Origin of the sequence: Moorena sp. SIO3E8 (genome assembly GCF_010692445.1) — a bacterium.
GTDB classification, from domain to species: domain Bacteria; phylum Cyanobacteriota; class Cyanobacteriia; order Cyanobacteriales; family Coleofasciculaceae; genus Moorena; species Moorena bouillonii.
In genome coordinates this window covers 1-57,671 of record NZ_JAAHHM010000023.1, presented here as the reverse complement: position 1 = coordinate 57,671, position 57,671 = coordinate 1, and the positions used below count along the sequence as shown (strand labels likewise).

General features: G+C 42.1%; 53 protein-coding genes and 2 pseudogenes (1 of these 55 running past the window's edge). 30 read left to right on the top strand and 25 right to left on the bottom strand.

Annotation, left to right across the window (positions count from 1 at the left end; genetic code table 11):
• The 4 genes from F6K46_RS12775 to F6K46_RS12760 form a co-directional block, all read right to left on the bottom strand.
• Positions 1-41: the 5' portion of a hypothetical protein gene (locus F6K46_RS12775; protein WP_293019258.1), read on the bottom strand. Its footprint begins 91 nt before the window's first position; only the first 41 of its 132 coding nucleotides appear in the window; it begins with the start codon at positions 39-41; the stop codon falls past the left edge of the window.
• Positions 34-279, bottom strand: a complete 246-nt coding sequence (locus F6K46_RS12770) for a hypothetical protein (RefSeq protein WP_293047344.1) — start codon at positions 277-279, stop codon at positions 34-36. The genes F6K46_RS12775 and F6K46_RS12770 overlap by 8 nt, the downstream gene beginning before the upstream one ends.
• A gap of 188 nt (positions 280-467) precedes the next feature.
• On the bottom strand, positions 468-617 hold the full coding sequence (locus F6K46_RS12765) for a hypothetical protein (protein WP_293052866.1): 150 nt from the start codon (positions 615-617) through the stop codon (positions 468-470).
• Positions 618-654: 37 nt separating this feature from the next.
• Positions 655-1,071 carry a helix-turn-helix domain-containing protein gene (locus F6K46_RS12760; protein WP_293019253.1) on the bottom strand — a complete coding sequence of 139 codons (417 nt, stop codon included), beginning with the start codon at positions 1,069-1,071 and terminating at the stop codon, positions 655-657.
• A 468-nt stretch (positions 1,072-1,539) separates the two neighbouring features.
• Between F6K46_RS12760 and F6K46_RS12755 the strand changes: the two genes are divergently transcribed.
• Complete coding sequence (locus tag F6K46_RS12755; protein ID WP_293052863.1) at positions 1,540-1,959, top strand: DUF29 domain-containing protein; 420 nt, start codon at positions 1,540-1,542, stop codon at positions 1,957-1,959.
• 147 nt (positions 1,960-2,106) lie between these two features.
• Positions 2,107-2,259 carry a hypothetical protein gene (locus F6K46_RS12750; RefSeq protein WP_293044429.1) on the top strand — a complete coding sequence of 51 codons (153 nt, stop codon included), beginning with the start codon at positions 2,107-2,109 and terminating at the stop codon, positions 2,257-2,259.
• Here F6K46_RS12750 and F6K46_RS12745 read toward each other — a convergent pair.
• On the bottom strand, positions 2,243-2,866 hold the full coding sequence (locus F6K46_RS12745) for a glutathione S-transferase family protein (RefSeq protein ID WP_293052860.1): 624 nt from the start codon (positions 2,864-2,866) through the stop codon (positions 2,243-2,245). The genes F6K46_RS12750 and F6K46_RS12745 overlap by 17 nt on opposite strands.
• A 699-nt stretch (positions 2,867-3,565) precedes the next feature.
• Between F6K46_RS12745 and F6K46_RS12740 the strand changes: the two genes are divergently transcribed.
• From F6K46_RS12740 to F6K46_RS12710, 7 genes and pseudogenes are all read left to right on the top strand, one after another.
• A complete protein-coding gene (locus tag F6K46_RS12740) occupies positions 3,566-3,724 on the top strand; it encodes a hypothetical protein (RefSeq protein ID WP_293052857.1) in 159 nt (52 codons plus the stop codon).
• Positions 3,725-3,862: 138 nt separating this feature from the next.
• Positions 3,863-4,069 carry a hypothetical protein gene (locus tag F6K46_RS12735; protein ID WP_293052854.1) on the top strand — a complete coding sequence of 69 codons (207 nt, stop codon included), beginning with the start codon at positions 3,863-3,865 and terminating at the stop codon, positions 4,067-4,069.
• Positions 4,056-4,220 carry a hypothetical protein gene (locus tag F6K46_RS12730; RefSeq protein WP_198954234.1) on the top strand — a complete coding sequence of 55 codons (165 nt, stop codon included), beginning with the start codon at positions 4,056-4,058 and terminating at the stop codon, positions 4,218-4,220. The genes F6K46_RS12735 and F6K46_RS12730 overlap by 14 nt, the downstream gene beginning before the upstream one ends.
• A 189-nt stretch (positions 4,221-4,409) precedes the next feature.
• A complete protein-coding gene (locus F6K46_RS12725) occupies positions 4,410-6,077 on the top strand; it encodes a CTP synthase (RefSeq protein WP_293052851.1) in 1,668 nt (555 codons plus the stop codon).
• Positions 6,078-6,625: 548 nt separating this feature from the next.
• Entirely contained in the window at positions 6,626-7,045 is a 420-nt protein-coding gene (locus F6K46_RS12720; protein ID WP_293052848.1) for a hypothetical protein, read from the top strand.
• Positions 7,046-7,776: 731 nt separating this feature from the next.
• Positions 7,777-7,881, top strand: a pseudogene (locus F6K46_RS12715) (IS1 family transposase); the annotation flags it as partial.
• Positions 7,882-8,244: 363 nt separating this feature from the next.
• Positions 8,245-8,427 (top strand): annotated as a pseudogene (locus F6K46_RS12710) (IS1 family transposase); the annotation flags it as partial.
• A gap of 1,179 nt (positions 8,428-9,606) precedes the next feature.
• On the opposite strand, the gene F6K46_RS12705 reads toward F6K46_RS12710, so the two are convergent.
• The 4 genes from F6K46_RS12705 to F6K46_RS12690 form a co-directional block, all read right to left on the bottom strand.
• A complete protein-coding gene (locus F6K46_RS12705; protein WP_293052845.1) occupies positions 9,607-10,431 on the bottom strand; it encodes a metallophosphoesterase in 825 nt (274 codons plus the stop codon).
• 58 nt (positions 10,432-10,489) lie between these two features.
• Positions 10,490-10,648 (bottom strand): hypothetical protein, encoded by a 159-nt coding sequence (locus F6K46_RS12700; protein ID WP_293052842.1) that lies wholly within the window; start codon positions 10,646-10,648, stop codon positions 10,490-10,492.
• Between the two features lie 114 nt (positions 10,649-10,762).
• Positions 10,763-12,715 carry a hypothetical protein gene (locus F6K46_RS12695; RefSeq protein WP_293052839.1) on the bottom strand — a complete coding sequence of 651 codons (1,953 nt, stop codon included), beginning with the start codon at positions 12,713-12,715 and terminating at the stop codon, positions 10,763-10,765.
• Positions 12,716-13,018: 303 nt separating this feature from the next.
• Positions 13,019-13,708, bottom strand: coding sequence for a glycosyltransferase family 2 protein (locus tag F6K46_RS12690; protein ID WP_075904704.1), 690 nt, complete (start codon positions 13,706-13,708; stop codon positions 13,019-13,021).
• Positions 13,709-14,297: 589 nt separating this feature from the next.
• Here F6K46_RS12690 and F6K46_RS12685 point away from each other — a divergent pair.
• From F6K46_RS12685 to F6K46_RS12670, 4 genes are all read left to right on the top strand, one after another.
• A complete protein-coding gene (locus F6K46_RS12685; RefSeq protein ID WP_293052836.1) occupies positions 14,298-15,497 on the top strand; it encodes a glycosyltransferase in 1,200 nt (399 codons plus the stop codon).
• 170 nt (positions 15,498-15,667) lie between these two features.
• Entirely contained in the window at positions 15,668-17,356 is a 1,689-nt protein-coding gene (locus F6K46_RS12680; protein ID WP_293052833.1) for a glycosyltransferase family 39 protein, read from the top strand.
• A gap of 326 nt (positions 17,357-17,682) precedes the next feature.
• Positions 17,683-18,429 (top strand): sulfotransferase family 2 domain-containing protein, encoded by a 747-nt coding sequence (locus tag F6K46_RS12675; protein ID WP_293052830.1) that lies wholly within the window; start codon positions 17,683-17,685, stop codon positions 18,427-18,429.
• An 82-nt stretch (positions 18,430-18,511) separates the two neighbouring features.
• The gene (locus F6K46_RS12670; RefSeq protein ID WP_293052827.1) at positions 18,512-19,420 is read left to right on the top strand and encodes a CoB--CoM heterodisulfide reductase iron-sulfur subunit B family protein; all 909 of its coding nucleotides are present in this window, start codon (positions 18,512-18,514) and stop codon (positions 19,418-19,420) included.
• A gap of 275 nt (positions 19,421-19,695) precedes the next feature.
• Here the strand turns inward: F6K46_RS12670 and rpmA are convergent, their stop codons facing one another.
• On the bottom strand, positions 19,696-19,968 hold the full coding sequence (gene rpmA, locus F6K46_RS12665) for a 50S ribosomal protein L27 (RefSeq protein ID WP_070395797.1): 273 nt from the start codon (positions 19,966-19,968) through the stop codon (positions 19,696-19,698).
• Positions 19,969-20,044: 76 nt separating this feature from the next.
• Positions 20,045-20,482, bottom strand: coding sequence for a 50S ribosomal protein L21 (gene rplU / locus F6K46_RS12660; RefSeq protein ID WP_008188488.1), 438 nt, complete (start codon positions 20,480-20,482; stop codon positions 20,045-20,047).
• Between the two features lie 343 nt (positions 20,483-20,825).
• On the opposite strand from rplU, the gene F6K46_RS12655 reads away from it, so the two are divergent.
• The 7 genes from F6K46_RS12655 (at position 20,826) to F6K46_RS12625 (ending at position 30,659) form a co-directional block, all read left to right on the top strand.
• On the top strand, positions 20,826-22,256 hold the full coding sequence (locus F6K46_RS12655; RefSeq protein ID WP_366510660.1) for an alanine/glycine:cation symporter family protein: 1,431 nt from the start codon (positions 20,826-20,828) through the stop codon (positions 22,254-22,256).
• Between the two features lie 48 nt (positions 22,257-22,304).
• Entirely contained in the window at positions 22,305-22,631 is a 327-nt protein-coding gene (locus F6K46_RS12650) for a hypothetical protein (RefSeq protein ID WP_293052823.1), read from the top strand.
• A gap of 1,639 nt (positions 22,632-24,270) precedes the next feature.
• Positions 24,271-25,815: an asparagine synthase-related protein gene (locus tag F6K46_RS12645; protein WP_293052820.1), complete on the top strand. Its 1,545-nt coding sequence runs from the start codon at positions 24,271-24,273 to the stop codon at positions 25,813-25,815.
• An 89-nt stretch (positions 25,816-25,904) separates the two neighbouring features.
• The gene (locus tag F6K46_RS12640; protein ID WP_293052817.1) at positions 25,905-27,518 is read left to right on the top strand and encodes a hypothetical protein; all 1,614 of its coding nucleotides are present in this window, start codon (positions 25,905-25,907) and stop codon (positions 27,516-27,518) included.
• A 237-nt stretch (positions 27,519-27,755) separates the two neighbouring features.
• Positions 27,756-28,673 carry a DMT family transporter gene (locus F6K46_RS12635; RefSeq protein ID WP_293052814.1) on the top strand — a complete coding sequence of 306 codons (918 nt, stop codon included), beginning with the start codon at positions 27,756-27,758 and terminating at the stop codon, positions 28,671-28,673.
• Between the two features lie 618 nt (positions 28,674-29,291).
• Positions 29,292-29,726, top strand: a complete 435-nt coding sequence (locus tag F6K46_RS12630) for a universal stress protein (RefSeq protein ID WP_293052811.1) — start codon at positions 29,292-29,294, stop codon at positions 29,724-29,726.
• Between the two features lie 120 nt (positions 29,727-29,846).
• Entirely contained in the window at positions 29,847-30,659 is an 813-nt protein-coding gene (locus F6K46_RS12625; protein WP_293052808.1) for a carbon-nitrogen hydrolase family protein, read from the top strand.
• Positions 30,660-30,738: 79 nt separating this feature from the next.
• On the opposite strand, the gene aroF is transcribed toward F6K46_RS12625, so the two are convergent.
• From aroF to F6K46_RS12595, 6 genes are all read right to left on the bottom strand, one after another.
• Positions 30,739-31,803, bottom strand: coding sequence for a 3-deoxy-7-phosphoheptulonate synthase (gene aroF, locus F6K46_RS12620; protein WP_293052805.1), 1,065 nt, complete (start codon positions 31,801-31,803; stop codon positions 30,739-30,741).
• A 518-nt stretch (positions 31,804-32,321) separates the two neighbouring features.
• Positions 32,322-32,831 carry a PAM68 family protein gene (locus F6K46_RS12615; protein WP_293052802.1) on the bottom strand — a complete coding sequence of 170 codons (510 nt, stop codon included), beginning with the start codon at positions 32,829-32,831 and terminating at the stop codon, positions 32,322-32,324.
• Positions 32,832-32,866: 35 nt separating this feature from the next.
• On the bottom strand, positions 32,867-33,136 hold the full coding sequence (rpsO, locus tag F6K46_RS12610; protein WP_070395791.1) for a 30S ribosomal protein S15: 270 nt from the start codon (positions 33,134-33,136) through the stop codon (positions 32,867-32,869).
• A 60-nt stretch (positions 33,137-33,196) separates the two neighbouring features.
• Positions 33,197-33,625 (bottom strand): Holliday junction resolvase RuvX, encoded by a 429-nt coding sequence (ruvX, locus tag F6K46_RS12605; RefSeq protein WP_075904618.1) that lies wholly within the window; start codon positions 33,623-33,625, stop codon positions 33,197-33,199.
• 112 nt (positions 33,626-33,737) lie between these two features.
• The gene (locus F6K46_RS12600) at positions 33,738-34,976 is read right to left on the bottom strand and encodes a GNAT family N-acetyltransferase (protein ID WP_293052796.1); all 1,239 of its coding nucleotides are present in this window, start codon (positions 34,974-34,976) and stop codon (positions 33,738-33,740) included.
• 428 nt (positions 34,977-35,404) lie between these two features.
• Entirely contained in the window at positions 35,405-35,707 is a 303-nt protein-coding gene (locus tag F6K46_RS12595) for a hypothetical protein (protein WP_008188499.1), read from the bottom strand.
• Positions 35,708-35,951: 244 nt separating this feature from the next.
• Between F6K46_RS12595 and F6K46_RS12590 the strand changes: the two genes are divergently transcribed.
• A complete protein-coding gene (locus tag F6K46_RS12590) occupies positions 35,952-38,291 on the top strand; it encodes a DNA polymerase III subunit gamma/tau (RefSeq protein WP_293052793.1) in 2,340 nt (779 codons plus the stop codon).
• Here F6K46_RS12590 and F6K46_RS12585 read toward each other — a convergent pair.
• Together F6K46_RS12585 and F6K46_RS12580 are read right to left on the bottom strand one after the other, a co-directional pair.
• Positions 38,256-38,390, bottom strand: coding sequence for a hypothetical protein (locus F6K46_RS12585; protein ID WP_293117070.1), 135 nt, complete (start codon positions 38,388-38,390; stop codon positions 38,256-38,258). The genes F6K46_RS12590 and F6K46_RS12585 overlap by 36 nt on opposite strands.
• Positions 38,391-38,451: 61 nt before the next feature.
• Complete coding sequence (locus tag F6K46_RS12580; RefSeq protein ID WP_293052790.1) at positions 38,452-40,503, bottom strand: tetratricopeptide repeat protein; 2,052 nt, start codon at positions 40,501-40,503, stop codon at positions 38,452-38,454.
• A 492-nt stretch (positions 40,504-40,995) separates the two neighbouring features.
• Between F6K46_RS12580 and F6K46_RS12575 the strand changes: the two genes are divergently transcribed.
• Positions 40,996-41,127, top strand: coding sequence for a hypothetical protein (locus F6K46_RS12575; protein ID WP_293052787.1), 132 nt, complete (start codon positions 40,996-40,998; stop codon positions 41,125-41,127).
• Positions 41,128-41,215: 88 nt separating this feature from the next.
• Entirely contained in the window at positions 41,216-42,040 is an 825-nt protein-coding gene (locus F6K46_RS12570) for a P pilus assembly protein, chaperone PapD (protein WP_293052785.1), read from the top strand.
• Between the two features lie 417 nt (positions 42,041-42,457).
• Here the strand turns inward: F6K46_RS12570 and F6K46_RS12565 are convergent, their stop codons facing one another.
• Positions 42,458-42,580, bottom strand: a complete 123-nt coding sequence (locus tag F6K46_RS12565; protein WP_081431384.1) for an HNH endonuclease — start codon at positions 42,578-42,580, stop codon at positions 42,458-42,460.
• A 293-nt stretch (positions 42,581-42,873) separates the two neighbouring features.
• On the opposite strand from F6K46_RS12565, the gene F6K46_RS12560 reads away from it, so the two are divergent.
• From F6K46_RS12560 to F6K46_RS12550, 3 genes are all read left to right on the top strand, one after another.
• Positions 42,874-43,200 carry a hypothetical protein gene (locus F6K46_RS12560; protein ID WP_293052780.1) on the top strand — a complete coding sequence of 109 codons (327 nt, stop codon included), beginning with the start codon at positions 42,874-42,876 and terminating at the stop codon, positions 43,198-43,200.
• A 98-nt stretch (positions 43,201-43,298) separates the two neighbouring features.
• Positions 43,299-45,227: a hypothetical protein gene (locus F6K46_RS12555; protein WP_293052777.1), complete on the top strand. Its 1,929-nt coding sequence runs from the start codon at positions 43,299-43,301 to the stop codon at positions 45,225-45,227.
• 88 nt (positions 45,228-45,315) lie between these two features.
• Positions 45,316-47,643, top strand: a complete 2,328-nt coding sequence (locus F6K46_RS12550; RefSeq protein ID WP_293052774.1) for a GTPase — start codon at positions 45,316-45,318, stop codon at positions 47,641-47,643.
• On the opposite strand, the gene F6K46_RS12545 is transcribed toward F6K46_RS12550, so the two are convergent.
• Positions 47,640-48,182 carry a hypothetical protein gene (locus tag F6K46_RS12545; RefSeq protein ID WP_293052771.1) on the bottom strand — a complete coding sequence of 181 codons (543 nt, stop codon included), beginning with the start codon at positions 48,180-48,182 and terminating at the stop codon, positions 47,640-47,642. The genes F6K46_RS12550 and F6K46_RS12545 overlap by 4 nt on opposite strands.
• 202 nt (positions 48,183-48,384) lie before the next feature.
• On the opposite strand from F6K46_RS12545, the gene F6K46_RS12540 reads away from it, so the two are divergent.
• Positions 48,385-48,510: a hypothetical protein gene (locus F6K46_RS12540; RefSeq protein WP_293052768.1), complete on the top strand. Its 126-nt coding sequence runs from the start codon at positions 48,385-48,387 to the stop codon at positions 48,508-48,510.
• Between the two features lie 125 nt (positions 48,511-48,635).
• Here F6K46_RS12540 and F6K46_RS12535 read toward each other — a convergent pair whose 3' ends face one another.
• Entirely contained in the window at positions 48,636-49,172 is a 537-nt protein-coding gene (locus tag F6K46_RS12535; RefSeq protein ID WP_075904600.1) for a hypothetical protein, read from the bottom strand.
• A gap of 345 nt (positions 49,173-49,517) precedes the next feature.
• On the opposite strand from F6K46_RS12535, the gene F6K46_RS12530 reads away from it, so the two are divergent.
• Positions 49,518-52,187, top strand: a complete 2,670-nt coding sequence (locus F6K46_RS12530; protein WP_293052765.1) for a carboxypeptidase-like regulatory domain-containing protein — start codon at positions 49,518-49,520, stop codon at positions 52,185-52,187.
• A 415-nt stretch (positions 52,188-52,602) separates the two neighbouring features.
• On the opposite strand, the gene rpsF is transcribed toward F6K46_RS12530, so the two are convergent.
• Positions 52,603-52,911, bottom strand: a complete 309-nt coding sequence (gene rpsF, locus F6K46_RS12525) for a 30S ribosomal protein S6 (RefSeq protein ID WP_070395774.1) — start codon at positions 52,909-52,911, stop codon at positions 52,603-52,605.
• A 560-nt stretch (positions 52,912-53,471) separates the two neighbouring features.
• Between rpsF and F6K46_RS12520 the strand changes: the two genes are divergently transcribed.
• On the top strand, positions 53,472-54,272 hold the full coding sequence (locus F6K46_RS12520) for a fumarylacetoacetate hydrolase family protein (RefSeq protein ID WP_293052762.1): 801 nt from the start codon (positions 53,472-53,474) through the stop codon (positions 54,270-54,272).
• Here F6K46_RS12520 and F6K46_RS12515 read toward each other — a convergent pair.
• Positions 54,269-54,745: a Tic20 family protein gene (locus F6K46_RS12515; RefSeq protein ID WP_293052759.1), complete on the bottom strand. Its 477-nt coding sequence runs from the start codon at positions 54,743-54,745 to the stop codon at positions 54,269-54,271. The two genes, F6K46_RS12520 and F6K46_RS12515, sit on opposite strands and share 4 nt — an antisense overlap.
• A 139-nt stretch (positions 54,746-54,884) precedes the next feature.
• Positions 54,885-55,082 (bottom strand): hypothetical protein, encoded by a 198-nt coding sequence (locus tag F6K46_RS12510; protein ID WP_075904588.1) that lies wholly within the window; start codon positions 55,080-55,082, stop codon positions 54,885-54,887.
• Between the two features lie 1,091 nt (positions 55,083-56,173).
• Here F6K46_RS12510 and glyA point away from each other — a divergent pair.
• Positions 56,174-57,457: a serine hydroxymethyltransferase gene (gene glyA / locus F6K46_RS12505; RefSeq protein ID WP_293052754.1), complete on the top strand. Its 1,284-nt coding sequence runs from the start codon at positions 56,174-56,176 to the stop codon at positions 57,455-57,457.
• Positions 57,458-57,671: the final 214 nt, after the last annotated feature.

The window sequence follows — 57,671 nt, the reverse complement described above, 5'->3', positions numbered from 1 at the left end:
ATTTGTTCCTCGGTAAAGTTGAATCGTCGAGCATTACCCATTGGAGTTAGGTTGCTCCGATTCCAACAGTTGAGCGAGTTGATTAGCGGCTTGATGAGAGTTAAGGGGCGACCAAACTGGATAGGTAGCTCCTGGTTCTAAGGTAGGTTCCTCTTTCCTAGCTAGCTCTGCTACCAAAAACTGAATGACTTTCAGTTTGTCTGCACGGTTTAAACCTTTCAGAGTAGGAAATAACTCCACTACTGTCATAGGAAATAGAGAAATGCTTAACTTGTTCAATTCTCTCACACTCCTTTAAATTGGAGCATACTTTTCTACAATTGATAAGGAGTAACTTGTTATTGTAGGGTTTAACAACTCACTTACAACAAACCTAATTTTTGAAGTCGAGAGCGAATTGCACTAAGTTGTCTTTGGAACTTGGTTGGGATTGACCTTGGCAAAAAGGCCACGCTTCGCGATGCGACCTAGGAGCCGCTAAAAGCGATTGGCCGTAGGCCACGCTTCGCGATCGCATTAGTTGGTTGCTGCTGAGCAAAACGATTCGGCTTTGCCTTGTGATAGTCAAACTGGTACTCAGGTAGCATCTCATCATCAAAGTCTGGTGTTTTGTTCATAAATCCGATGCTGAAAGTCGTCCTTCAAGTAGCCAAATCAGCTGACCTTAAAATCAGAAATCGTCTCAATCCACACCCTAGCCCCACAATGTAAAGGATCATCTGGACGATACATCACCCGACAGGGGCCATTAACTTCTACCGTATGACCATAAATATTTTTAGAACCCCGTTTGACCGTTATCACAGGGTTGCGCTCCCCGCTCTTGAGATTTTGGCGAATTACCTTCTGATTAACGTGAATCACAGCCTTCGTGTACTCCGTGCGCTTTGACCAATTCCGCTTCGGTCCGCGAGTACCAGGGGTGACCACCGGCATACCGTCAAACAGAGGAATCACCCAAGTTCTACCCACCTTATAAGCCCCTTTAACTCTGCCCTTGCTCAGCAGGAAACGGACGCGAGTAGCAGAAACACCTAGTAATTCAGCGGCTTGGGCGGTAGAAATCATCATGGCGGTAAAACCATTGCTTTAACAATACTGTTATAATAACACAAATTCTTATAAGATGCAAGGGGTTAGAAAAACTATTGCATTCACACTATCTCTCAAAGTGTGGTAAGTGTGTAAAACACTTAAAGCGTGGAAAGCGTGGTAGACTATGGGGCGGTGGCGCGGCAGATGGGAAGATTGTTATTAAGGGTTATCATCCAGACATCAGATCAGTTCAGTGGTTAAAAAAAACTATTGCACTGACGCACTAATGGGTTATAGCAATTCCAAATTATCTGTACCTCATAGCTATGAGAAACGCTATAATAGTAAGTATTCAGCTGTCAGCTGTCAGCTTTGTGGCACAGGCCACAAGCGCTGTGACTTTACTCATAGCTATGAGAATTGCTATATAGTAATTTAGTTTAATGTACGGATACTTAAAAACCTCCGTGATTCTTACAAAAACTATAAAATAATGAACAAATAATGAGTAATAGTGACTTGTATAATCAGGATTTTGTTCTGTGGACTGATCTAACTTGTCAGCAACTTAAAACAAGAAACTTTGATGAGTTGGACATAGAGAATTTAATTGAGGAAATAGCCACCTTGGGGCGAACAGATAAACGAGAGATTCAGAGCGGACTTAAGGTTTTAATGGAACACTTGCTTAAAAGGCAGTACGTGAATTCAGAGCCTGATTATCGAGGTTGGGAAAAAACGATCAATGAGCAGAGAGAACAGATTAATCTTTTGTTGTCTGAATCTCCCAGTCTCAAGCCTTATCTTGAATCGGTCTTTTCCGATTGCTACAGATATCCATTAAAGGTGGTTACCAAGGATTATCCATCTACTTGCTTCCCCCAGGATTGTCCTTTTACCTCTGATATTCTAGATCAAGATTGATCTTATGGCATAACTACCAACAATTACTACTTTTGTCTATCGATATAGCGTTCCTCGCACTTATGAGGTACAGTATTCTTTCACCCCTTTGGGTAATTAAAAATTAAAAATTAAAACTTCAAAATAAAGAAAAGAAGAAACTTTGAATTGGAGCGTTCGCGTTTGGCCTACGGCCACGCTACGCGATCGCACCAAATACAACTACTCCCTACTCCCTATTCCCTGTTCCCTGTTCCCTATCTCCCGACTCCCGACTCCCGACTCCCGATTCCCTATCTCCCAATTACCGATTACCAATAGTTTGTTGAAAAGCTGGACGTTCAGACAAACGCATCAGATAATCAGCAACAGCTGGATACTCTTTAAAATCAAAATTTACCAGTATTTTGGCATAAAATAAATAAGACCCTACTGCAATATCCACCACACTGAAATTATCCCCTAACAAAAACGGTTTATTGGTTAATAGTTCATTTAGTGGCTTCAACAAACTGGGCGCTTCTTTCTCCCGTCTATCTTCCAAAAACAATCCTAGTCCTAAGGTAGCATTAGCAAACAACACCCACTGCACAATCTCCGACTGTTCTTCCAAAGAACTAGGAGTTTCTCCATACTTATTAGCTAGGTAAACCAAAATCGCTCCCGACTCCCAAAGTTTAAAGTCCCCATCCACAATTGCTGGCACTTTCCCCATCGGATTAATCGACAGGTATTCCGGCTGTTTATGCTCTCCAGCTTTCATATCCAGCAAGATATACTCATAGGGCACTCCCAACTCCTCAAGATACCACTGCACAATGGTAGCTCGGCTCCGAAGACCACTATAAAGTTTTAGTTGTGGAGACGATTGACTGACTTGAAAATTTTCTTGACTACTGAATTCTGACTCTTGACTAGGATAAGACATTGTTCTAGATCTAGATTCGTTTACCTTAGGAATATTACAGCTGTTTTCAGATGAATCGACTTCACTACCTTTAGCTACAAGCCCCCTAAATCCCCCATAATTGGGGGATTTAACTCAATTTCCCCCCAAAGTTGGGGGGCTAGGGCGTGTTTTCAAACTCGGATATCCCCCTAAATCCCCCTTAAAAAAGGGGGACTTTGAGTATGGCTCCCCCCTTTTTTAAGGGGGGCTGGGGGGGATCATAATCTTGCGGAAAACTTTGAAAACACGCCCTAGGGGGGCGAAAATTGCTGTAAATTCACTTTGTCCACTGACAGGATTAGCGTATCCAAGGATTATGGAAGTGGAGAAAGTAGCTAATAAACAGAATAATAGACCCATAGCAATAAGTAAAGTAGTTTTTCAATGTTTTAGGGGGCAGGGAATAGGGAGCAGGGAATCGGGAATCGGGAATCGGGAATCGGGAATCGGGAATCGTAGGAAAGAGCGATGCAGCGAGGTCTTGGGTGTCCCCTCATTAGCGACTGTATCAATAAGCTCCGAAGGGTTTTTGATGTTATGAGAAATTAGCCAGATTAGACCTCTTGCAAAAGTATTTTTCTGATAGTGTTTACGTCAATTATTGTCCACTGTTCCCTGTTCCCTATTCCCTGTTCCCAACAACTGCCGCGAAGTCTATTGTTTATGACCTATTTATAAATGCTATACAGCGTTTTTCATAACTATAAGCTATCAAGGTACACAGGATTTTTTCCCTATTCCCTATTCCCTGTTCCCTGTTCCCTGTTCCCTACTCCCTACTCCCTACTCCCTACTCCCTACTCCCTATTCCCTACCAGTTTTTTACAAAACTTTTAAAAATATGTTATAATAAAAAATTTTTATGCTACACTATAAAAGTGGGCGCTGAGACGCCCGGAGTCAAGAGCTAGCCCAACGAGAGTGCAATATCCACGGGCTAGCTCTGGCTCCCTTACACAAGGAGATAGTTTGATTATGAGTTATTCTGAACGCCTTCATCCGTGGGTGGTCATTCGGCTGTTACCCAAAATGCAGCGGATAGTCGTTGCTCGCTTCCGAAACCGGTCGGATGCAGAGGGACATTTATGGGCCCTGAAACGATTAATGCCTGATGCCGAATTTATAATTGTTTTTGACGTCGGTAATCTAGACCTCGGTAATCCAATGGATGAGGAATCCTAGGGGTATTGCAGCGGTCAGTGGTCAGCCTTCAGCCGTCAGCAGTCAGCAGTCAGCGGTCAGTGGTCAGCCTTCAGCCTTCAGCGGTCAGTGGTCAGCGTGGCACAGGCTTCTAGCCTGTGAGTTAACCCATAAGCTGATTACTGATTACTGATTACTGATTACTGATTGCTGATTACTAATTACTGTTCGCGTAGCGCTTAAGCTGATTGCTAAAAGCTGATTGCTGATTGCTGATTACTGATTACTGATAGCTGATAGCTTAGCAGCAGCAAACAACTCTGGTGTAGTATGTCACAATGAACCAGATAAATCTCTATCGAACTATTATATTAATACTATTATGACTAAGTTTGTCTTCATCACTGGAGGGGTTGTATCCAGTATTGGCAAGGGGATTGTTGCTGCTAGCTTGGGACGTTTACTCAAATCCCGGAACTATTCCGTTTCCATTCTTAAACTAGACCCCTATATTAACGTAGATCCGGGAACCATGAGTCCCTACCAACATGGAGAAGTGTTTGTAACATCAGACGGTGCTGAGACAGATTTAGATTTAGGTCACTATGAACGCTTCACCGATACCTCCGTCTCTCGCCTCAACAGTGTCACCACTGGCTCGATTTATCAAGCGGTAATCAATAAAGAACGTCGCGGTGACTACCAGGGGGGGACAGTCCAGGTGATTCCCCACATTACCAATGAAATAAAACAGCGCATTCATCGAGTTGCCAAAAATTCCAATCCTGATGTATTGATTACAGAAATTGGTGGCACATTAGGGGATATTGAATCCCTACCGTTTTTGGAAGCAATTCGTCAATTCCGTAAGGATGTCGGGCGCAATCACGTACTTTATATGCACGTCACCCTATTACCTTGGATTCCTGCGGCTGGAGAAATAAAAACTAAGCCAACCCAGCACTCCGTAAAGGAATTGCGTGCTATTGGGATTCAACCAGATATTTTAATTTGCCGATGCGATCGCGCTTTGCCACCCGGATTAAAAGATAAAATATCAGCATTCTGTGATGTAGCAGTAGAGTCAGTTATTTCTGCACAGGACGCCAGCAGTATCTACGAAGTGCCCCTAATGCTAGAAAAAGAAGGACTGGCCCAGCAAACCCTAGAGTTATTCCAGATGGAGCAACGGGAACCGGATTTAACCCACTGGCAGCAGTTAGTTGAGCGTTTGCATCATCCCACTCACCACCTTGAAATTGCCATTGTTGGTAAGTATATCAAACTAACCGATGCCTATCTATCCGTTGTGGAAGCGTTGGAGCATGCTGCGATCGCAAAAGATACCAAAATCAAAATACACTGGGTTAGTGCTGAGGATGTGGAAGCTTACGGCCCTGAATCCTTCCTAAACGGTTTTAACGGTATCCTTATTCCTGGAGGCTTTGGGATTCGGGGAGTAGATGGCAAAATTCAAGCAATTCGGTATGCTAGGGAAAATCAGATTCCCTTGCTGGGCTTATGTTTAGGGATGCAGTGTTCTGTAGTTGAATGGGCAAAGCACGTAGCCCTCTTAGAAGAAGCCCATAGTTCCGAGTTTTTCACTGATACCAAGAATCCCGTCATTCATCTATTGCCAGAGCAACAAGATGTAGTGGATTTAGGCGGCACAATGCGTTTAGGGCTCTACCCATGCCGTATAGCACCTAATACTCTAGCATCTTCCCTCTACCAAGAAGAAGTCATTTATGAGCGCCACCGCCACCGCTATGAATTTAATAACGCTTATCGCAACCTATTTCTAGAAACCGGTTATGTGATTAGTGGGACTTCTCCCGATGGTCGCCTCGTGGAAATAATTGAATTGAAACAACACCCCTTCTTTATTGCCACTCAGTTCCACCCAGAATTTAGCTCCCGTCCCAGTCGTCCCCATCCATTGTTTGTGGGATTTGTGCAAGCTACCCTTGACAAAGCACAGCTTAAACAGTCTAGTACCAACGGCAGTACTAGCCAAAACCAGCAATCCGTTGCGGAAGTAAGCTGCTAAGTATGTGATGTCACAGATGTCGCAGATTAGGGTATTAATGACATCATGTCGGATAATTACCCTCGATCAAAAGATGATTCAACAGAAATTATCCGGCTCTGACGAATAAACCCCTGAAATATAACATAGCTTGATCAGCAGCTAGGTAACAGTGAAGTACCCCAACCCACACGAAGTAGGTTGGGGCTTCCAAGTTTCGCTCAATTCAGGGACAGTCTTAAGAGAATGAAGAATGAAGAATGAAGAATGAAGAATGAAGAATGAAGAATCCAATTCTCAATTCTCAATTCTCAATTCTCAATTCTCAATTCTCAATTCTCAATTATTCCTATCCTTCTTGGTTGAAAGTCAAGTAACAAGTAACAAGTAACCAGTGTTAATTAACAACAAGTAACCAGTAATCTCAATAACTAAATGAATTGTGGTCATTTTTGTTCCCAGATCCGCTGTTCCCTATTCCCTCTTCCCTTTGCTAAAGTGATTAACTCGAATCGCTCAAATTGGTAATTGCTAGTATTACCAACCCATTATTCCAATAAGGAGGTTTTGTGAGTTACTGGATAAAAGTTAATTACGATCATCGAGAATATGTTATTGATCTGGATCGGCTTAGTACATTCACCCATGGTCCCAACGGAAAAATAACCTTCTGGTTACCCGATAGTACTATCCCCATTATTGTCAGCCGTCAAAATGACCCAGACGGTTATCAACGAGTAGTCAACTACATTCAAAAGTTATCAGCACGATCACCTTCTGGTTTTTGGATTACATTCAATTACGAGCGTCATGATTATATCCTTGACCTCAACAAAATCAGTAGTTTTTGTCACTACCCAAATCAGAGATTAACCTTTTGGTTACCTGACAGTTCCATGCCCATCATTATTAGCGAACAAAAATATTCAGACATTTATCATAAGATCATAGACTATATTGAACAAAAAACTGGCTACCTATTAACGTAATGATATAATGAAGAATTAAGAATTGATAATGAAGAATGAAGAATTAAGAATTAAGAATGTAGGGTGCGTTAGGGGCGGGCTTGCCCTCATGTTCAATCCCGAGGGCCATGGGACAGCCCGCACCGTAACGCACCACCAAGTATAATGCGCGAATTAAGAATTGAGAATGAAGAATGAAGAATTAAGAATGAAGAATTTGGAATGTAGTGGCGTGGCACACCTAAAAATGTTTGTTGGGTTGAGCGGTAGGGAAACCAAACAAAGCGTTACTGGTGTTGGGTTTCATTCTTCAACCCAACCTACGCTTATTGCACCATTTTAGATGTGTCGGTCCAGTAGGGTGCGTTAGGGGCGGGCTTGCCCTCATGTTCAATCCCGAGGGCCATGGGACAGCCCGCACCGTAACGCACCACCAAGTATAATGCGCGAATTAAGAATTGAGAATGAAGAATGAAGAATTAAGAATGAAGAATTTGGAATGTAGGGTGCGTTAGGGGCGGGCTTGCCCTCATGTTCAATCCCGAGGGCCATGGGACAGCCCGCACCGTAACGCACCACCAAGTATAATGCGCGAATTAAGAATTGAGAATTGAGAATTAAGAATTGAGAATTGAGAATGAAGAATTGAGAATGAAGAATTTAGAATTGAGAATTTAGAATTGAGAATTTAGAATTATACATGCTAAATGCGGCGTTGCTGAATCCAAAAATGGTATACTAAAAATAAAATCATGGAATGCCCTAGATGTCATAGCAATAAAAATCATAAATATGGTCATCAAAGAGGAAAACAAAGATATAAATGCAACGAATGTGGACGACAATTTATAGAGAATAAAACTGAGCGTGGTTACGATGAAAAAACTAAATTACTCTGCCTAAAAGCGATGCAGCAAGGGAACAGGGGAGGCAGCAAGGGAACAGGGGAGGCAGCAAGGGAACAGGGGAGGCAGCGCCTTCACGCGGGGGTTCCCCCCACTCGCGCTTTGCCGTGGTTTCCCCCACTCGCGCTTTGCCGTGGTTTCCCCCGGAGACGAAACCTGATTACGTTGAGCCTTTATGGTTGGTAGGCTATGCAAAAAAGGGTTAAAACTTATTGATTAAGGCTCAACTGTCTTACGGTAACTTCAAACCACTCGCTATTGCCGTTCCCCCAGCGACTGCCGTGGTTTCCCCCACTCGCGCTTGGGATCAAGACAATGTATTTAAATGGCATGGGATTTAGAGCCATAGAAAGAGTGACTGGTGTTCATCATACCACCATAATAGGTTGGGTAAAAAAAGTTAGTTCACGCTTAAAAGATGTATGTTTTACTGAAGAAATTCCTGAAATAACTGAAATAGATGAACTACAAACCTTTGTAAAAAAAAACAAAATTTGGGTGTGAGACGAAACCTTGGAGAGGGTAGCCTTTATAGTCGGCAGGTTATGAGTAATAGTTTTAAGTCTTTTGTAATAAGGCTACCCTCTCCTACGGTAACTTTAAAGGACGGCAGCTAACAAGCGCTATCCCGGGATTTTAAACTTTATAGTTGGTGACCGCAGTTCGGAAACTTTTAAAAAGCTTTAGAAGATTGTAAAAGGTTGGCATAGCTTTTGGTACGTCACTGATAAATATATTGTTGATCAAATGTTTATTGATGATATTGATCATTTAACCAAAAAAAATTAGATGACTAGGATAGAGAGTGAAAATACGAGATTAAGACACTACGCCCGCTAGGCTACATCGACGAACTCTGTGTTACTCTAAATCTGAAGAGATGTTGAAATTATCAATCAGGCTTCTTATTTATTATTTAAAGTTTCATGAAATTCCAATTTTTGTTTAACCATTCTATTATTCAGCAACGCCCTAAATGCTACATGCTACCTTCTGGCTTATGGCTTATGGCTTATGGCTTATGGCTTCTGGCTTATGGCTTATGGCTTCTGGCTTCGGGTGCATCTCCTAAAAGCAGTTTGACCTGGTGGTGCGTTACGGGACGCACTGTCCCAACACTTGCTACAGCTTGCGTCTTGGTGAGCTCGCCCCTAACGCACCCTACTGGCATGGCACACCTAAAAACGTAGGTTGGGTTGAGCGGTAGGGAAACCCAACAAAGCGTTACTGGTTTTGGGTTTCATTCTTCAACCCAACCTACGCTTATTGCACCATTTTAAATGTGCCACGCCACTACTGGCATGGCACACCTAAAAACGTAGGTTGGGTTGAGCGGTAGGGAAACCCAACAAAGCGTTACTGGTTTTGGGTTTCATTCTTCAACCCAACCTACGCTTATTGCACCATTTTAAATGTGCCACGCCACTACTGGCATGGCACACCTAAAAACGTAGGTTGGGTTGAGCGGTAGGGAAACCCAACAAAGCGTTACTGGTTTTGGGTTTCATTCTTCAACCCAACCTACGCTTATTGCACCATTTTAGATGTGCCACGCCACTACCGCACTTTTTTACAAATATGAGATGCACCCTCTGGCTTCTGGCTTCTGCATTCTTAATTCTACATTATTAATTAATAATTAATAATTCTACATTATTAATTATTAATTCTTAATTCTTAATTCAACGTAATTACTGTAACCTCTGGTGGACAAAATAGACGACCTGGCCAATACGTTCCTAAACCACGATTAGTATATAACTGATTTTTACCGATCCGATGTAAACCCTCAGACCATTCCCAATGGTTAGTTACTTTTGAACATACTTTCAAATAGGGTATCCAGGGCTGCACAGATTTAGGAATATACTTCCGGAGGGTTTTCAAAAATGCTGGCGCAGGTCCGATTCCTGGAATCACAATCTGACCACCATGGGTATGACCAGACAACTGCAAATCCACTCGCCAACGCTGTAATATCTCCGCAGTATCAGGGTTGTGGGATAACACAATCCGGGGTGTTTTGGCGTCAAGTTGATTGAGCAATGGACCAGGATGGAAATCACCAGACCAAAAATCAGCAAGTCCTACTAGCGGTAATTGTGCTCCAAAGGGATAAGCGATCGCATTCCACAACACCTTCACACCAATCTTAGTTAGAGCCTGAGTAATTGTTGCTTTTGAATGACGCCAGGCTAAATCATGGTTACCCAATACAGCATAGATGCCATGGCGACTTTCCAGGTACTTCAATCGCCGCGCTAGTAGATAAATAGGAGTCGGGCTATTGGTTACGTAGTCGCCAGTTAAGACGACTAGATCAGGTTCAGCTTGATTAGCGGCTTCAATAGCGTCAGCTAAGATATTTTCTGGTAACTGCTGTCGATCATAATGTAAATCGGATAGTTGTACAATTGTTGTACCTCGCAATGACGTAGGTAAATCAGCGATCGCAACGGTGATTTTTTCTACCCTTAAGGGTTCTGAAAATATCCAATTCATCCAGCTAATCAAGAGGGTAATTCAAAACTTGCTTCCAGCATAGCTCAGCCATCAGCTATCAGCCATCAGCTATCAGCTTTAGCAAAGGGAAAAGGGAACAGGGAACAGGGAACAGGGAACAGGGAGTAGGGAACAGGGAACAGGGAACAAAAATTATCACAATTCCTACACGGATTGCTATTTCAGCTTTCAGGTTTTTAATAAAACAGGTAAGCATTCGTTTAATCTCTGTTAGGTCTGCTGTTCCTGTAGCGTGCGAGGTTTATTTTAAGCTGACGGCTGACGGCTGACGGCTGATAGCTTAAAATCTAATTTAAAATTAGGGAGAAAATCAGGATTTTTTTTGACTAAGGAAAATTTTGACCTTGTCTTTTGACCAGGCTTGGGTATAACTTCTGTTTTGGTAAGTTATTTCCTCAGCTTGGTTAGTTTGATCAGGTTCAAGTTTAGTTGAAAAAATTGCACAAGGAATAAATTGGCTATTGCTGGAAAGTTCAGATTTACTCGCTGATATATTCTTAACGTTTATATGTTTAATCCTCACTGGTGAATCAGTGTGTTCTTGTAACAGTATCCACAATGGGTATTCCCAGTCATTGTCACCTAAATACAGTCCAATATCTGTACATTGACTACTTTTAAACACATCAATAGCACCGAGGTAACCTGATTTGATTCGAGACCTACTGTTAAAATATTGCTCAGTACGGCTAGTGTTGAAAATACCGTTAGCGCCCACAACCGGTCGTTCTCTACCAGATAATGCCCATGGTAAAGATGTGATGATCAGAACCACTGCTATCACATTGGCAACTTGACGTAGCTTAATTTGGGACAATACTATTCCGACTACTGCAGAAAAAAGTAAGAAAATTGGTAAATGAAGCCGACTATTCCACCATTGCCATTTCAACAGGAAACAAAATAGTATAACTATGCTAATAATAGCAGCAATATAGCTAATTATATAGCGTTTCTTTCGACCCTGTCGTTGGATGAAACAAGCGATGACAGAGAAAACGATTAAAACTAGATGAAGGGTGTTGCTGGTATTGTTTTCTGTAGCATTAATTCCCAGAGTTGATAAGCCACCAGGAATCCCAAACTTTCCCGTATAGGTGGTGCGGGGGTCACTAATATCTACACTTAAAACCAGATGGAATAAATTAATTATCTTATTGGAGATAGCATTAATAATCCCAATCGGTGTTCCCAGGTGAAGACCAATATTTCTCAAAATATTGGAGACTAACACTGACGTTGTAAAAATTTCATTAGTATATCGTAGTTCTTCTGACGCTGTAGCAATTGGAGTGCCATACAAGTCCAAGTTACGGATATAGTGACCAAGATTAATTGAAATAACAATAATCCCTACCGCTAAAATTGGCTTCCACCATCGCCAACGTAGGCGCTTAATCATCATCAGTGAAAACCAGATAAATAAGGGGAATGTATAAATATAGGCTGTTGCTTTCGTCACAATAGCCATGCCCATGGTAGCACCAACCCCTACTATATTCATCCAGCTAACTCTGGATTTGAGAGTCAAAATAATAAAGTAAGCCAAACAAATCACCCAGAACGAAACCACATAATCATTCTGGGTACTTGACCCTTGTAGGATTCCCATCGGAATAGTCGCAGCGACGACAGCAGCAAAAATCTGTCCTCGTATAGTCGCTCCCAGTTGTTGAGCAATCAGAGATACCCCAATCACGCTACCAATCATACTGAACCATTGGACAAGATTAGCTAAGCGATCGCTTCCACTCAGGAGTTGAAAATGCATGATCGTGAATTCAGCCCAAGGGTTTTGGTAAAGCTGTCTGGGAATATGGGTAGGATAATGGGCAACACTGTGATGCTGCATCCAATGAAGCACACGACTCATGTGGTAAGTCATGGAATCCCAGGTGTTGGGAGGCGCAACCATAGCAGTTAAGCCTACGATAGCGACCAGAAATCCTATACCTCCAAGTAAGACCAGTAAAAAACCAGAGATTTGGTCATTCCCATGTTGTGAATCCTCGGTGCGGGTGACTCGTTCTGGTTTAACAGTCCGCAAGTAAGCAACAATCAACGTCAGACTCAGTAAACCCCAGATTCCTGCTATCCAACCCCAAGTAATTAACTTAAATAAACTTAAAACTTCAGTGATAAAGGTTAACAAGACTCCCCAGGTAATAGCTGCCCACAATAGGGAACTACGCCAGCAATAATTGTAACGATAAATGAAGAGAAATAAAACAGTGAAGGTAATCAGAGGGAGCAAAGCCAACATAGTTATTCAAAGGGAATAGGGAATAGGGAATAGGGAATAGGGAGTTCATGTAGGGTGGGCAGTGTATCAGAGGTTGTCTGAGAAGTCTCATTTGCTACATCCAAGCCCCCGTGGGTCCCCCAATTTTGGGGGACTTTTAGAAGCAAATTGACTCTTATTCCCCCCAAAGTTGGGGGGCTAGGGGGGCAAAATTCAGTATCAAAAAACTTGGGAGATATCCTCTCAGACCGATTCCGAAGTTTGTAATAGGGTTGCTCGGCACTGCCCACCATCGGATTATGACTGCCCACCATCAGATTATGACTAACGAAAAAGATTGTATTTTAAGATACAAAATATTGCCCTAAACCCATCCCTCCAGCCAATTTTTTTTCCTTCTTCGTAAGTGCGACCATAGTAAGATATTCCTACTTCATAGATACGGCATTTCTTTTTGGCAACCTTAGCAGTAATTTCTGGTTCAAAGCCAAACCGAGATTCTTCGATTTTGATAGATTGGATAAGTTCACGCCGGAATGCCTTATAGCAGGTTTCCATATCGCTAAGGTTAATATTCGTAAACATATTGGAGAGCATGGTTAAAAATTTATTCCCCACCATATGCCAGTAATACACTACCCGATGAGGACCACCACCAGCAAAGCGGGAGCCATAAACCACATCCGCTTTGCCATCAACAATCGGCTGCATTAACAACGGATATTCCTGGGGATCATACTCTAAATCAGCGTCTTGAACGATTACGATATCTCCAGTAGCCAAGCCAAAGCCCGTCCGTAACGCAGCTCCTTTACCCCGATTCTTGTGATGATAGACCACATGGTCAATGTGGGATTCCAGTGATGACTCTAAAATCTCTCTAGTGCCATCGGTTGAGTAGTCATCAACAACAATAATTTCACACTCTTTAACGGGAGATGCTTTAACAGCTTCAATCACCGTGGCAATTGTGTTGACTTCGTTAAAACAAGGTATGATAACACTTAGCTTCATAAGCTTAGACCTTAATAATAAGCAAATAATTTGATTAGCTTAAAACTTTACATAATCTTTACATAATCCCAGCTGAATCTCCCTAGGTTTTGGTTAAGTATAGAATTTGAGCCACTAAACACTTCACCAAAGATTTACATAACCTTAGTTGCATAAAGTTATGGGAAGAAGTTTCCCCGTGATTAGATGGGATTTATCCCTAAAATTCATCACAACAGCAGGATTTATAGACAAGTTTGAGGTTTACTACTTGACACCCTGAATAAATTAGTATAATTCTACTGTAGGATTATAAATATATCAACTAAATAGAGCAACATAGAGCAACATAGAGCAACATAGAGCAACTACTAAACCATTACGCTCAAGGCTGATTGGGTAGTCGTTGCTGATTAGTCATTAGTATTTGGACTAATGACTGATAATTAATGACTAATAACTAAACTAATGACTAATGCAATAAGCTTGGTACCATGCTTAGATTAAAGAGCCTAGAGATTAAGTACTAAAACCCAAAACCCAAAACCCAAAACCTAACACCTAACATCTAACACCATTAACCTAAAAAAATCCCATCATCCTAGAGAGTATGTCTTTGGATACCAGTAATGACTACACAAAACCAGAAGAATCTGACCTTGGTGATTCTTCCTTATCCTTGGTAATTCCCACCTATAACGAGAGTAGAAATATCGGGGAGCTAATTAGAATCCTGAGCAATTTGCTCGATGAAGCAATACCAAACCAATACGAACTGATTGTAGTAGATGACGATAGTCCCGATCGTACCTGGGAAATCGCCCAGGCTCTAATCTCGGACTATCCACAGTTACAGGTAATTCGCCGTCAGCATGAAAGGGGGTTATCTACAGCAGTTATTCACGGGTGGAAGGCAGGTAGTGGAAAAATTTTGGGGGTAATTGATGGGGATTTACAGCATCCACCAGAGATATTATTAAAACTTTTGGTAGCAATGGAGGATGGAGCCGATATCGCCATTGCCAGTCGTCATGTAGACGATGGTGGTGTTAGTGATTGGAGTGTAGTGAGGCGTTTCTTATCCAGAGGTGCTCAACTTTTAGGATTATCGATTTTACCAGAAGTTATCGGTCGTGTTTCTGACCCGATGAGCGGTTATTTTATGGTACGCCGTAGTGCCATTAATGAAAAAGACCTCAATCCTCTGGGTTACAAGATTCTAATTGAAGTACTAGCTAGGGGAAAAATTCGTCAGATTGCAGAAGTTGGCTATGTATTTCAAGAGAGACTCTCAGGAGAGAGCAAAGTTACCTGGAAACAGTATTTAGACTATATTAGACACTTACTCCGGTTAAGGTTTTCTCTCGGAACCATTGGTCAACTTAGAAAACGCATTCCCTTCCCTTTAAAGCGGTTTATTCGTTTTGGCTTAGTGGGATTCAGTGGGGTATTTGTGGATATGACTGTGCTTTACTTACTCCATGACCCTGCTAGTTTGGGTTGGGGACTCACCCGCAGTAAAATTATTGCTGCTGAAGCGGCCATTATGAATAACTTTATTTGGAATGATGCCTGGACATTTAGGGATATAGCGAGTCAGCAGTGGGGATGGGGTAAGCGCTTGAAACGGTTTTTGAAGTTTAACCTGGTCTGTTTGATCGGTTTGTGCCTAAATGTGCTGTTGTTGAATCTGTTGTTTAATCTCCTGGGAATTAACTATCTGATTGCAAATGCTATTGCGATCGCAGCAGTTACTTTCTGGAATTTCTGGATTAATCTAAAACTCAACTGGCGAGTGACGCAAAAATAACGATAACCGCTTGACTGTTGACTGTTGACCGTTGACTGTTGACCGTCAACAGCAAAGGGTTTTAGGGAGTAGGGAGTAGGGAGTAGGGAGTAGGGAGTAGGGAGTAGGGAGTAGGGGTAATAAAATTGAATGTACTACATAACAATCAATATCATCTATGGTAAACCTCTATGGTAAACAAATTGCAGCAAACTCGTAGATTTCCCTCAACTTGGTTAGGGGTTTTACTTGTTATCCTGTTGATGCTAGGGATAGTGTTTAGATTCGTCAATCTTGACCAAAAAATATACTGGATTGATGAAACCTTTACCTCGCTACGGATTTCTGGTTATCGATTGTCAGACATGATACCAGAAATTTCCAAGGGGGATGCGATCGCTATTAAAGAATTACATAAGTATCAGCAGACAAATCCAGAAAAAAAACTGATTGGTACCATTAAGGGATTGGCCTTTGAAGAACCTCAACATCCCCCATTATATTACGTAATGGCGCGATTTTGGGCGCAGTTATTTGGGAATTCAGTAGCAGTGAGGAGAAGTTTTTCAGCTCTGATTAGCTTGCTGGTGTTTCCTGCTATCTATTGGTTATGTCAAGAATTATTCGAGTCGTCCTTGGTAGGATGGGTAGCTATGGCCTTAGTTGCCGTTTCTCCCTTTCAGGTCTTGTATGCCCAAGCAGCAAGACAGTATGGCTTATGGGGCGTAACTATTTTGCTATCAAGTGCAGCACTGTTACGGGCAATACGATTAACTAAACCAAGAAACACGACTAATAAGATTAGAGATATCCTACACTTTATCTCTACCTGGGGAATTTACGCCCTCACCTTAGTGACAGGATTTTATACGTTTTTATTTTCTATCTTAGTAGCCATCAGCCATGGCATCTATGTACTGGTAACAGAACGGTTCCGCTTTAGTAAAATTATTGTTTACTATGGGCTATCATCGTTAATAGCTTTGATGGTATTTGTACCTTGGTTAATGGTTTCTAACAGTAACCTTTCTAAGGTATCCAGCAAAACCAAATGGGCACTCAAAGAAGTTCCTTTATCATCATTAGCCCAAACCTGGCTGATTAATATTAATCGGAGTTTCTTTGATATCAACCAAGGCTTAAATTTCCCCAGCGTACTGGTCTCTGTAATAATCTTAATCCTAGTCGGCTATGCCATATACTTTCTTTGTCGTCATAGTCCCAAACGAGTTAGTCTATTCATCTTGACATTAATTGGAGTTACCGCCTTAGCCCTAGTGCTACCGGATCTAATTTCCGGAGGCAAGCGTTCTAGTGTAACTCGCTATCTAATTCCCTGTTATCTTGGTATTCAGCTAGCAGTTGCTTACCTATTTACTAACAAAATAACTAATAAAATAACTAGCATTTTTCAGGGAGTATGGCAACAGAAGCTATGGCGACTCGGAATGATTTTGCTACTGTCTGGTGGAATTGTATCCTGTGTGATCAGTTCTCAAGCGGAATTTTGGTGGAACAAGTATACTAGTGCTAACCATACCCAGGTAGCAGCAATTATTAACCAGGCTGAGCAACCCCTCTTGCTGACAAAAAGTATGGAAGTGATATCGCTATCTTATCTTCTTGACCCCAAAGTGAAGTTTTGCTGGTTAAGCCAGAAATCCGTAAAGATGCCTAATGGCGAAAAAAGCAAACAGTTAATCATCCCCGAAAATACCGATGAATTCAGTGATGTATTTTTATATAATCCATCTAGGGAGTTGCGAGAAAAAATCGATAAACAATACAACTATAAATCAGAACTTATTGGCAAATGGAACCATAAACTTGAACCAACTTACGAAATTAAAACGTTTCTGTGGAAACTAGTAAAAGAATAAACTTAAGCATATGCGCTACTTGAGGTGCTGCGTGAACAGCTATCAGCCGTCAGCCGTCAGCTTTCAGCTTATTTTATTAAAAAACACCGATTCCGCTACTTGAGGTGCTGCGCCAACAGTAGCCTGGCCACAAACCCAAAGCTGATAGCTGATAGCTGATAGCTGATAGCTGGTAGCTAATAGCTGATAACTGATAACTGATAACTGATAGCTGATAGGTGATAGCTGATAGGTGATAGCTGATAGGTGATAGCTGATAGGTGATAGCTGATAGGTGATAGCTGACGGCTTGTTGATAATAACCCTAGAATAACAGGAGCTTGATCATGGCAATGATTTGCCGTAAATACGGCTTACTCTACCTGATGGCACCGCGAACTGGTTGCACAGCAGTAGAAGATGTCCTGGAAAAAAAGCTAGAAGGCGAACTAGTCCCCCCCCAAGACATCCTAGACGCCAACGGAAAATTTTTGATGCACAGAAGACATCATTCTCTACGAGAGATGTTCAGACGGAATCTTTTGACAGAGGAAGAAGCAGCATCTTATCTAAAATTTAGTTGTATTCGCAACCCCTTTGACAGTCTAGCTTCCGACTATGTAAAAAGAGCCTCAAAATACCAACACTTTATCGCTGACTCCACGTCATGGGTTCACCGTCTACCGGGTTATATAGAAGACATGGAATTTTGCAAAACCCATTCATTTAATGATTGGATTGAGAAACACTATGGCTCTATTTACGGCAATGGACTGAAACGAACCGTTCAATCCCTGGTTCGGAATACTAATCGAAACCGACTTAAACAGTTTGTAGGTCTTCCAGCTGAACCGTATACACTCTATGGAAGCTATACCAAAGGTATGGATACTGTGATGCGTTTTGAAACCCTTCAGGATGATTTTGACAGAGTCCTGGATAAAGCTGGAGTGCCCTTCAAAGTCGAAATACCAGTGATCAACAAAACCGAAGAAAGAAAGACAGACTATCGAGATTACTATAATGAGCGATCGCGAAAAATTGTCCAGTACATTTTTGACGAAGAAATAAAGCGCTACGGTTACGAATTTTGAACAAGCTAGTAGCGCTTAGGCAATGAGTTGTTACCCTTAAGCTGATCTCTAACCGTTTTAAGGCGATTAAGTATAAATTACTATGCCATCTGCTACGCTCAAATATGCCTATTTCCCAGGTTGTGTTGCTCAAGGAGCCTGTGGAGAACTATACCAATCTACCTCAGCCTTAACCCAAGCGCTAGGAATTGAACTGATTGAGTTGAAAAAAGCTGCTTGTTGTGGTTCTGGTACCTTCAAAGAAGATTCCCAACTCCTAGAAGACACTGTTAACGCTCGCAACATCGCCCTAGCTGAGCAGCTGAATCTACCCCTATTAACCCATTGCAGCACCTGTCAGGGAGTAATTGGTCATGTAGATGAGCGTTTAAAAGAATTCCAAGATACCGACACCGCTTATGTGGAAAAAGTGAATGGCTTGCTGAAAAAAGAAGGCTGTTCTCCTTACAAAGGCACTACGGAAGTCAAGCATTTACTGTGGGCATTGGTGGCAGATTACGGCATGGAAGCCCTAGCAGCACACGTGAGTCGCAAGCTAACTGGACTCAAGTGTGCTGCATTCTATGGTTGTTATTTGCTGCGAGCTCAGACATCCATCCCCTACGATGACCCAGTGCATCCAGAATCCATGGAAACTGTATTTCGCACCGTAGGAGCAACACCTGTATATTACCGAGGTCGTACTCAATGTTGTGGTTGGCCAATTTCTAGTTATGCCACAGAACAATCCTTCAAGATGGCAGGGAGCCATATTCAAGAAGCCTTGGATGCTGGTGCCGACTGCATGGTGACCCCTTGTCCGTTGTGTCATCTTAATCTGGATTCCCGTCAACCGGAGGTAGAAAAGGTGATTGGGCGTCAATTAAGGTTACCAGTATTGCATTTACCCCAGTTAGTTGCCCTAGCCCTAGGGGTTAGTCCAAAGCAACTGGGTTTAGAACGGCACGTGGTTTCGACCGCACCTGTACTAAAGAAGTTGGGGCATACTTGACTAGTTATAGCGCTACGCGCAAGGGCAAGAGGCAAGAGGCAAAAGTTTACTACAAAAGCGTTTCAGCTTCTATCAATGTCCTAACTTTAATGCGTAGTGCTATATCATATCCCTTATCGGGTAATGGGTAATTGGTAGTTAACGATTACCCATTACCCATTAGCTTTTGTATTTGCTACATAGAAAAGCACCCCCAAGGGGTGCCTCATCAGTTACCATCAACAGCAGCCAACTGCTGATGGAGGGATTTCAGTCTCAACTATAAACCGTTGTATCTAAGCTGATGCTTCGGTTTCAACCGGGTAAACGCTGACTTTTTTTTGGCTTTTACCCCTTCTTTCAAAAGTGACTATGCCATCAGCTATTGCAAATAGGGTGTCATCACCGCCGCGACCAACATTGGTACCAGGATGAAACTTAGTACCTCGCTGACGTACCAAGATGTTGCCAGCCTTAACAAACTGACCACCGTAGCGCTTGACCCCTAGGCGTTTGGAATTAGAGTCACGACCGTTACGAGTACTTCCTGTTCCTTTCTTATGAGCCATAATGTTCCTTTATATTTCAGTGTTTGTACGGGAATTTTGAGGGAATTTTGCCCTCTCCACAGGTCTGAGCCATAAACTATTCCGGAGCAGTTTCAGCCGTTTCCTGAGTTGCTGGTGCTTCAGTTGCTGGTGCTTCAGGGGCAGTTTCTGCTGAAACTGGTGCTTCCTCTGCTTTGGAAACCGAGGCGAGCACAGAACCATTCATACTAATAGCATCAATCATCAGACGGGTTTTTTCCTGTCTGTGTCCCCGCTTCTTACGGGTTTTCTTCTTAGGCTGCATTTTGTAGACGATGATTTTGCGATCGCGAAAGTGTCGCATCACCGTTCCTTGTACGGTTGCTCCTTCAACTAAGGGCTGACCGATGCTGATTTCACCATCATGATTAACGAACAGGACTTTGTCGATGGTGACATTTTGCTCTGGTTCAACGTGCAGTAGTTCGATGTCGTAAAAGCGACCCGGTTCGACTCGCAGTTGCTTGCCACCAGTTTCGATAATTGCGTAGGTCATGGATTTGTTTTTCTAGAGTTGCCGTACAGGTAGCTGGTTAGTGTTTGTTCCGATGGATAGGATTTCTTGCTTGTGCCAGCTTTTGTTATGCCTTCACCTGATCCGAGCAGGAATCGACACGTAATCTATTATTATCTTTGATTAGTTAGTCTTTGTCAAGACCATAACCGTGAATCTTGACAGCAAATCTAGCACTAGGGTAACCTTACTACTGATTAGATTTGGTGTCCAGTTTTTGGTAAGTCCTGGTAAATTTGTAAAGAAGTATTGCTAAAAGACGTTGACACTAAATCCTATTTTTTTGAATTTCCCCACTTTAGCTGTAGCAGCAAACAACTCGGTTATAACTAACCTCATCGATATTGTTAACCAAATCTTAAATGGCATATCCAATGTACTCTTCTTTAGCATCAGTGGTATGCCACTGATTGTCTTGTGGCTAGTCTGTGGTAGCCTATTCTTCACCTTCCGGATGAACTTCATCAACATCTGGGGATTTCGACACGCCATTGACATAGCCTTAGGCAAATACGAGCAACCCAACCAAAACGGTGAAATCTCTTCCTTTCAAGCTCTATCAACTGCCCTATCCGCTGGTGTTGGACTCGGTAGCATTGGCGGTGTTGCCTTTGCCATCAGTATCGGAGGACCAGGAGCTGCGTTCTGGATGACCCTTGCGGGGTTATTGGCCATGAGCAGTAAATTTGTAGAATGTACCCTGGCTCAAAAATATCGAGTGGTCAGACCAGACGGAACTATAGCTGGTGGTCCAATGTATTACATCTCGGCTGGTTTAGCCGAAATGGGATATCAAAAGCTGGGCAAAATCGTGAGCATCGTATTCTGCATCTTGTGCATTACTGGGTCATTTGGTGGTTCGAGTATGCTTCAAGCTAACCAATCCTTGGAAATAACGGCCAGCGTAGTTCCCTGGCTGATCAATCGAGGCTGGTTTTATGGCTTAATTCTGGTTGCTCTAGTGGCATTGGTGATTATTGGTGGCATTCAACGTATTGGCTTAGTGGCTAGTACCATCGTCCCCGTCATGTGTGGGATCTACATTTTGGCATCCCTGTGGATTCTAATTGTCAATTTTTCCAGCATCCCATCTGCCATCGAAACTATTGTGACAGAAGCCTTCTCTCCCCAAGCCGTTGAGGGGGGTTTGATTGGGGCGTTAGTACAGGGATTAAGGCGTTCAGCCTTTACTAATGAGGCAGGTATTGGTACATCTCCTATTGCTCACGCCGCTGCCAGGACTCAGGAACCAGTGCGGGAAGGAATTTTAGCCCTACTCGAACCCTTTATTGTTACTGTGGTCGTCTGCAATATGACTTCTTTAGTAATAGTCATCACTGGGGTATACAAAAATCCTGAGTTTGCTAACTTCGGTGGTGCCGAAATGACCGCCGCTGCTTTTGGGAGTGTAATTAGTTGGTTTCCAATGCTCCTAGCCATTTGTGTGTTCTTTTTTGCTTTTTCTACCATGATTTCATGGAGTTACTACGGTGAAATTTCTTGGGATTATTTGTTTGGTTCGAGAACTTTAATTGTCTACAAAGTATTATTTTTGATCAGCATCTTTATTGGAACTTTGGCTAACCCAGAACCAGTGTTTAATTTCAGTGATAGTATGCTTAATGCTATGGCTTTACCTAATCTTTTCGGTGCCTACTTCCTCTGTGGCAAAGTAGTCACTGAACTCAAAGACTATATGGAGCGCTTGAATTCTGGGAAAATAGTTCCCGTAACTCAATCGCAAGCATTAAGGTGATGGGGTTGACAAAAATGGAAGAATGAGGTTTTACGGCTCAAAAGCCTGTTGAACAAAGACAGCCAGACTTCATCAAAACCCCCATCAAGGGATTTAATCAGAAGGTCGATCAGAAGTGATCGCAAAAAAGCGATCGCTTTTTTGCAAGCATATGCGCGTAGCGCACGCTACTTGATGTGCGGTCAGCGGTCAGCTTCAAATAAACCTCTTTTGGGAGAATTTAATAGTTCGAGATTTTATCGAATTGAAAGTCTAGGGAAAAGCCATTGGCCATTGGCCACGCTACTTGAGGTGCTTTGTGGCACAGGCTTTGGCCTTGGCCTAAAGGCCACGCTACGCGAATGGCCACGCTGTGCGAACAACGCTGGGACGTAACGGCCAATGGCTGATACCTGAATGCTTAGTTTAAAAATAAAATTATAGCACAACAATTACCGAATATACCAAATAATTAATAAATTGTATACTAGTTTACTGGTTGAATTACTATGCTATCAAATTTCGATCAAAGCTCCCGATTACCTAAAATTTTTTAATGATTTTTTCAAAGGCTGCGATTATACTCGGTTTAAGTACCAAATAGGTGAATTTTTTAATAAATTTTAACCTGATTTACTGGTTAAAATATAATGCTATCAAATTTAGACCAAAATCATCGATTTTATAACATTTATTAACGTTTATTTGGCTAGGGCATTAATTATACTATATTTATTTACTATTGAGTTATTAGTTTTTATTATTTTTTTTTTTAAATATATAATTATCTCAAATATAAACGCTAGATTTTTACCGGATTTTCGCAAATACCTAGTTCAGCTAAGTGCTTTCACACTCTAGATTTAAGGGGATTTAGGCAGGTCACATCTGGTCATTGTTCAAGGTATTTTTAATCACATTCCATAAAAAAAAATTTTTTGTGATGCAAAAAGTGTGAGATACTAAGCAAAGCGTGAATAAAACTTGCAGCACTAAGAGGATATCTGAAAAGTTTTTTGATATTGAATTTTGCCCCCCTAGCCCCCCAATTCTGGGGGGAACAAGAATCTTTTGCTGGTAAAAGTCCCCCAAAATTGGGGGATTTAGGGGGCTTGGATGTAGCAAATGAGACTTCTCAGACAACCTCTAAAGTTTAAACTTCGATATAAGTGGAGCATTAATGAAATATTTGAGAGCAAATCGCTCCAAGGGCAGTCAGGACACTGCCCAGATTGGGAAGCGATTATTCAATGCGGTGACGGCGTCCTACTAACGATCACCTTAACTCTAAACAGAGTTTGAAGATGAAGCGTTAGAGTACGCTTGATCGACAATAACTCAGTAATGAAAATTCTGGCTGCTAGCGTGGCTGAGTCATAGGGCGGCGTAGTCGAGTGGCGAAACTAGATCTGGGTAATGAATATTCTCCAATAGCTCACCAATCGTCTCCCTGTGGCACTTAGCCCAATTTTCTCTGGCTTTGTGCGCTTTATAACTGGCCTTGTGCTTTCAAGTTTTGGATCATTTTACAGTGATTTTATCACTCGATTCCAATGTCAATTACCCTAACTGAGATAAAGCATAAAATGATTTACTTGTAAACTAACTTATCAACTAAATTTAGATAGATGGGTTTGCCCTGATTCCCTACCTGAATCCTATCGAAAATTTTCCCTAGATATGGCAGGCAGCATGGTTTTGGATGCTTTGCCTTAGAATGAAAAAAAAATCCGGATCAAACTTGACAAAATCTATTTTTTGTGTTTCAATAATTGAGGATAAATAAATTGACGATAGAAAAATCAATGAAAACAAAGATTAATCTCCTACTAGTCTTTCTATAAGTTATCTGTTTTTTTATAGATAACCCAGCATTTGCTAATGCATGTTATTAAGTTTTGTCCGTAATTAATTCTCCTAATATGTCTCCTAATATGGTTGCATATATAAGAGATTTATGTAATTTTTTCAGTTTAGTCTATAATCTTTTTGGACTGAAAAAATACCATTTGATCAGAGGTAAATAAAGTAAATTATGTGTGGAATCGTCGCTATTGTTGATTCAAATTCAACATCGCTTCAAAATGAAGATCAAGTTCGTGTAATGCTGTCAAAAATCAGACATCGTGGCGATGAAACTAACTTTGCTGAATTGAGTTCAGTAGGTCATTCTACTCTTGGATGTAATCGGTTAGCTATCGTAGATAGAGCACATGGGCGTCAGCCATTGATAGGGAACAATGGAAGTATATATGCTGTCCAGAATGGTGAAATATACAATTATCTAGAGCTTCGTGATCAATTAACTGCTAAAGGGTACCAATTCATAACAGAATGTGACACAGAAGTCCTGGTGCATGGCTATCAGGAGTGGGGAGAGAAATTAGTAGAACATCTGGATGGGATGTTTGCATTTGTGGTTTACGATAGCGTAAGTAATACGTTTTTTGCTGCTAGAGATCATATAGGTATTAAGCCGCTTTATTACTTACAAAAAGGCGATGCTTATTATTTTGCATCTGAAATCAAGTGCCTGATACAATTAGGTGACGATATTCAAGTGCTGCAACCAGGTCATTTCATTGTTAATGGCAAGACTAAACAGTATTTTAAATTGTCAAAAGAATCTATAGAGTACAATGATGAAGCCTCAATAATTGCCCATTTCAAAGAGCTGTTTGTGAATTCTGTCAAAAAAATGGTGCAGACAGATTTACCAATTGGCATGATTTTTAGTGGTGGAATTGACAGTGCAGCAGTGCTTAGTATTGCTCGGCAATATCACAATAACATTACAGCATTTACCATTGGTTTCCCAGGTTCCCCTGATGTAGAAATAGCTAAGCGATACTGTGAAGAAAATAAGATTGACCATAAAGTTCAATATCTTAATATTGACGATTTGATTTGCAATGTTACTAATATTGTTTACATTTGCGAAACATTTGAAACCATCGATGTTATGGATGCCTCCCTTATGTATTTCGCTTACAAAATGGCGAAAACTGCAGGCATCAAAATTATTCTCATCGGAGATGGAAGTGATGAGGTTTTAGCCGGTTATGATTTCTTTAAAACTTCTCCCGATCCTGAATACTTAATGACCTATCGTCTGGGCAATTTGTACCGCACAGATCTACAACGATCAGATCGATGCAGTATGATTCACTCCGTTGAAGCACGTCCACCATTCATGGACAAAGAATTTCTGCGTTTTGCGTATAATGTCCCGTTTGAGCTTAAACTACGTAATGGTATTGAAAAGTGGATATTACGAGAGGCAATGGCAGATTATTTGCCAGATTATATTAGGCTCAGGAAGAAGGTTCGATTACCAGAAGGTTCTGGTCTCCTATCTCAATTATTAGATTTTGTTCGTAGTCAGACCTCAGCGGTAGAACAAAAAATATTATCCAGATTAAAAATAGACTCTACCGATGGTGCATACCTATTGGAGGAATATTTGAAAGCTGGATTTCCGATTCCCCATGAGCGATACAAAAAGCCAAATTTAGATTTTTCATCTAATGGTTATTTTGAATGGAGTTCGGACTCAAAACAACTAACTAAAATTCGTTGAGTTGTTGACAGATAAAAGCTTAATCTAAAAACAGAAGATTAAGAGCGTTAAAACCTCATTTTTAGTTGCAACAAGGATAAAACTTACTTATGTCAATGCAAGCTTTACCTGAAGTTAACGTACTCAAGCTAACCGCACAGGAGTATGTCAACATACACACCTACATATATGAAATTCCAATTCCCAATACCGCTACTGTATTTCTAGCAATCAATCGGGAATCCGTTGATAGTCCTGAGGTACTAGTACATCCAGATAACAGCGGCACTAGTGATCCAAAAAACTTAAAAGCAGTATTAAATTGTAACTCCTCCTATGGCGGTACCCGTGCAGAGCCTCCGGTGGAGGGAGACTACGAGCAAAGCCGTTTGAATGCCCTTGAGTCTTTGTTAAAGCTTTCATTTTATGAAAGTCATACTAAACATAAATATCTTAGTAAGACAAATGAAAAGGGTGCTTTAGATGAATTAATTTCACCTGAAAGTAAAATAAAAAATTACTTGAAGGCACAAAATGAAGCACAAAAAGATATTCCTGAAGGATATGATTTTTCTCGGGATTTTCTAAAACTTGAATTTCGAGGTGGACGGGCTATCATACTATCAGAAAATTTAGACATACATGAGATTATTGTCGATGCCAGCCATCCAAAAGCTTATGAAGTGTATTCTTCTATCTTCAAGGAGGTAGGAAAATTCCTCAATGGTCAAACAGGAGCAACAAAAATCGATTTTCAAGGGAATGTTGTAGAAGAAGACAGTTTCATTCCAGCGGGTGCACTATTCATTACACCTGATTTTGGTCCGAATAAAAGGTTAGCTGATTATCTTCATGAGCATACACCTCAAGTTTTGGGTGTTGATGCCTCTGTTGGTGGAGGTGGAGGTAAAGCAGCCTACACAGTCAGTGGATTTTTTGGAGCCTTTGATGCAGCTAGTGAGCAAGGATTATTTAATGCTGACGATGAAAATCTTCCCATCTCACTAATTGGTGCAGCAGGTGCAATGGGTTCAGATACAGCTAAACGACTGGCAGAAAAGGGTTTTAAAAATGTATTAGTCTCAGATATAGCCTATGACTACACCAAACCTGTAGAGACAGATTCTACCACAGGAGAAAAACTGGTTCCCATCTTGGAAAGCGAACGATACCGTATGAATGGTGAAGCATTCCAAAGAATTCCCTCCAGTTGGGGTGTGGCTTTAGCAGAGCCAGGAAAGTTTACTGATGAAGCATTGGGTAAAAATGGTGAACCGAGGGTAATTATTGCTATGACTTTCGGTAAAGCCCTAAAGCATTCCAATCTTGATGCTATTCCATACAATTCCACTGTGCTTCTATCAGAAAATTGGGCAATTCCTCCTGGAGATGAAGGATTGGAAATCATGAAAGCTCTCAAAGACAGGGGTATTATGGCATTGCAAGGTCAAGCAATAACTCCCGGTGGAGCAGGAAATTCTAAAGTGGAAATATTTTTCAGAGCCACAGAAAATGGAGGCATCACCAAGGCAATGGAAAATGAACAGACACCTACTTATCATAAACGTCTAGGACATGAAATTGTGTACAGACAAGTAAAGCAAGGTGCCAGTGATTTGCTGACTTTGGCGAAGGAAAGGGATATCACCACAATAGAAGCTCTAGCTGAATATACTAACCTACCTGTACTGGCACGAAACTTTGTATTGCAAAAGTTTCTCTAATAACTAGCTAAATTTTTAGGGATTCAGGTATCTCAACTCCAGCCAAAAAGAGATTTCAGAATTACTGAAATTTAATAGATCGAAAATTTTGGCCAGTTGAGAAGGAAAGAATTAGGGGTTCAGTCAATGCTTTGAATAACTCCGAGAGCGATCGCAAGCGATCACTCTCGGAGAATTTGTTAGAGTTAGGTGAGTGCTTTTTTACTCAAATTAAATATAAAAATATGACTTTTAGCTATGTTTATTGAGATTAGTAAGGAAAATCGCGCTAAAGCACTGGTTTTTGGTGCCATTTTAATAAAACTTATTTTGTGGGGATCCGCATTTCCTGCCATTCGGGTTTCCCTGACTGGATACAGTCCTGCCGGAGTCGGTTTTCTACGATATCTAGTCGCATCTCTGGTTCTGCTTGTGTATGCCCTAATCAGCCGAATGCCAATGCCTGAACTAGAAGATTTGCCGCTAATTTCCTTTTGTGGTTTTATCGGTATCGCGCTTTACAATTTCATGCTCAATACAGGTGAGCTTACTGTTACGGCTGGTGTCTCAAGCTTTATTAACTCGACGCAAGTAGGCGTTATCGCAATTTTGGCAGTACTATTCTTAAACGAACAACTTAAAAAAATAGGTTGGATTGGTATTGCGTTGTGTATTGTGGGTGTTGGTATTATGTCCTTCACTGAAGGCGATATGTCCTTCACTGAAGGCGATGTTGTTCACCTATCGATAGGAGTATTATTCGTTTTTATTTCGACCGTCTCAACCAGCTTGTATTCAGTGCTACAAAAACCACTGCTACAGAAATACACTGTAATTCAATTTATAACCTATGCAATTTGGGCAGGAGCAATCTGTTTATTCTTCTTTGCACCTCGTGCCGTGTTGTCAGTTACTAATGCACCGTTGAATTCAACTTTAGCAATCGTTTATCTGGCTCTATTCCCAGGTATTTTGGCTTACGTTGCATGGTCTTATGTATTGTCTAAGCTTCCAGCCTCACAAGCAGGCAGTTATTTAGCTTTGATTCCTGTAGCCGCGACGTTTATTGCTTGGTTGTGGTTACACGAAGTCCCCACAGCATTATCCTTACTTGGCGGTGCGATAGTCTTCTGTGGTATTACGCTTATTAATCGAAGTAAGCAAGTTTCAGATTAAGTAAATGCTCACCGCAATCGGCATATACTTTAAACGGTCATAATGTGAGGTTTGTCAAAAGCCTGAAACCTCAGTAAGAAATCTAACTCTTGTTTATACTTGACATGTGCCGACTCAATACTCCCCTAGAGTTAGCTGAATCCCACCCAGTTCAAAACGCAAGTTGTTGCCGTGCAAAGTATCGTATAGAAAAGTTTAGGCGCTCATTCGACATTATGTGCGCCTAATCTCCTCTATAGCAGTCCTAAATGATTCGTAAAAATAACCCTGGCTTAATTAAGCGTTTATTCCCTATATTTTTTTGTAAAAAACATCATACTTATGAAGTTTATTAAACTCAAAAACGTAAGTATTTAGCCGTGAGCCTTGGCCAAAGGCCACGCTACGCGAATGGCTCACGCTTCGCGAACAGCTGTCAACCTAACGCTAATCAACGGGAAGTAGTAAACAACCTTACGGGCTGGTAAAGCTAGTTGAAAATTCCTGATCGTTTTACTCATCCGACCCGGTTCAGTTAAAGCGCATGATAGCTAATAGCTAATAGCTGATAGCTTACACTCAATCTTCCTAGAAGATCAGTATTTATAATATTTTTAAAGAAGCCATAGGAGTCAATCTATGAGCTTATTCGCCACCGACCGTGTACTTGTCCCGATTGATTTTTCTGAAACCTCCTTTGAGGCATTAGCAAAAACAATAGAATTTGTCAAGGATGCATCTCATATATACGTTATCCATGTCCTACCTCCTCTCAACCCTGGTGAACCGGGAGTGATGTGGCGTACAGTAGATAGCCAGACCCGTAAATCCCATGTGGAAAAGGTACTTTCTGACAGATTTAAGGAACCTCAATACCAAGGAATTCATGTCCAGATCACCATCGGAAATCCTGCCTCAAACATCATCGACTACGCCAGGGAACAAGCTATTGACTTGATTGTGATCCCATCTCATGGCTATACGGGTCTGAAACGATTTGTTTTGGGGTCAGTAGCTGAGCGAGTCGTTCGATTTGCCCATTGTCCAGTGCTGGTTCTGCGACGGGAAGTCTGACAGTGATGAAATTTTTTTAATTTGGTTTGGGGCATTCTGGGGAAAATATAGAAAATAGATTTAATATCTGTCTATAGATTTAATATCTGTCTATCTTGAAAACTCTACGGTTCACTCATAATGAAGTGCTATCTTGCAGCTGCCATTCAAATGACTAGCTCCCCTGACCTAGAACAAAACCTAGTTCAGGCAGAAGAACTGATCGACCTAGCCGTGCGTCGTGGTGCTCAACTGATCAGCTTACCGGAAAACTTTTCTTTTCTTGGTACAGAGCAAGACAAAATTACCCACGCTGATGCGATCGCAGAGCAAAGTGAGCAATTCCTCAAAACTATGGCGCAACGGTTCCAGGTCACCATCCTTGGTGGTGGCTTTCCGGTACCGGTGGGTACTAGTAAAGTCTACAATACTGCCCTACTCATCGGTTCGAGTGGCAATGAACTAGCTCGCTACCATAAAGCTCATCTATTTGATGTTAACCTCCCTGATGGGAATACCTATCGAGAATCAGAGACAGTTAAGGCTGGAACTGAGCTACCGACGGTCTACTCGTCCCCAAAATTCGGGAATTTGGGACTCTCTGTGTGTTATGATGTCCGATTTTCGGAACTCTACCGACACTTATCCCAGAATGGAGCGGATGTATTGTTTGTGCCTGCTGCCTTCACCGCCTACACTGGCAAAGACCATTGGCAAGTTCTGCTCCAAGCTAGAGCCATAGAAAACACCTGCTATGTGATTGCCCCAGCCCAAACTGGTCGTCACTATGCCATGCGCTACAGCCATGGTCATGCGATGATAGTGGACCCTTGGGGGGTGATCTTGGCAGATGCTGGAGACACACCAGGAGTTGCGATCGCAGAAATTGACCCAAACCGTCTCCAACAAGTCCGCCAACAGATGCCTTGTCTAGAACACAGAGTCTTTGTTTGATTAGTTCTTAGTCTTAATTAACCTGAGTTCTAGATAAAGTTGGTTATGTCGAACTCAGGTCATAACTACAAACTAACTACTAATGACTAGCAACAGCCACAGCAGATTGAGGCCAACGCCCTACGGCTTGACCGATTACCGCCATTTCTTTCACCAACTCATCAAACCGATTCGGTGTCAAGGATTGTGGTCCATCAGACAGAGCTTTAGCGGGGTTGGGGTGAACTTCGATCATCAACGAGTCAGTTCCAGCTGCGATCGCAGCTTTTGCCATAGCTGGAACATAATCAGACTTCCCTGTGCCGTGACTGGGGTCAATCATAATCGGCAAGTGAGTTAGGAGTCGTAAGACTGGCAGTACTGAAAGATCTAGGGTATTCCGGCTGTATTTACGGTCAAATGTCCGAATTCCCCGTTCACAAAGAATCACATTAGAATTGCCCGCTGCTAGGATATATTCAGCAGCCATCAACCACTCATCAATAGTTGCTGACATGCCCCGCTTCAGGAGTACTGGCTTATCTTGAGCCCCCACTTTTTTCAGTAGGGCAAAGTTCTGCATATTACGGGCACCCACTTGCAGAACATCCGCTACCTTACCAATTTTGTCCACATCAGCAGTGTCCATCACTTCGGTAATGATGCCCAAGCCACTTGCTTCCCGTGCCTTGGCTAGCAAATCCAAGGCACTTTCGCCATGACCCTGGAACGAATAGGGGGATGTCCGGGGTTTGTAGGCACCTCCCCGCAGGAACTTGGCTCCTGATGCCTTAACCCTGCGTGCTGTTTCGACGATCATATCCTCGTTTTCCACCGAGCACGGACCCGCAACAATCACCAAGGGATGGTGTTCACCGAAGACCACTGGCCCATTCGGCGTTGGCACTAGTACCTCACTGGCTTCCCCGTGACGATACTGACGGCTAGCCCGTTTAAACGGTTGCTCTACCCGCAGTACCTGTTCTATCCACGGACTAATTTCCTGAATTTGTAGGGGGTCTAAAGAAGCGGTGTCACCAACTAGACCCAACACTACTTTATGCTTACCAACAATTTTTTCTGGAGTCAGCCCCCATTGGCTCAATTCTTGGCTAAGGCGAGTCACCTCGACTTCTGGAGAGCCTACCTTCATGACTACTATCATAAAAAAAATCCTCGTGAGTTTATAAACCCCGCGTCTAATGACCGGGGATGAAAAACCAGCCGACTAAGAGCCGATTAATTGGTTGTACATGTAAACAAAGATAATTCTAAGGATGAAACCCAAGATTTCCCTTAGAGTGTCTAATACAACTAGATTCTTAACAGCTTAGGGATTTTAGCCCCAGTCAGGGAATGTGGGTCGGAGATGGTCGAGTTCCTACCCTTTGCTGTTGACAGAGTACTTTCTTATTCTATAGAACACTTTCTGGCTCTATATATGCCTTTTTGACTTATATTTATATTTCAATAGTCGCGATATCTGCTTGAACCAAAATTTTGATCAAATTACCCTTGTAGAATCTTGGATTTAGGCGGAAGAACGGAAAAAATCTAACTAATCAATATAACAATATGTTAATTAACATAACAAATCCCTTGCCCAGGTTAGTTAGGAAGCGAAAAAGTGCTTCCTACCTGGTGACCTTATCCCCAAACCGAGACCATAGGCTCCCCAAAGGGTTAACTCTTTGTCTTAGCAGCACGCCATGCTGATGTCAATCTGCCTAGGTTAGTGGTGAACTCTTGCCAACCAAAAAAAGTTCCTGGTATATCTTCCTCCCATGAAGCAGAAAGAACACCATAGCTCAACCCCAACACACCTAGACCAAAGCATCCCATACTCACCAGAATGACTGCCACATGGGGTAACTCTACCCCAACCTGTGTGATCAATAAATAGCTAACCACAAATGTAGCTATCCCTAAGAAACTGGGAATACCACACATTAGAGCCATCCGACGCACCATCCGTTTACTGACCACATCGGGGATTGCCATTGAGTCATTTGAGGCAGCCGTTGGCTTATCTTGCTTCTTATCTTGCTTCTTATCTTGCTTGACAGTAGTTTGACTGGGTTTTTCCTTTGGAGTAGCTTGGGGATTTGTTGATGAATTTTGGGCTTTAGGGTTCTTTTTGCGCTTTTGACGTGGTTCAAAAGGCAATCGCTCCCGTGACGGTTCAGTAGACATACACTCTTTTACACTAGGGTCCGTTCAACTAGGGTCTAACCCCGAATACCTAAGCGCTCAATCAAGTTTTTATACCGTTGTTGATCGTCTTGACGAATATAGCTAAGTAAGCGCTTGCGGCGACCGATCATCTTTAATAATCCCCGTCTAGACGAGTAATCTTTTTTGTGGCTTTGTAGATGGAGACTCAATGTATTGATACGCTCAGTCAGGATAGCCACTTGCACCTCTGCCGAACCAGTGTCAGTTTCATGAACCTGGTAGCCATTAATAATTTCAGTTTTACGTTCTTGAGTTAGACTCATCGATAAAGTTTAAATAGTATAAGTCAACAGTTTTCTATTCTATCACCATCAAGAAGGGATTCAATTCCCCGAGCGCCGCCTATCTAACCACTGTTGTAGGATGATAGCAGCAGCGTGACGGTCAATCAGTCCTTTATTGTGGGTAAGCGATCGCTTACTCGCCTTGAGTCGCGATTCAGCCTCCCAAGAGGTAAGCCGTTCATCGATATACTCTAGCGGCAGCTGAAGTGCTGTGGCTAATCGCCTAGCCAATTTTTGCACCTTTCGTGCCTGGAAACCCAGGGTTCCATCCATCGAATAAGGTAAACCTACCACCAGTACCTGCACTTCTCTGGTTTCAACTAACTCTCGCAGTTGGTCAACATCCCGTTGAAAGGAGGTACGCTCAATGGTAGTTAAACCAGTAGCAATCAAACCCGTCCCATCACAACCCGCCACACCAATACGTTTGCTTCCCAAATCCAATCCCAGTGCTGAAATTCTTTCCATAACTTAAGCTCCTATGCTATCCATTTTTAGTCAAAGAGCGAATTTGGGGAATGGCACATTAGGTATGGGGCATCTGTAAATTAGCTTTTATAACCCAAGTGGGGATAACTAACTACTTCTGCGGTGAAGATTTAACTGACACCCTCTCCTCTTGAGAGACTACACTGGAGGACTGGGAAACCCCAATGGAGACCTTTTTTACCTTAGCACGGTGTTTCTTCGATGGGGATTGTGACCAGGATATGCGGCTGGGGATTGGGGTTCGGGCTGGCTGTAGCCCCTGAAGCACATCCGATAACTCAAAAGTAACAGACTTGGTTTCCCGCAACTTATGCCAGACGGAACGGGACATCAGCAGAGTATGCTCAATCCGTTCTGCTCCCAGCTGAGCTAGATACTCTTCCTGCTCAGCTTGATAGTCAGCCGTTGCCAGATTTAGGGATTGGGAAGGCAGTTTTTGAGCAATCCTTGCTATCTGAGACAGTAACTCTGGATATAGGTAATTGTAGGCTGGATGAACTGTTAACTCAGCTGAGTTGGTACGGTTACCATCACGGCACAGTCGCAGCCGAAAATAGCCAACGGCGACTTTACGCTGTGGTTCAAATACATAGGCACTGATTACTTCAGTATGATTTAGCCACTGCCACAGTGAATCAATGATTTTCCGTGACATACTGGTTTGAAAATCCTGAATATGGCGGTCAAAAACCTTACGCACTATTGGTGGCATTGATGCCGTATCCAGCTGATAGAGCAACTGAGCATCTGCGTTACTGACAGGCAACAGGTTCGGCAAATCTGGTTCACGAACCGCCAATTTTTCCAGCAGTTTTGGCTCAATCGCCCAATAGGTCATCTGAGCTAGGGGCTGGAATCCGTTTTGCCGATACAGAGCCAGTGAACTTTTATGATTGATATTGACTTCCAATAACCAAGTTCGCGCTTGCCAAATTTTTTCAAAGCAATAGCGCAACAGAGCCGAGCCAATGTCTCGAGTTGCCAGGGTGTTACTTACTAGAGGAGTGTTGGCATCAACTAACACCTGCTCCACCCGCCAAGTACTACGGGTGTGATTAAATGGGGAAATTTTGATCAGTCCGCGCAGCTTTTGGAGTTGCTCAGCCACATAGATACAAAAGCTGTACTGGTAGGGGTTGGGAAACCAACTCAAAAACTTCAGCAACCAATACCAGCGTCTAACGTGCTTAAGTGGCTGTTGGTCAACTGATGGGTAGATCTTACTCTGCCCATCAGTTGCCTGTTGCACTAGCGTCTCTATTGCTGCCAAATCATGGTATTGAAATGGGCGGATCAAGTTCTTCGGGTTTTCCGAGACAGGTGAAGTCATTTTGGGTACGGATGCCATGAAGCTGCTCGCTCTGTTTGACCCATGTTCTTGCGCTGTAACCTACATTTGCAAGACTAGGGTTACTGCCAATATATTAGCTATTTTCCCATCATCCCAGTTGTGATAAGACATATGAGTAATATCAAGTTGTTTTCATGGGGTTTAATGCACCAGTGGGACTGTTGAGTGTTGATTGTTAATCCTTAACAGTCAGTCAAGGGTCAACACTCAACATAGTCTCAACATAGGTAAGCTATCAGCGTGTCGCCTATCAGCTATCAGCCAACAGCCTTTGGCCACAGTACTTAAGGAGCACACCGCAATTGAATCAAATAACCTGACCACTGACCGCTGACCCCTGACTGCTTACCAACATAGTCTCAACGTAGTATAGACACGCCCCTATCTAGGGCTTAGTCTTGTAAGGTTTAGTCTTCATCCATTATATTCCCTTTGTCTACCCGTTCTAACTGCCACAGAATTTGATTACCTTCACGCCTGACCCTTGACACAACCCAGTTGCGCCAAGACCAGTGGTTACCCCGACTAGTGACAGCGCTGGCGTTCACATCCATTAAATCGGCCAGTTCAGAACTACTAATCAGGTAGCCTTGGCTGGCAATTTCATCCGCGATGTGTAGAGTTTCTACCAGATTACGCAGTTGAGCAACTCTCACCTCACGGGGTAATTCGTCAGTTGTACTAACAGAAGAAGAAATAGCTGATTCCATAATTAAAACAAAAGATATATATCGATGAGGTAGAAATGCTCGATTATATAGTTTACGTAAAGTAACCCATCAGTAGTATAGGAGTCTGATATCCCTGTTACTATCTTTGGTGAAAGATTACCACCGAAGATAAAGGTTTAACAAACCCCTGTCTCCAGCAATCCCTAACAAGACCCCCATCTGTCTTGCCTAAAATTAAAACACTATTAGCTAAACCGCGAGAAACCCCGCACAGCACAAAGTCGTGAGCTACGAACCCCTACATCACAAATATCGTCCCCAGAGATTTGCGGATTTAGTGGGGCAAGATGCGATCGCAAAAACCCTAACCAATGCCATCGAGAGTGAGCGCATTGCCCCTGCCTATTTGTTTACTGGCCCTAGAGGTACGGGCAAAACCTCTTCGGCAAGGATTTTAGCTAAGTCCCTCAACTGTCTCAAGACTAATTTGCCAACTCCATTGCCTTGTGGGGAATGTCAAGTCTGCCGTGAGATCGCTGCTGGTTTAGCCTTGGATGTGACTGAGATGGACGCAGCTAGTCATACCGGTGTAGATAATATCAGAGAAATCATTGAACGGGCTCAATTTGCCCCAGTCCAGTGCCGCTACAAAGTGTATGTGATCGATGAATGCCATATGCTTAGTACCGCAGCCTTCAACTCCCTTCTCAAAACCCTGGAAGAACCGCCGGAGCGGGTAGTCTTTATCTTGGCTACCACAGACCCTCAACGGGTATTACCCACCATTATTTCCCGCTGCCAACGTTTTGATTTTCGCCGCATTCCCCTAGAGGCAATGGTGTCTCATTTGAAGGATATTGCAGTTAACGAAAATATCGCTATTACACCAGATGCCTTAACCGTAGTGGCACAAGTGGCTCAAGGGGGGCTCCGGGATGCAGAAAGTTTGCTAGATCAACTGAGTTTGTTAGATGAACAGGTCACGGTAGAGCAGGTTTGGGATTTAGTAGGGGCAGTACCTGAACAAGACTTACTGGCATTGCTAAACGCGATCGCATCTTCTGAACCGGTAGCAGTACTAGAACAATGTGGCTATCTGATCGATAGAGGTCGAGAACCCCTAGTTATCCTACAAAATCTGGCTAGCTTCTACCGAGATTTGTTAATTGCTAAAACTGCTCCTGCTCGTAATAATTTATCAGCCATCACCCTCCCAACCTGGCAGAAGCTGTGTGAGTTAGCTATACAGTTGGATTTGGAGAGTATTTTACGTGGTCAACAGCATCTAAAAGACAGTGAACTTCAGATCAAAAACACTACCCAGCCCCGTCTGTGGTTAGAAGTAACTCTAATGGGGTTATTGCCAGGGGCTCTTGCCTCTGAATCCCTAGAAACCTCACAGTTATCCCCTAAAAATCCATCAGTCAAACCCTCAGCACCTGCGGTGAAACCTAGGCACCAGCCTAACCTAGCACCAGTTGGGAGACATCAGCCCAGAAAAGAGCAATACAATCAACCAACCTCTACCCCAGATCAGACTACTCCTACACCAGAGCATCCAAGTAAACAAGCTCACAAGCCGAAGACTCAGAAAACTGAGGAGCCTAAGCCTTCAGAAAGGTTAGGGTTTCAACCACACCCGGACACCTCTAGCAATGGCATACCCAAAACCCCTGATTTAGTCTCAACCTCAACACCGAATCAGGCGGTTGACCATAGCGCTAGGGTTGAGCGAGATAGGGAGGTTAGCAACCAGCCCTACCAAATCGAGCAGGTTTGGCAACAGGTTATTCATAATATCGAACTGGATGGCTCTAGAGAAATACTGCGTAGCAATGGCTGTTTATTAGCTTTCAATGGCGCAGAGGCATCTATTGGCATCAAAAAGAAGGGTGTACAAAAACTCATACAAGGAATGTTGCCCCAAATTCAAAAGGCATTTGCCAAAGTCCATCCAGGTCATGTGAAAGTTAATTTCCAACTAGTAGGAGCAAACCCGTCCCAGACCGCTCCTCAATCCAGAGTGACCCTACCAGCAGTACCAACTCAGAAATTACCTCCACCAATCACTACCCCAGAAGCACCACAGGAATCTTCAAACAGCAAGGGGGATTCAAAGGGGGATTCAACCGAAGCCAAACTAGTTGTGCCACCTAGCACCAGTGACTCTTCAAAGACAGCGGTAAACCCTTCCCCCCAACCATCCCAGCCAGAAAACCTTACTCCTCCTAGCAATTCTGAAACATCTGAAGCAGCGGAGACTGTATTATCCAGCCCAGCATTATCTAGCCCAGCATTATCCAGTCCAGTATTATCCAGGCCAGCCTATGACTTCCCTGACTTAGGCTGGGATGCTGATCAAATAGAGCAAGCTTTAGGAAAAATTAAAGATTCTTTTGGCGGAGAAATTATTGATTTAAATGATGAGCTGAGTAATAATGAAGTGATGCCCAAAGAGCCATTAGTAGAGTCGTTTGTCAAGGATACTCAGGGTACCTTTGACCAAGAGCAACCCGAATCATCAGTAGCCGAAAATCAACCTGATCCAAGACCGTTTTCGATAAAGATTCAGAATAGGCCGCAAGAGTTAGAATATGATGAAAATGGTGAACTCCCTTTTTAGAGTTATGATCAATTTGAGAATTGGGGTACCAAAGGGAACAGCGGATCTGGGAATAGGGAGTCGGGAGTCGGGAGTCGGGAGTTGGGAACTTTGGATCAAGAATTATCACAAATAATTTAGCTTCCCTAGAATTGGGAATTGGGAATTTCAATTCCTAGGCTCATAGGCGAGGCAAAATTTCTGGTAATAGCTGACCTGGAACTTTGGAAAGGGCAAAGCTTTGTCCCGCAGGACCATTTTCCCGAGAAAATGCCCGAATGGTGTGGATCAGGTAGTTCAGAGAAATTTGGTAGGTTTCGGGTTGATCAACTGTACCCATACAAGCTTGCACATGTTGGTGTAGGGCAGCTTCTAAATGAGTTAACTTAGACCCTTTGGTTAAGGAAAATTGTGGCTGTGTCCCTAGCTGGAAATTCACTAGCCCCAAGTTGTTGTAGGTAGCGATAATATCAAAGTTAACTGGTACAGGTGATCTGTTCTGGTTAGGGACTTGGTCAGAGGGGTGTGGTTGATATCCTGCGATCGCAAGAGCATTTTCATAAGCCGTTATACATTGCTTAAGGTATTCTGCTCTTGCCCCATATTCCTCCTTGAACTGGTCGGCTAAGTGCCAGTAGGCGGTACCTAGGTTATTCTGTGTCGCAGCACAGCCAGCTGGGTCAACCTCCGATTTCCGGTATTTGAGAGCATCTTGATAGGCATATATGGCTAGCTTCAACCAGACTGTTGGTTGTTCGTGCTGGGCAAGACTCCAGTAAGTCGTACCCAGGTTATTTTGAATCATTGCCCAATTCTGAGGATTGGCTGTGGTGTCATGATGAGAGATTGCTTCTTGGTAGGCTGCGATCGCTTTCTTTAAATTAGGCACTGGTGATTGATATTGCGCTAGATTCCAGTAAGCCGTTCCTAAATTATTCTGGGTTGAAGCATATTTAACCAAGTCATGATCAGCACCGCCATAGCGCAAAGCTTCTTCATAGGCGCGAATAGAATTTTCCAGGTTTTTAGCTAAATCTTGGTACTGGGCTAACTCTCCATAAGCTGTTCCCAAATTATTCTGTATCATGCTAAAAATTTCCGGAGATTGTTCCGCTAAAAAGTCAGTTAGTGCTACTTGATAGCATTTAATGGCTTGCTCCAAATAAGAGGCCATCAGGTTGTCATTGTTCGGACAACGAGATAGCATCCAGTAGAAATTTCCCACATCATTGAGGATAGCGGATTCTTCGATAGGTGTGAATTTTGACCATTGCAGCGCCTGCTCATAAGCCTGGATTGCGATTACTAAGTTTTCCTCAGAGGCATCTCCTTGTTCAATCAGGTAGCGATAATGATTACCCAATTCAAGATAGGTTTGGCCTGTAGATGGTTTTTGAGTTCCAGGTTGCAAGTTATTTGGTTCAGAGTTATCTTGTGGTGTTTCAGTTTCAGTTGTCGGTGGCAGGTTATTTAGTTGTAAGTTATCTTGTCGTGTTTCACTGTGATTTTCAAGTCGCACATTCTTTGGTTCAAAGTTATCGTTTGATGTTTCAACATTAAAACTTTTAACTGTCAACACATCCTCTTGCCGTGACAGTGTCTCCACATCTTCCTGACCAGGATCGATTACTGTTGTTGAAGGGGGTAATGTGTAGGAAGCCTCTGGTGTATCAGTCACCCGTTGGGATAGGGGTGTTGGTTCTCCTTCAAACTCAAAGAAACCAGTGTGCTGTTGCCAAAATTCTGGTACCGACTGCTGAATGGAATAAAACCAAGGTCGTGGCAACCAGAGCAAGAAAGTCAGTTCCCAGTAGCTGAGATTATTCCCAATTGACTGTAAATGCCTGAGAAACAATCGTTGCAGTGTTGCCGGTTGCCGTGTTAAGTTTTCTATACCCAGAATCTGAAATCCCGGTATACTCTCAGAAGTGTAAGATTCCTCATGGTCGGTTAACCATTGACTAATCTGAGCTACAGGATTGGGTTCGCTCAGATTTAAATTCAAGCTGACCAACTTTGGGTAACCTTGGTGGTTCCTTGACCCGTTTGCTGCAGATAAGCCTAACTCTCGGTATAGTTGATCTGCTAGGTGGTTGCGCAGATTCAGGTCATCACACACTGCCAAAAAAAGCTGGCGGCGCAGACCAATGCTCAAAGCGAGTTTCAAACGTTGATAGGTTTGCCGATTCCAACTGGAAATTTCTTGATTTGAGGCAATGTCCGTTACTATCATGCTGGCATAGGTGTCAGAGCAAAGGGATTACATATCAACCTTTTCCTGCTTTTGTTACCTAAGTCAGGATTGAACTTGAATATTCTGTGATCATGGCTTAATTTATCACTACTTAGCACTCAGGACGATTTTAAGGGAAGTATTGTTTAAGTATCATTACAAAATAAATTACCTCCTCCTATTCTCGATAATGCTTACAAAATCAGGATTTTTATTTTGTAAAACCGGTAATTATTTTTGTGTGAATACTTACAAATTACTTAGGATTGCTATATCCGTATTTATAACGATTTTTTTTTTAAAATACTCTATAAAAATCAGTAATTTCAACCATAGCTATTACTAAAATTTTAGTCAACAATAGATTAAAGTATATCGCTGGTTACTAAATTATCGTAAGCAATCAGCAATCAGCAATCAGCCGTCAGCCGTCAGCCGTCAGCCTTTGGCCTTTGGCACCTCAAGTAGCACCTCAAGTAGCCCATAAGCTAAATGCTTACTTTTATATTAATTAGTTACACATATTTTTACCTATTTACTATTCCCGATTTCCGATTTCCGATTCCCGATTCCCGATTCCCGATTCCCGATTCCCGATTCCCGATTCCCAATTCTAACTTCTAAATTCTAAATTCTAAATTCTAACTTCTAACTTCTAACTTCTAACTTCCCGATTCCCGATTCCCGATTCCCGATTCCCTGTTCCCTAGAAATGATTAAACTCAATCAACATTTAATATCCTATTTAGGTAGTTGCGCCTTATCTGCACTGGTGCTGTTTCCCGGATTAGCTAAAGCTCAGGTTCAAGTTTCTCCTTTAGTTATTGAAGAAGAAGCAGAACGAGGTCAAGCCAAAGGTATCATCAACGTCACCAATCGCAGTAATAAGGCGTTTCGAGCCCGTGTCTATGCGACACCTTTCACCTACGATGAAAATGGGTTTGAGGCGTTGGAATCTAGCTCTAATGACTTAACCCCTTATCTACAATTCTCCCCTCGTGAGTTGGTAGTAGAACCAGGAGTAACTCGCCGCATCCGCATGATTTCCCGCTTTCCTCCTAGTATGGATAAAGGGGAATATCGGGCAGTGATTTTCACAGAAAATCTGGAACATTCTCAGAATAATAGTCGTGGTGTAAGTATGGGCATCGTACCTCGCGTTGGTGTCACTGTCTATGTACGTCATGGAGATATTTCTCCCAAATTGACCGTAGAGGAAGCGAGCTTTGATCACAAGAGTAAGCAGATTCTGTTACAGGTTAGCAACAGTGGCAATGCCTCTGCACGTCCCAAGGTGGAGTGGACTCTGAAACAGGGAAGCACTACGGTCACCACTGGCAAACAAAACGAATGGACAGTTATTGCTGGGGGGGAACGGAAGATTTCTATCGGATATCCTAGTCATGCCAAGGAATTGACAGCTGGACAATACCAATTGACTGGAACCTTGCTTTGGGGCGAAGAAGAGAATCGACAAAGTGTGCCTTTTAGTATTAATCTGACTGTTCCCACCAGCACCACTGCTCAGAGTAATTAACCTGAGGGCGTTGCTTAATAATAGAATGATTTTAAGAGTTTTGTGGAACAGGCATCTTGCCTGTTCCCTGGTCTGTGTTCGGGTGCATCTCCTAAAAGTTGTTTGACCCAGCAGTGGTGCGTTACGGGCAGCAACCTAAGCCTGGCTACGAAGCGAAACATGAAGGCCCCCCTGAAGCACCACTAGCAACTCTTCCCTGGTCTGTGTTCCATTAAAGTGACAGCTCCTTTTTGCTGCATTGCTTGCCTGTTCCTTGAGGAGTAGGTAGAATTAACCCCGTCTCTTACTGGCTGGTATCTCACCGTAAAGCGCAAAAAATCAACGCAACCAACCTTGTTCTTACTCGCTAGTCCATTTTAACACGAAAGCCCTTGATAAATCCCGGAACGCTCCACCCCCACCCAATTAATTGGGCGGCTAACTCTCGCTTTGTTTACTCTCTGTTTTTTTTCCATCGTGGCAGTGTAGATGAAGTAATTCTAGATTTTTATCCCAATTACTTCCACCTTGTGAGCGCGGTATGATATAATTTGTATGCAATAAATCTCCATTTCTGTTCGCGAAGTATCGGCTACGCCGAAGGTAAGATCAAAGTGGGAGCACTTCTCTTTTTGCCTTTTCAACAGCCTTGCCAATTGAGCTGGTCATTTCAGGATGTTTTCCCATTCTGATACTCCAGTAAATGTAACTTCTCAATTACCCCTGCACCCCCTGTTTAGGATATATGTTGGCAGTCCCTTTGCCAAAAGTAAGTGAATCTGTTATAACTCAGATATGACTGAAATTACTGTGCTTGCCACTCTCGACGACACAACCGACCTCCCAGAGAAGGAATGTCTGGGCTTGTTTTTGCAACAGCAGCAAGCAATAATAGGGTTGTTGGCTCAGCAAAATCAAGCATTAGAGAAACAGGTAAAAAAGAGCGTCTTTATCGGTTAGATCAGGCGGTGATGTTAGGGGAGTGTGGTTTAGTCAAAGAAGCTAATCAAGAAGCTGAACAACCATTAGTTTATTGGGGTAATAATAAAGTTAACAACTTTTTACCTGATTTTAACTTAGTAATGGAGGTCGCCCAAACAGATGATATTAAATTGTTAACCAACTTGCTAAATGTCTATCAACTAGCTAATTGCCAAGAAGAAGCTATTACGCTTCAATAAATCATTCAAACAAACCATCAAAACATCTAAATTTGAACCATATTGATTGGTTTGTTTACCATAAAAAATAATCAAAACCAAATAAGGAGACGTCTATCATGTCTAACAAAGCATTGCAAACTCTACAATTTATCTTTCAAGATCGTCCTGATGTTTTACGACTATTTGATTTCAGAGAAGTAGATTTAAGTGGTCGTGTAGATGAAGAATGGTTAAAAAAACAATCTGAAAAAGAGTTATTTCCAAAACCTGTTAATTTTTATGCTACTGGACGTACAGGTGCAGGTAAAACTACACTAGCAGTTACTTTGATAGATCCTGATAAAAAATTAGCAAATACTATTAATGATGTTAATAATGATGAGGTTTTTGAAAGTTCAGGTAAAACAGATTGCACTTGGATGGTAGTTTTCTTTAAAATGCGTAGTAACTTATGGTATTTTGATCTTCCTGGTGCTGGGGGTTGTAGCGATACATACGAAAATATTAATCGAGCTGCTTTGATGCTTCCCCAGATTGATGATGAAGATGAGGAATTAATACCTATTGATAAATTTGAGTTATGGAATTGCTCAGATTATCCTACTACTAAAAAAGTTTTAAAAGAAGATATAGCTGTAGAGCAATGGCAATCCCCCGAAAATCAGGAAAATTGTAAACCTGATATTATTCTTTATGTGGTTGCTCCTCATACTCAATTTGTGAAACCAGATCGTAAATATTTAAAAGCTTTACTCAGAAAACAGAAAAAACAAACTGATAAAAATCAAGTAATTTTTGCCCTAAATATTCATTTCACAGATGATGGAACAAGAATAACCAGTCAAGCAAGTGTAGAAGATGCAAGGCAACAAATAACTAAAATTTTTAAAGAATTTTACCCTAATGAGTCTGTGCCTATTGTTGAAATTGACTGTAAGCAAGGGACAGGAATTAATCAAATTACCAAACTAATGCTTACAATGTTACCAGATAATAAAATTGGTAACTTTAAACAAGTTTTACCCGATCAACTGAAGGAATTTGCTATACAAGAACGTAGTTGCCGTTATCGCAAAGCATTAATTCAGATTGCAAGTCGTCTAGCTACTCGTAAAGTAGATGAAAAACAAGGTAATCAAGACTTACTCAATGAAGCCTATATGGCAGTTGCTGATTATGGTATTCGAGTTTTTCAGGAAGAAGATGCTACCTTGGAAGCTGCAAAAGAATTGAATGATACAATTGTTCAGTTAGCTCAAGAGGCCAAAATTTCACGAGAAGAAGCGCAAACGATCTTAGTAGATCGGATTGTTTATAACAACCGGGAAGTCGAAAAAAGTGAGTATGTACCTGATTTTCAAGACGTAGAAGTTGAAAAGCAAGTTATAGAATATGAACAATCTCAAGAATCAATAAAAAAACCTGTTGATGGAGAAGGTTCTCCTGGTGGTATGGCTGGTGGGGCTGATCTTGCTGGTATGGCTGGTGGGGTTGATCTTGGTGAATTAGTAGGTGCAAGTGCCGCTGCCTTTGGTGAAATGGCGAGTGGTACAATGGCGGCAATAGGAGCTGGTTTAGCAACCGGCGGATTAGCATTTCTACCTGTTCTTGGTGCTAGTATGTTTGGTGCTGCTGGAATGGGTGGAAAGAAACAGAAAAAACAAGTTACTGTTAGTGAGGATGTGATTAAACCCGTAGTTAAAACTATCACAACTACTGAGAATAAATTTATGGGCATGAAAGAAGTTAAGAAAAAAGTTTTAGAAAAAGTGCCAGAAGTAATACAACAAGAACAAGAGATAGGCAAAAAATATTTACAAGGTGGTTATCCTGTTGTTGAAAACTTGTTAGCTATTGGCTTAGGCATTGAAAGTGCTAATGGAAAGCAAAATTTCCAAACTGATTTTCAGGAAATAGTAGAAGTAGGGCGTCAAGAAACTCAAGCAATATTATTGCCATATAAGGAAGCGATTAACTCCTTTGCTGTTAGCGAGAATGAAGAAGAAATTAGCAAAATTTTAGAAAGGATTTTAATCCAACTTTAGAACCTTGTAACAGAGTGGGGAAATCCTAACTATTCCCTGCTCTAGATTTAAAAAGTATTCTTTAAGCACATGTTAGAAACAAAAAACTATGTATTTCCAACTTAAGCCTCCATCCATTTCTAAAATTCGTGCCAAGTTTATCATTGAAAAGCTCGGCAATTATCCTAGAAATATTGATAATATTAACTTATTTTTTACAGGTAGAACAGGAGCAGGTAAAACGACATTAAGTAATCGTTTACTTGGTAGTGATTACTTCTTGTCTACAGGTCATCAAGATTGTACTAAGGAAATTAATCTAATTGAGTTTCCTATTGGTTTAAAATGTTTTGATACTCCTGGTGTTTGTAGTGATGAACTCTTAGAAAATTATAATCGAGTTGCTTTAGGAATTAATCAAATTGAGGATTGTCCCATTGTAGAAGACCTTACTTTAGCAAGATATCGAGAAAATTGTTCTGCTCCTCAAGAAGAAAATCTTAGTATATCAGAATTTGTAAATCTAGAATTTCAGCCAGATTTAATTTATTATCTCATAGCACCAGAAAAACTATTTACGAGAGGCGACCGCCAATATTTAAGAGATTTACTAAAATTTAACCAAAATGTTATTTACGTTTTTAATATGTTTGTCAACAAGCAAACAGGGATGAACTATTTTGCCAAAGACGCAAATATTCAAGACACAGCTACCCAAATTTTAAAAGTTCATCATAAAGTTTTAGGAAAACATTCTCAGCCTGTTATTATTGGAGTTAATTGTTTTACAGGAGAAGGTATTTCAGACTTATTACATGAGTCTGAAATAATGTTAAAAGGAAATAAAGGTCAACTTTTTAAAGAATTAATTCAATATCAACAGCAACAAACTCCTGATGAATATGTTAATCAAGTTAAGCAAGAATTAATCCGATTATATGCTCATGCTGCTTGTCAAAAGGCAACAGGAAGTGATACTTGCGATCAACCTTTACATCTACTATCTTATAGTTTATTTGATTTTATTGTCAGTCTTCCTATTCAGTCAGACCAAGACGATAATTCTATTCCTGAACAGGTTAAGAATATAGTAAGCGATGTTTTTGATAATCCAATTGTTGAAAAAAGGTCTGAGTCACTGGCAGATAAGTTTGAGTATTTAATTAGATCCAAAGAATATATCTTTACAGAAAGAATTGAGTATTTTAATCAATTAATTAAGACTTCTGTTTTTGATATACAAAAACAAGCCTATGACCTCAGAAATCAAGAATTTGAAGAATGGGAAATAGAAAAAGAATCTGTTAAGCAAAAATTAGATGAAGACTGGGATAGTATCTTAGCAATAATTCAAAAACTAGATAAATTAAATACTTTACTTGAATCCCTTAATCAAGAAATTGAGGAACTTATTGATGAGTATAATCCCCGTATTGATGCTAATAATTCTCGTTACCTTGACATTTCATCACGTCGTCATAATTTCAACTCTCGTTTTGATCGTTGGAAAGATAGACTTGATAAGTATAATGCTAATATTGACAGGATTAACCGTAGTTCGTCTAGATTAACTTATGAATCTAAACGGTCTCTTGATAGAGAAAGTGATTATCTTGAGCAAGAAAGAAGTTCTATTAAATCAGAAGATAGTTATATTGAATCTCTAGAGACAGAATATCAAAAAAATGTTGAATGTCTTAAAGAAGAAAAAGCTACAATTCAAACTCAAATTGACCAGCGTGATGCTAAAAAAGAAGAATATGGACGCCAAAAAAAATTACTTTTAAACAAATTAAAAGAATATAATCTTTTAAAGAAAAATGCTCAGGATGAGAGTAAGTTTTGGTTTGAAGTGATTAAATATTTTAACGACGAATTAAGTGCTCTTGATGACAAAATTGAGCAAAGAATTGAAGAAATTAACCTTCATATTCAAAAAATTAGAAATCCTCTCTCCAAAGACTATCTTGAAAAATTTACTACAATAGAAGATGCGATTGATGAGTTGCAGGAATTAATTAACCGTTGTCTTGATGAAATGGCTGTCTTTGAAAACCAAATTTTCACTTTTAATCAAGAGCTAAATTATTGTATTTTCAAGGTCAATATCAATAAAATGGTAACCCAAGTTTTACAAAAAACGACAGAACATTATTTTGATGAAACGGGACAATTTGAATATAGATTTAGTCATTACCATTATTTTGGTAAACATGGAATTACTGTTTTATTAGCATTGACAACAATGATATTTTTTGATATCGCTCAAGACTATGATTTTTTTTATAGTGATTTACTCCAAAAAGTAGAAAACTTGGGAAGTTTTCCGGAAAATCCAACAGAAGCTCAAATATATAACTTATTGTCTTGTAATTATAGTTTATTATTTGAACCTGCTTTTGATAACAAAATCAAACAAGCTGTGATGACAAACTAATTAGGAGAAACAGTAATCTTAAACTTATAGAGATATTCACCAGCCACCAGTGGTGTCAAAGATTCAATGGATAGAGAAGCCACAAGATCGTAGTTAACAGACTCATTAGTTTCTACTGTGGATTGGTCTCGATTATCAACTACTTGACCATTTTTGGAGAGTATCTCAATAATTTCCCCATCTGGACTGCCACCTATAGGAAGACCTAAGATGCCATACTCTACCTGACTTGCTTGCTCTAAAAGTTTCCGAGACCGCTGATTCAAGGGAATCAATTCCCCAATACTGACGGTGACGTTAGAATTAAATATTAGGTTACTTCTAGCGGGTTGCTCAACCGTAGAGGTCAATCGATTGGCAGAAATTTCTAGACTTCCGATTTCTACGTTAACAAATGAACCGACTCCCTCCACGGTTCCAAAAAACATAAACTCCTGGTCAGATGTCGCTAACTGGGCACCAGCACCTATAGCACTAACGGCTATGCCCAAGGCAGTTATCGTAGTAATGACTAGGGATTTTATCAGTTTTTTTGACATGGTAATTTCCTGGGATAACGTTACGGTTTTATATCCGTATTATTCCCCTATTACCATCCTGATTATTCCCAAAGATATAGAAAATTTATAGAAATATTACTTTTTATTAATTACTAGTTATTAGTGCCTGATGGCTCACATATAGCTGAATGCTTATCTACCAGTTATCATAAGTCATGAGGTAGACAATATTTTTTACCTCTTGCCTATTGCCTATTGCCTATTGCCTATTGCCTGTTGCCTGTTGCCTATTGCCTGTTGCCTCTTGCCTACTCCCTACTCCCTAAAAAAAATGTTAGATTACTATAAATCAACCATTTATTGGTAAAATCTCCGTAGGAAAAATCAGGTCAAGCCGATTCCCACGGAGACAACAAAAAGATATAGAGGTTAATTGCATTTACATCAATCTTCCAGCGGGATACGTCGCTGGCTTCCAGCCAAAATTTGACCTTAGTTAGCTGTAGCTGTCACGGTAAACTTAAAGGCGTAATCACCACCTTCAAGGGGTAAAAGTCCCACGATTTCCATGTCAGCTTCAACCTCGAATTCGCTAGGAGGTAAATTTAGTGTTTCTGCTGCAGGTTCTCCCATAGTACGTTCGATTTCATCAGTTGTTGGACCATCAATCTCAGTAAAAGAAACGCCATAGGTGTAGGTCTCTGCGGTTTCTAAAAGTCTTTCAGATACCTCATTCGTCGCCATCAAGTCTCCAAGAGAGATAGTTGCTGGACTATTACAAAGCATTAAACCTGTAGCATAATCACCTGGGTTAACAACAGTTAATACTTCGTCTACAGGGTTTGTTAAAGTACCAGCTTGAACATCTACAAAAGAACAGGTGCCCTCTACTGTGCCCTCAAATTCAAAATCCTGCTCTATCGTAGCAGAAGCAGGAGGTACCTGAGCCAAAGCACTGGTAGCACCAGCAGCAACACCTACAGCAGTCAAGGCGGAAATAACTAAGAATTTACCGAATTGGTTTTTCATGTCCTTTATCTGGTGGAAATCAACTGTTTGTTTATACTTCTATTGTTTCCTAATTTGCTAACTGGATACATCCGGAAAGATACCGAAGTTTAAAATTCAGTGAACTTGATTACGGTGGATGAAATTACCGGTGATGGGGTGATGGGGTGATCGTTTTTCTAGTAATAAAGTGCGAAAAGAACCCAATCGACAGGTAGACTGACTACTTCAGTACTGCTAGTGCAGCAACACTGAAGTATCAAACCCCTTAGTTGTTACTGTTACTTCAGCTGACCAAGTTGGGAAGTCTGTATGTAGTTTCCCTTAAAAAAATTAGTCAGCATTTAGTCAGCTCATAGGTGTTGGATGAAAATTATTTCACTAGCTTATCTAGCTGTAACAACTCTATTGTGTTCTTTGATTACCATAACTTCCGTTTTTGCCCAAACCCTAGCACCTGAGGTATCAAAACCGGAAGTCGCCGCCACTACCTCTAGCCCAAGGCGAAACGATAGTGATCAATTGATTATTCTTCCTGTAGGCGTCAATCTGGGAAAACAGAATGTGATTCCTAGTACCTTAGTGCGGGGATTTGAAGATGGTTCCCAGGCAATTAATTTTGAAACATGGCTGATTCCCTTAGATGATGTGATTCAGGGCTTGAAATTAGATGTCAAACCCTTAGAAGACGGTCTATTAGAAGTGCGATCGCCTGGTTTAGTTACCCGCATCAATCCAGAAGAATTACCAACTGACCCAGAATTAGGAGTAGTCATTCCTGTCAAAACCATCCAAACTCTTCTAGGAGTGCCGACGGAGTTTGACATGATTGAATACGCCATTACGTTTAATCCCCCCTGGTTAAATGTGCGGCGCAAAGGTCGGCGCACTCCAGAAATCCCAGTTGTACTGGAAGGATTATCTGAGATTGATGCCCCTGCCTTTAGCATATCCGCGATCAGACAACGGGTGAATATTAGTGGCAGAGGGGGTGGTAGCAGTTCCTTTTCTAATTCCACAAACTATAGTGGAGAATTTACCAGCGTCGGCACCTTATTAGGAGGTAGCTGGTTTCTGAGGACTAGCCAACCGGATTTAACCAATACTGGGACGTTTCGGTTACAGGAAGCCCAGTATTTTCGGCAAACCGATGCAGCGGATTTTGTCCTAGGTTCCCAGCCCACCTTTTGGCAAAGTCAAGGGACAGGTCAATATTGGGGTGCGACCACTATCCAGCGGTGGGGATTTACCCCACCCTTATCAAGGGGTGGATTTAGTCCTAGCCAACGGTTGCAAGCTAATGACATTGGACGCAGCATTACTGGGGAAGCTGAACCGGGTACCTTAGTCCAGTTGACCCAAGGTTTTAATGATGTGGTAGTGGATGAAATCCTAGTGGACTCCTCTGGGGTTTACCGCTTTGAAAATGTCATAACTGGACGAGGCGGTAGCAATACTTATCGCGTCTTTCTATATCCTGATGGACAGCTTACTGCGGACCCGGAAATTCGAGAGGCCAAATTCTCTACTCTACCCGGTCAATTGACCAAGGGAGCCTCTGCTTTAGTTGTTTCCACTGGCTTGAGTCGGGAATCGAGCCAGAATGGGAATTTATTTGGTGAGTTTACAGACGTACGGGGAGGAATTGCCTATCGTCTAGGAGTCACAGAAGACCTGACGTTAGGGATGGGGGTGGTTTACGACGAGTCAGTATTGGGGTTAGGGGAACTATTCTATCAACCTGCTGGCTTTCCCTTAAAGGTAAAAGTGTCGGCTCTTTTGGGTACAGAGGATGAGGGGATAGACTATGATGCCAGTATTACCTTCCAACCTTCTCCTAAGCTAAGCTTTAACTTCAACAGTGATAGTCTAGCTCAGCGGTTTCGGCTCAACTGGCAAGCTTTTCGTGGTTTAACTTTGAGAGCCAGTGGAAACACTCGGGAGGAAGCCTTAGCTGCTGGTATGAGCATTTTTAACACTAGCCAAAATTTCTCACTCTTTGCCAGTGCTGACATGGATACAAATAATAACTTGCGCTGGAGTTTGAGGTCTAACCTGGGAAGTCTGAGACTGTCCCATCGAGGCAATGAAATCACCACCAATTCCGAACTAATCTATTATTTTTCCAATAGCAGTGCCTCTAGAGGACATTCTCTGCTACTGGGTTACGAAACCCGGGATTCCAATAACCGTGATGATCACCTGGCTCGCTTAGCTTGGCGCTATCGTTCTCCACAACAGTCTAGTGATGGTCGATATCTCTGGGACTTTGATTTCGGCTATGGCTTCGGTTCTCGGGGTAATGGATTGATTGCCTCAGCTTCCAGTGCCGTGATTCCCGGATTAGTATTGCGGTTACGTTACCAAGAAATATCTACTACCTCTGATGGCAGCACCTTCAGGATTGAGCTTTCTCCCAATATCAATGTTCAATCAGGGATTAGCGGTGCCGACACCCGCTTTGACCGCTTACGCAGCCGAGGAGGATTGTTAATTCAGCCATTCTTTGACAACAATGGCAATGGTAAGCGAGATAAAGGGGAAGAGATTTACGTCGAAGAGCCTGATTTACTGTTACTGCTGAATAATAAATCGATAACCTCGTTTCGACCAGATATTCGCAACAATGGGATTTTTGTCAAACTCGACCCTGACACCTATCGCCTCGACCTTGACCCTGCCGGATATCCCATCGACTGGAAACCCGAGGAATCCGCTTATGCAGTGGAGGTGGTGCCGGGTAGCTATACTCCGGTTACTGTGCCAATGGTACTATCCTACACCTTTGCAGGTGTAGTAACTGATGCTGCGGGAGAAGCGGTGCAGGGGGCGAAGGTAGAAGCAGTACCAGTTGATTCAGGAAAATCGATTTTTTCGATTACCAACGGTGCTGGGGTCTTTTATTTAGAAGGCTTGCAGCAGGGTAAGTATAATTTACTGATTAATGGTGAATCGGCTCAACCGAATCAAATTGAGATTAAGCCAGATTCCGAACCTTTCCAAGAACTGAATTTATCGATACTCCTTAAACCTTAGTCTTTAATCCTTAAGTGTTTTGTAGCCAGCAAAGAGTTTACAGGTAATCGGGTAAGCATTCAGCTAATGCGCTACGCGCAAGCTGCGCGAACAGCCCTTAGCGGTCAGTTAATCAACGGGAGGTAGTAAATAAGGTGACGGGCTGGTACGGCTGGTTTAAAATCCTTGCTCGTTTTACTGATCCGAACCCGTGCAGTTAAAGCGCCTGCTAGCACCTCAAGTAGCATGGGCTTTGGCTTCTAGCGTGGCAAAGGCTTGGACGCTGTGACCTAAGCCATAAGCTGATAGCTGATAGCTGACGGCTGAACGCGCACCCGTGCGCGTAGCGCATATGCTTACATAATAGGTAATCGTTAACTACCCATTACCTATTACCTGTTACCCATTACCCATTACTCCCTGGAATACCAAGAGTTCACCCTTCAACTTCTGCTGGTTCTGGTTTAGGGGCTGGGGATGATTCCTGTCTGATGGTGAGGTAGCGAATCACATCTTGACTTATACGCATTGCTCGCTCAATCTTGGCGACATGGGTACCTGGTCCATTATAGTTCATTTGGATATAAATCCCTTCCCGGTACCTATCTATGGGATAGGCTAAACGACGCTTGCCACGATGCTGAATCTCGATTTGCTCTCCACCGAGTTCCTGCAATAGGTCTCGGTATTTGCCGATAGCTTGATCTACTTGTTCCTCGCCCAAATCAGGACGGAGGATGTACATCATTTCGTAAGTGTTTGGCACTGGTATTAATCTCCTTATGGACAATTTGGCTTCTTTTTATCCGATAGACAGCACTAACAATCAGCACTAACAATCAGCTTTCCTTGAACCACACCTTAAGTCATAGTCAAGGTTGGGTAATTGACTTGCTTGCTACTGGATAGTTAAAGAAGCAAGGAATTGATCTATCGCTACTTAAGCGGACACTTACCGGATCGGTAAGTGTTTGGAGTGGTCAGACTTATCTGAATACTTTTATCTGAATCCTTTATCTGAATCCTTGACAAGGATTACCGATTTCACATTATAACCCGTTGTGCAACCAATTTCAATTAAATTTCAATTAAGTTGTGCCCAAAGATAGTAAATTCGTCAAAGGGGAATACCACTAGACACAACCAGACACTACCAGAAGATGCTATGTCTAAATGCAGCTTATTATCTATTGTACTGTTAAGGACAATCTCTTCTCGGTACTAAGTACTGACGTACTACCAACTTAGGACTACTTTAGGTGAAGTAGAGAATTTTCGTAAAATTATCAAGGAACATCTATTGTTATGACACAGCGTTACGTCCGAGTTAAATCTTCTAAAGGACAGACCTACTACGGTTTGTTACAGGTGACCCGCACTATTCAGGTGCTGGATGCACCTCCTTGGTTACAGGGACAACCTATAGATTTAGAGTTGGAACCAGAAAGCTATCAATTGCTGGCCCCGTGTGCACCAACTAAAATCGTGGCTGTCGGGAAAAACTATACTGAACATGCAGCGGAATTTGGAACATCAGTTCCTGAGGAACCCTTACTGTTTCTTAAACCCCCTACCACTATAATTGCTGACTCTCAAGCCATCCAGTATCCGCCTCAGTCTCAGCGAGTAGACTATGAGGGAGAGTTAGCACTGGTAATCGGTGACTATTGCTTAGACTGCACACCAGACGAAGCTCAATCCAAAATTTGGGGTTATACGATCGCTAATGACGTAACGGCTCGGGATTTACAAAAGCGGGATCCGCAATGGACCAGGGCTAAGGGATTTAATAGCTTTTGTCCCCTCGGACCCTGGATAGTCCGGGAGTTGAGTGCTGGGGCAAAATTGCAGACATTTCTGAATGACAACCCTGAGCCAGTACAATCAGCTTTAATTAGTCAAATGGTATTTCCGCCAGATGTTCTGGTATCTTACATTTCCCAGGTGATGACCCTAGTACCAGGGGATGTGATTCTTACGGGGACACCCAAAGGAGTAGGACCAATGGAAGTTGGCGATCGCGTCCGGGTGGAAATTGAGGGAATTGGTCAGTTGGAAAACACGGTTATCTCACGCCCTTCACAGGCTAAGTCTAAGGAAGACTAGGGGACTTGGCTGTAAACGGCTTGACTAAGGCTTGGTATTTCTGCGTAACGACCCATCAATGATTGAATCATGGAGTAGCCGCAGGCGGCAAGGATTCCTAAGAATACTATATTATATAAGGTTTCTGTTAGCAAGTTAACCCCTAGTGCTTGGACTAAAATTGGCAACAATAGAAAAGCCAAAACTAAAAGAATGTCTAAAAGAATCGCTTGCATGGTGTTAAAGCGAACGAAATGGCTGATTTGTGGGTTTCTGACTACGGCTAAGAATAAAACAAAGAAAATAATTAACCCCGCCAACGGGAAACTCCTGTAAATTAAAATTAACGGTTGTAGTGGCAGGTAAATAATGCCGAGAATGGGAAACTGTGTTAGCAGAAATTGACCAAAGGGCAAAACCACAATTAGAGGGAGTATATATGCAAGGGCTGCAAAAATCCGGTCTTTAACATCTGTTGATCCGCGCCAATTCATCGTGATTTCTCCTTGAAGATGTTCAGATCAGGGTTACACTAACTATTATTCAGCATAGCGCAGCACAACACTCTACCCCTGAGCGACCTGAAATGCTATTGACCTGCATGTTACGCTACGGGAACCCCTACTAGAAAAGTCAATCCATATTTACCAGACGGAATCCCATTTCACACTCATACTGTTGAGCTTGCTTCTCACTTAGCTTCTTGAGCACATGGGCACAAAGTAATTTTCCTTGATGCCAGCGAGGTTGACCACTTGGGTCAGCCAGTAAACAACATTGACAGACAAGGTCGGGGGAAATTACTTGGTTATCCGTTAAAATGACTAACATAGCACTAATCCCATTACGCTATCAGGGCTGATGCCGAATTACAATAGTCTAAGGTCTTCTCAACAGGCTGGAGGATAGGGAAAAATCTTGAATTGCTCACGATACCTTATACCGATACTAATCCATAAAATCTTGACCAATCAGCTTAGTGCTGAAGTCTTGTTTATAAGTGCTGTTGATTAGAACTATTGCTTAACCCTATTTTTATCTTATTAGATCCCCTGGATGATTAAGTGTTGTATAATAATAATTTTAACAATCCTCGCTATCCATCCCCACCCTCTTAAGGGTGGGGATGGATAGCGAGACGACGACTTATTGCGAATTGTGTTATAATAAAGCTGGTTGCTGAGACGAAACCTTAGGATAGTGGAGCCTTAATCAAACAGTTTTAACCCTTTTATGCATAGCCGACTAACCATAAAGGCTCCACTATCCTTACGGTAACTTCAAGACCCGCCTGACTGACTAAAAGGCTACCTGACAAATGGTCTGATTTCTTATCAATTAGTCAAACCTAAAGGTGTACAAAGTACTAGCTCCAGATCAGGGAAGAGACAAGCCCCGGCTGGTTGACCATAGAGTCGTAATTCCAAGGTGAGTCTGTCGTAAAAGTTATACGTCCTTAGAAGGCGGATGTCTGCCTGTGGACGCTGAGTAAGACCAATTCCAGCAGACGCGCTTTCCAATGGCTGGGGAACCCGGCCTTGGGTCGCGCCTCTGGTTGAGGCGTCGGGGACGCGCGCGGGAAGCCCTATTGACGAATAAGACCGTCCCTGATTGAGTTGAGATTGGAAGCCCCAACCTCAGCGTTCGCGTAGCGTGACCAAAGGTCAAGCAGGCTGGGGTACTTCACGGGTCGTGTCCAAACAAACCACCTGCCAAAAAATTTTCAGGGCGACTAAAGCTGCTATTTCGGTACCGGTAGTCGCTGATGGGATAAACCCCTGCATGAAAGCGCTACCTCAGTTTTTGATCCCCGCTCTTGCCTAAACGGGGCTTTATTCCCTCAGAGGATTTTTTGTAAGCACATAGACCTTTAAGGTTTTTGTGTCAATTACCAAACGTGATCGATCCTAGAAGTAAAGAAAGTGACTCAAACTAATTTCGATTTTCTCGCCGAAACCGATCCCACGATAGCCACCTATCTGGGAGAAGAACTCCAACGTCAACGGGAGCATCTCGAACTTATTGCTAGTGAGAACTTCACCTCCCCAGCGGTGATGGCAGCACAAGGCTCAGTGCTAACTAACAAATATGCTGAGGGATTGCCCGGAAAGCGCTACTATGGCGGCTGTGAGTTCATTGACAAAGTTGAACAAGTAGCGATTGACCGTGCTAAAGAACTCTTTGGTGCTGCTCATGCCAATGTTCAGCCCCATTCTGGCGCTCAAGCAAACTTTGCGGTATTTCTAACCTTACTAAAACCTGGTGACAAGATTATGGGGATGGATTTGTCCCATGGCGGACACCTCACCCATGGGTCACCAGTGAATGTTTCCGGTAAATGGTTTGAGGTGTGTCAGTACGGTGTCAGCCAGGAAACTGAGCAATTGGACTATGGTCAGATTCGGGAACTTGCTCTGAAAGAGCGTCCCAAACTGATTATTTGTGGCTATTCCGCCTATCCCCGAATCATTGACTTTGAAAAATTCCGGGCCATTGCTGATGAAGTGGGTGCCTACCTGATGGCGGATATAGCTCATATTGCTGGTTTAGTTGCCACTGGTCATCACCCTAATCCTGTTCCTCACTGCCATGTGGTCACTACTACCACTCACAAGACCCTACGTGGTCCACGGGGTGGCTTGATTCTGACTAATCAATCGGATTTGGGTAAAAAGTTCGATAAGGCAGTGTTTCCAGGAACTCAGGGGGGTCCTTTGGAACATGTGATTGCTGGTAAAGCTGTTGCGTTTGGGGAAGCCTTGACCCCAGCATTCAAAACCTATTCTGCCCACGTGATTGAAAATGCTAAGGCTTTGGCAAGGGCACTGCAAAACCGGGAGTTAAAGATTGTTTCTGGTGGTACAGATAACCATGTATTACTGGTAGATTTGCGCTCTATTGGTATGACAGGTAAGCGAGCTGACCAACTGGTGAGCGGTGTCAAGATTACAGCTAACAAAAATACTGTTCCCTTTGACCCAGAGTCACCTTTTGTGACCAGTGGCTTGCGCCTAGGTTCCCCAGCCATGACTACCCGAGGCATGGGAGTGGCAGAATTTACTGAGATTGGTAATATTATTGCCGATCGCTTACTGAATCCAGAGGATGAGCAAGTGGCAAATCAATGTCGCCAGCGTGTGGGACAATTATGCGATCGCTTTCCTCTGTATCCCCATCTGGCCAGTCTTGTACCAACTTTGGTCTAAGGCTTGATGTTTGACAGTTAAGCCTCAGCATAACACCTACAGTAGGGTGACCTAATAATCGACCCTACTGTAGACTTACTAGGTAAGTATTAGAGTCGATGCCCGGTATTATCCGGGGCACCTCTCCTTCAAATCCGTACGTGAAGGTTTCCCCTCATACGGCTCCTAGGTGTCCTTGTCTTTCGACTTGCCCCCGTGAATATATTGGTGACAG

Excerpts from the sequence above, each read along its gene's own strand:
- F6K46_RS12765 (WP_293052866.1), bottom strand. The coding sequence starts at position 617 with ATGAACAAAACACCAGACTTTGATGATGAGATGCTACCTGAGTACCAG.
- F6K46_RS12760 (WP_293019253.1), bottom strand. The coding sequence starts at position 1,071 with ATGATGATTTCTACCGCCCAAGCCGCTGAATTACTAGGTGTTTCTGCT.
- F6K46_RS12755 (WP_293052863.1), top strand. The coding sequence starts at position 1,540 with ATGAGTAATAGTGACTTGTATAATCAGGATTTTGTTCTGTGGACTGAT.
- F6K46_RS12745 (WP_293052860.1), bottom strand. The coding sequence starts at position 2,866 with ATGTCTTATCCTAGTCAAGAGTCAGAATTCAGTAGTCAAGAAAATTTT.
- F6K46_RS12740 (WP_293052857.1), top strand. The coding sequence starts at position 3,566 with ATGCTATACAGCGTTTTTCATAACTATAAGCTATCAAGGTACACAGGA.
- F6K46_RS12735 (WP_293052854.1), top strand. The coding sequence starts at position 3,863 with ATGAGTTATTCTGAACGCCTTCATCCGTGGGTGGTCATTCGGCTGTTA.
- F6K46_RS12730 (WP_198954234.1), top strand. The coding sequence starts at position 4,056 with ATGAGGAATCCTAGGGGTATTGCAGCGGTCAGTGGTCAGCCTTCAGCC.
- F6K46_RS12725 (WP_293052851.1), top strand. The coding sequence starts at position 4,410 with ATGACTAAGTTTGTCTTCATCACTGGAGGGGTTGTATCCAGTATTGGC.
- F6K46_RS12705 (WP_293052845.1), bottom strand. The coding sequence starts at position 10,431 with ATGAATTGGATATTTTCAGAACCCTTAAGGGTAGAAAAAATCACCGTT.
- F6K46_RS12700 (WP_293052842.1), bottom strand. The coding sequence starts at position 10,648 with ATGCTTACCTGTTTTATTAAAAACCTGAAAGCTGAAATAGCAATCCGT.
- F6K46_RS12695 (WP_293052839.1), bottom strand. The coding sequence starts at position 12,715 with ATGTTGGCTTTGCTCCCTCTGATTACCTTCACTGTTTTATTTCTCTTC.
- F6K46_RS12690 (WP_075904704.1), bottom strand. The coding sequence starts at position 13,708 with ATGAAGCTAAGTGTTATCATACCTTGTTTTAACGAAGTCAACACAATT.
- F6K46_RS12685 (WP_293052836.1), top strand. The coding sequence starts at position 14,298 with ATGTCTTTGGATACCAGTAATGACTACACAAAACCAGAAGAATCTGAC.
- F6K46_RS12680 (WP_293052833.1), top strand. The coding sequence starts at position 15,668 with ATGGTAAACAAATTGCAGCAAACTCGTAGATTTCCCTCAACTTGGTTA.
- F6K46_RS12675 (WP_293052830.1), top strand. The coding sequence starts at position 17,683 with ATGGCAATGATTTGCCGTAAATACGGCTTACTCTACCTGATGGCACCG.
- F6K46_RS12670 (WP_293052827.1), top strand. The coding sequence starts at position 18,512 with ATGCCATCTGCTACGCTCAAATATGCCTATTTCCCAGGTTGTGTTGCT.
- rpmA (WP_070395797.1), bottom strand. The coding sequence starts at position 19,968 with ATGGCTCATAAGAAAGGAACAGGAAGTACTCGTAACGGTCGTGACTCT.
- rplU (WP_008188488.1), bottom strand. The coding sequence starts at position 20,482 with ATGACCTACGCAATTATCGAAACTGGTGGCAAGCAACTGCGAGTCGAA.
- F6K46_RS12645 (WP_293052820.1), top strand. The coding sequence starts at position 24,271 with ATGTGTGGAATCGTCGCTATTGTTGATTCAAATTCAACATCGCTTCAA.
- F6K46_RS12640 (WP_293052817.1), top strand. The coding sequence starts at position 25,905 with ATGTCAATGCAAGCTTTACCTGAAGTTAACGTACTCAAGCTAACCGCA.
- F6K46_RS12635 (WP_293052814.1), top strand. The coding sequence starts at position 27,756 with ATGTTTATTGAGATTAGTAAGGAAAATCGCGCTAAAGCACTGGTTTTT.
- F6K46_RS12630 (WP_293052811.1), top strand. The coding sequence starts at position 29,292 with ATGAGCTTATTCGCCACCGACCGTGTACTTGTCCCGATTGATTTTTCT.
- F6K46_RS12625 (WP_293052808.1), top strand. The coding sequence starts at position 29,847 with ATGAAGTGCTATCTTGCAGCTGCCATTCAAATGACTAGCTCCCCTGAC.
- aroF (WP_293052805.1), bottom strand. The coding sequence starts at position 31,803 with ATGATAGTAGTCATGAAGGTAGGCTCTCCAGAAGTCGAGGTGACTCGC.
- F6K46_RS12615 (WP_293052802.1), bottom strand. The coding sequence starts at position 32,831 with ATGTCTACTGAACCGTCACGGGAGCGATTGCCTTTTGAACCACGTCAA.
- rpsO (WP_070395791.1), bottom strand. The coding sequence starts at position 33,136 with ATGAGTCTAACTCAAGAACGTAAAACTGAAATTATTAATGGCTACCAG.
- ruvX (WP_075904618.1), bottom strand. The coding sequence starts at position 33,625 with ATGGAAAGAATTTCAGCACTGGGATTGGATTTGGGAAGCAAACGTATT.
- F6K46_RS12600 (WP_293052796.1), bottom strand. The coding sequence starts at position 34,976 with ATGACTTCACCTGTCTCGGAAAACCCGAAGAACTTGATCCGCCCATTT.
- F6K46_RS12595 (WP_008188499.1), bottom strand. The coding sequence starts at position 35,707 with ATGGAATCAGCTATTTCTTCTTCTGTTAGTACAACTGACGAATTACCC.
- F6K46_RS12580 (WP_293052790.1), bottom strand. The coding sequence starts at position 40,503 with ATGATAGTAACGGACATTGCCTCAAATCAAGAAATTTCCAGTTGGAAT.
- F6K46_RS12575 (WP_293052787.1), top strand. The coding sequence starts at position 40,996 with ATGCTTACTTTTATATTAATTAGTTACACATATTTTTACCTATTTACT.
- F6K46_RS12570 (WP_293052785.1), top strand. The coding sequence starts at position 41,216 with ATGATTAAACTCAATCAACATTTAATATCCTATTTAGGTAGTTGCGCC.
- F6K46_RS12560 (WP_293052780.1), top strand. The coding sequence starts at position 42,874 with ATGTCTGGGCTTGTTTTTGCAACAGCAGCAAGCAATAATAGGGTTGTT.
- F6K46_RS12555 (WP_293052777.1), top strand. The coding sequence starts at position 43,299 with ATGTCTAACAAAGCATTGCAAACTCTACAATTTATCTTTCAAGATCGT.
- F6K46_RS12550 (WP_293052774.1), top strand. The coding sequence starts at position 45,316 with ATGTATTTCCAACTTAAGCCTCCATCCATTTCTAAAATTCGTGCCAAG.
- F6K46_RS12545 (WP_293052771.1), bottom strand. The coding sequence starts at position 48,182 with ATGTCAAAAAAACTGATAAAATCCCTAGTCATTACTACGATAACTGCC.
- F6K46_RS12535 (WP_075904600.1), bottom strand. The coding sequence starts at position 49,172 with ATGAAAAACCAATTCGGTAAATTCTTAGTTATTTCCGCCTTGACTGCT.
- F6K46_RS12530 (WP_293052765.1), top strand. The coding sequence starts at position 49,518 with ATGAAAATTATTTCACTAGCTTATCTAGCTGTAACAACTCTATTGTGT.
- rpsF (WP_070395774.1), bottom strand. The coding sequence starts at position 52,911 with ATGTACATCCTCCGTCCTGATTTGGGCGAGGAACAAGTAGATCAAGCT.
- F6K46_RS12520 (WP_293052762.1), top strand. The coding sequence starts at position 53,472 with ATGACACAGCGTTACGTCCGAGTTAAATCTTCTAAAGGACAGACCTAC.
- F6K46_RS12515 (WP_293052759.1), bottom strand. The coding sequence starts at position 54,745 with ATGAATTGGCGCGGATCAACAGATGTTAAAGACCGGATTTTTGCAGCC.
- F6K46_RS12510 (WP_075904588.1), bottom strand. The coding sequence starts at position 55,082 with ATGTTAGTCATTTTAACGGATAACCAAGTAATTTCCCCCGACCTTGTC.